We start from the raw sequence: 41,753 nt of genomic DNA, 5'->3' as shown, positions 1-41,753 counted from the left end.
CAAAGAAACCGAATCCCAGTGTTACCACTGACATCCGTGTCACTTTCTCTTGCAGTGCAAGTGTCTGGCTCGCCAGGCACTTACACCTATCGGTTATTCGTTTTGTTAAAGAGCGGTGCTGACTTCGTTTCGTTGCGTCGTCAGCAGAGGAGGCGAACTATACCCAGCCAACCCACACCCGTCAACACCCGCCACCACAGAAAACCCGACAAAATCGACAAGTCGTTGATCTGTAACGCCCACAAAATGCAAAAAAGCTTGGCCGCAGGTGACGACCGCTATCTGCACATCCCCGTCGCACACAGCCAGCCCCCCATCTGCTACTCTGTTGTGCTGTTTTTGACACGTTACGGCACTGCGACGGCGGGACCCGGGAAATGACGAACCTTAAATTTGATGTACTGATTATTGGCAGTGGCCTGGCAGGCATGACGCTGGCGCTGCATCTGGCGGAAAAGAAGAAGGTAGGCCTGATTACCAAGCGCGATTTGCTGGAAGGCAGTTCCAGTTATGCGCAAGGCGGCATTGCCGCGGTACTGGATACCAGCGACTCTATTGAAGAGCACATCCACGACACCCTGGTGGCGGGCGCCGGCCTCTGTAATGAGGACACCACGCGCTTTATCGTGGAGAACTCTAAAGACGCCATCGACTGGCTAGTGGACTTGGGTGTGCCGTTTACCCGCGACGACAGCCACCAGACCGGCTTCCACCTGACGCGCGAAGGCGGCCACAGCCATCGCCGCATCATCCATGCCGCCGACGCTACCGGCGCCGCGGTGACCAGCACGCTGGGACAGAAGATCAAAGCGCATCCGAACATCACGCTACTGGAAGACTATATCGCCATCGACCTGATCACCTCGCGCAAGCTGGGGCTGGAAGGCAAGCGTTGCTTCGGCGTGTATGCGCTGGACAAGATTGGCGATCACGTTATTACCATTGCCGCCAGCCAGACCATTCTGGCCTCCGGCGGCGCCGGCAAGGTGTACCTGTACACCACCAACCCGGACACCGCCACCGGCGACGGCATTGCCATGGGCTGGCGTGCCGGTTGCCGGGTGGGCAATATGGAATTCATTCAGTTTCACCCGACCTGCCTGTACCACCCGCACAGCAAGTCGTTCCTGATTTCGGAGGCGGTACGCGGCGAAGGCGGCATCCTGCGTCTGCCGGACGGCACCCGTTTCATGCCGCACCACGACGAACGCGCCGAGCTGGCGCCGCGCGATGTGGTGGCGCGCGCCATCGACTTCGAAATGAAGAAGCATGGCCTGGATTGCGTCTACCTGGACATTTCCTACAAGCCGGCCAGCTTCATTCAGGAGCACTTCCCCAACATCTACGCACACTGCCTGGAGCTGGGCATCGACATCACCCAGCAGCCGATCCCGGTGGTGCCGGCCGCGCACTATACCTGCGGCGGCCTGGTCACCGACCTGAAAGGCCGCACCGATGTGGAAGGTCTGTACGCGGTAGGCGAAGTGGCTTGCACCGGCCTGCACGGTGCCAACCGCCTGGCCAGCAACTCACTGCTGGAATGCATGATCATCGGCAAGGCCGCCGCCGCCGATATCCTGGGCAGCAAGCCGGTGAAACTGCCGAGCATGCCGGACTGGGACGATAGCCAGGTCACCGACCCGGACGAGGAAGTGGTGATTTCGCACAACTGGGACGAGCTGCGCCGCGCAATGTGGGACTACGTGGGTATCGTACGCACCAACAAGCGACTGGAACGCGCGCAAAACCGCATCAAGCTGCTGTCAGAAGAAATCAACGAGTTCTACAGCAACTTCCACATCACCAACGACCTGATCGAGCTGCGCAACCTGGTGCAGACCGCAGAGCTGATCGTGCGCTCCGCCCTGCTGCGCAAGGAAAGCCGTGGCCTGCACTTTAGCCGCGACTACCCGGAAACCCTGCCGGAGGCGCAGGAAACCATCCTGACGCCACCGCAGTAGTGCGCGCACGGAGGTGAACAAGGTTGGCCGCATACCCTGCGGCCAACCTTTTTTGTTATCTGCCCCCTACTCGCCCTGATATAGCGGCAAGGTGAACCAGAAGGCACAACCGCCGGTCAGCGGCGCGCTGACACCGAATTCGCCACGATGGTGCTCGACGATGGAGCGGCAGATATTGAGGCCGATGCCCATGCCCTGCGGCTTGGTGGAGTAAAACGGCGTAAACAGATTCTCGCGTATCTGCTCCGACAGCCCCGGGCCATTGTCCACCACCTCCACCCGCCAGAACTGTGCCCCCACTGCGCTGTACAAGCGCACCGTTGGCCGCGGCGTATCCGCCTCGCGCATCGCCTCCACCGCGTTCTTGACCAGATTCAGCAGCACCTGCTCGATCAACACCGGGTCCATCTCCACCCGTTGCCCACCGGGCGCCGGCTCCAGCAACAGCTGCATGCCGTACTTGTCGGCCATCGGCTGCGCCAGCGCCACCGCGCGCCGTACCGCCAGGTCCGGATCGCACAGCTCCAGCTGCGGCGCGTGCTTCTTCACGAAGGCGCGGATGCTGTTGACGATCTGCCCGGCGCGGCGCGCCTGTTCGGCAATCGCCTGCACCGCCTCGCCCACACCATTGCTCTGCGCCGTACTGCTGGGCAGCTTGCGCGCCAGGCCGGCGGCGTAGGTGGAAATGGCGGTGAGCGGCTGGCCCAGCTCGTGCGCCAGCGACGAGGCCATCTCGCCCATAGCGATCAGCCGCGAGGTGGTCTGAAAACGCTCCTCCTGCGCCCGCTCGCGCGCGGCGCGGGCACGCGATTCGGTGACATCCACCAGCATGCACAACCAGGCCGGCTCGCCATCCACCCATTCGATACCGCGGTACTGCAGCTGGTACCAGTTGCGACCGCGGTCCGGCGAGTACTCCAGGTTGGCCGCCAGCTGTTCCAGCCCGCGCGCCAGCCCCGGCAGCAACGGGCAGTAGGCGCCCTCGGCATCGAAGCCGCCCCAGCCGCTGGCAAATGCCGGATTGGCATACAGCAGCTGCCGGCTGTCGCCGTCCACCACGCACAGACCGCTATCCAGCCCGTTGAGTACGGTGAGGAAACGCTGGTGCGAGGCATTCAGTGCCAGTCGTTTTTTCTTCAGCTCGGTAATGTCGTACATCGATGCCACCCAGCCCTCCTGCCGCTCACCCTGCAGCAAGGGCGCCGCGTACAGCCGCACCTCGAAGCGCTCGCCGGCGCGATCGCGGAACGGCAGCTCGAAGCCATGCTCCGGCAGTTCGCCGGCCAGCATGGCGCACATCGCCGCCATCAGCAGCGCGTGGTCTTCCTCGGCCCAGAAGCTGTACGGCAGCTGCTGGCCAACCAATTCTTCCACCGTCAGGCCGGTCAACTCGCACATGGCGCGGTTGACGCGCAGGATGGCGCCGTGCCGGTCAAAGGCGATCAGCCCGCTTTTCATGCTGTCTTCCACTGCGCGACGGATCGACATCTCGCGCTGCAGCGCCTGCTCCACCTGCGCCCGCTGCCGCACGTGGCGGCGGATACGCCACAGCAGAAACAGCAGCGCCAGCACCAGCAGCGCAATCAGCACACTGAGCACCGGCAGCGTCAGGCCGATGCCGGTGCGGTAGCTGATACCGCGCAGCATCACGCCGTACCCCGGCGGATCGAAGCTCAGCTGGTGCGACTGCGTGCCCTGTGGCGGTGCCTGCTCGAACTTGCTGGCCAGCGCGCGACCCTCCAGGTCCACCAGACTGATGTGGTATTTGGAGGCGATCCACCACGGCACCTGCTGTTGCAACAGGCCGCTCATGCTGTACACCAGCCGCACCCCGCCGATAAAACGGCCCTGCTGCAGCAGCGGCACCGCCAGATCAAAGCGGAAGTGGCCATCCGGGCCGACATAAGGTTGGCCGTAACTCAGCCGCCCCAGCTTCTCGGCGCGCCACAGGGCGTCGTAGGCAGTCCCGGTCAACTGATGCGGCTCGCGCCCCAGGCTGTCCAGCTGCACCGCACCGTCGCGGCCAACCCACTGCACCGCCACGATCTCGCGACTCTCGCGTTGCAGCAGCTGTGCCGCCGCCAGAAAACGCTTGCCCTGCACCGCACTGACCGGCGGCAGGTCTTCTTCCATATTGTCCAGCCAGCGCTGGTGCTCTTCCATGTGCAGGCGCAGGCTCTGATCCAGCCACAGCAACTCCTGGATCAGGCTATCGCGCTGCTCGTCCTGCCAGTCCTTGTAGACCACCCAGAACAGTCCGCTCAGTGCCGCCAGCAGACCGACCAGGATCAGCGCTGCCCCCAGCCATAAACGACGCGGCGCGGCATGGGAAATGGAGAGATCTTTCAGGGTCATGGAAGTCTTTCAAGGTTGGCCGCAGCGAGCCGCACACTGGCGCAGCCTGCTCATCCCCAACATTAGGGAAATCCCTGATGCGGAATTCCCCAATGGCATCGGTAAGTCACAACTCCTAGTGTGCAGCATGTGATCTGTCTGCCTGTCAGACAAGATCGCCTACACAGAAAACACAACAAGCAACACAACATGTGAACACAGGAGAGTAGCAAGATGAAATTCAAGTATGCCGCCCTGATCGCCGGTGTCGCCTTTGGCCTGTCCGGTATCGCCAACGCCGCCGATTTCGTGATCAAGTTCAGCCACGTCGTGGCGCAGGACACCCCGAAAGGCAAGGCCGCCGAATACTTCAAGAAACTGGCCGAAGAACGCACCAAAGGCCGGGTACAGGTACAAGTGTTCCCCAACAGCCAGCTGTACAAGGACAAGGAAGAACTGGAAGCGCTGCAGCTGGGTGCGGTACAGATGCTGGCCCCGTCGCTGGCCAAGTTCGGCCCGCTGGGCGCCAAGGAATTCGAAGTCTTCGACCTGCCCTATATCTTCGACAATTACGACGAGCTGCACAAAGTCACCCAGGGCCCGATCGGCATGCAGCTGCTGTCCAAGCTGGAAAGCAAGGGCATCAAGGGGCTGGCCTACTGGGATAACGGCTTCAAGATTTTCTCTGCCAACAAGCCGCTCAAGTCGCCGGCCGACTTCAAGGGCCTGAAGATGCGCATCCAGTCGTCCAAAGTACTGGAAGAGGAAATGCGCGCGCTGGGCGCCCTGCCGCAGGTGATGGCGTTCTCCGAGACCTACCAGGCGCTGCAGACCGGCGTGGTGGATGGCACCGAAAACCCGCCGTCCAACATGCTGACCCAGAAGATGCACGAAGTGCAGAAGTACGCCACCGTCACCAACCACGGCTACCTGGGCTATGCAGTGATTGTGAACAAGAAGTTCTGGGATGGCCTGCCAGCTGACATCCGCACCACGCTGGATGGCGCGATGAAGGATGCCACCGTGTACGCCAACAAGATCGCGCAGCAGGAAAACGAAAACGATCTGGCCAAGATCAAGGCCTCCGGCAAGACCCAGATCTACGTGCCAAGCGCCGCCGAGCGCGCCGCCTTCAAGAAGGCACTGGTGCCGGTACACACCAAGATGGATGACCGCATCGGCGAAGGCCTGGTGCAGCTGATCTACAAACAGACCGGCTACACCCCGAACTAAGCCCCGTCCGTAACAGCCAGGTTGGCCGCAACACCATGCGGCCAACCTTGTATCTGGAGTCACACCATGAAATTCCTCGACCATCTCGAGGAGTGGCTGATTGCAACCCTGATGGCGGCGGCAACACTGATCACGTTCTTTGCAGTGGTGCACCGTTACGGCAGCGGCATCGAGTCACTCCAACCCTATCTCGCCCACATCCACACCAGCTGGGCACAGGAACTGACCATCTACTTGTTCGTGTGGATGGCCAAGTTCGGCGCCGCCTATGGCGTGCGTACCGGCATCCACGTCGGCGTGGATGTGCTGATCAACAAGCTGTCCGACAAGAACCGCGGCCGCTTCATCATCATCGGCCTGCTGGCCGGTGCGCTGTTCACCGGCATCGTCGGCACCCTGGGCGCCAACTTCGTGTGGGAAATCGGCCATACCGACCAGACCTCGGCCGACCTGGAACTGCCGATGTGGCTGGTTTACCTGGCGGTGCCGTGCGGCTCGTACCTGATGTGCTTCCGCTTCCTGCAGGTGATGGTGGGCTTCCTCAAGACCGGCCACCTGCCCAAGCACGACCATAGCCACGTCGAAGGCATGGACGACGTTGCCGATGACAGCAACTGGTTTGCGCTGGACGACAACCTGCATCCGCACGACATCAAGAACAACGGAGGCAACAAGAAATGAGCGCACTCATCATTTTTGGTCTGCTGCTGGTGCTGATGCTGACCGGCATGCCGATCTCCATTTCGCTGGGTCTGACGGTACTGACCTTCCTGTTCACCATGACTGACGTACCGATCGAGGCGGTGGCGCTGAAGCTGTTCACCGGCATCGAGAAGTTCGAGATCATGGCGATTCCGTTCTTCATCCTCGCCGGCAACTTCCTCACCCACGGCGGCGTGGCGCGGCGGATGATCAAGTTCGCCTCGTCCATGGTCGGCCACTGGCATGGCGGCCTGGGTCTGGCCGGGGTGCTGGCCTGCGCACTGTTTGCCGCCGTATCAGGCTCCAGCCCGGCCACCGTGGTGGCGATCGGCTCCATCCTGCTGCCGGCGATGGTGAAGCAGGGCTTCCCCAACAGCTTCGGCGCCGGTGTGATCACCACCTCGGGTGCGCTGGGCATCCTGATCCCGCCATCGATCGTGATGGTGATGTACTCGGTGGCCACCAACACCTCGGTGGGCCAGCTGTTCATGGCCGGCGTGATCCCCGGCCTGATGCTGGCGGGCTTCCTCGGCTTCACCACCTGGTGGCGTGCGCGCAAGTTCGGCTACCCGCGTCTGGCCAAGGCTAGCCTGGCGCAGCGCCTGCAGGCGTTCCGTGAAAGCATCTGGGGCCTGTTGCTGATCGTGGTGGTGATCGGTGGTATCTACACCGGTATCTTCACCCCCACCGAAGCGGCCGCCATGTCGGCGGTGTATGCCTTCATCGTGGCGGTGTTCGTGTACAAGGACCTGACGCTGAAACAGGTGCCCAAGGTGCTGCTGGACTCGGCCAGTATGTCGGCAATGCTGTTGTACATCATCACCAACGCGGTGCTGTTCTCGTTCCTGATGACCAGCGAAGGCATCCCGCAGGCGATGGCCAGCTGGCTGATCGACGCCGGCCTCGGCCCGGTGGCTTTCCTGCTGGCGGTGAACGTGATCCTGCTGCTGGCCGGCAACGTGATGGAGCCGTCGTCCATTGTGCTGATCTTCGCGCCGATCCTGTTCCCGGTGGCCACCGCGCTGGGCATCGACCCGGTGCACTTCGGCATCCTGATCGTGGTGAACATGGAAGTCGGCATGTGCCACCCGCCGGTGGGTCTCAACCTGTACGTGGCCTCCGGCATCACCAAGATGGGCATCACCGAGCTGACCGTGGCGGTATGGCCATGGCTGCTCACCATGCTGGCGTTCCTGGCGCTGGTGACCTATGTACCGGTCATCTCGCTGTGGCTGCCACGCACGCTGGGCATGATGTAAACGTTGGCCGCACCGCCAGCCTGCCGGCCCTGTCCGCGCCTCGCGCAGCATGGGGCCGGCAACCGGCTGGCAGTGGCCAGCGCCCACCCGCAGCGGCCCGGCCATGCCGGGTCCGCCCGCTTACGGGCCAGCTACCGTGCCGGCTGCCTGACGCGACGCAACGCCTGTCGCGTTTTTTGTCGGACACGGTCATAGCCCAATCCAAGGGTTCGCCCTATAATGCCTACCCTCTCCACACCCTCTGAAATAACAATCAGGAGCCAACAGAATGGACGAGCAACTGCGCCAAGCCGCACTCGAGTTCCACCAGTTCCCGCAGCCGGGCAAGATCCAGGTCGCCCCTACCAAGCCGCTGGCCACCCAGCGCGACCTGGCACTTGCCTACTCGCCGGGCGTAGCAGCTCCTTGCGATGCGATCGTGGAAGATCCGCTGAATGCCTACAAGTACACCGCCCGTGGCAACCTGGTTGCCGTGGTGACCAACGGCACCGCGGTGCTGGGTCTGGGCAATATCGGCCCGCTGGCCGGCAAGCCGGTGATGGAAGGTAAAGGCGTACTGTTCAAGAAATTTGCCGGCATCGACGTGTTCGACATCGAACTGGCCGAGAACGACCCGGACAAGCTGGTCGACATGATCTGCGCGATGGAGCCGACCTTCGGCGGCATCAACCTGGAAGACATCAAGGCGCCGGAGTGCTTCTACATCGAGAAGAAGTGCCGCGAACGCATGAACATCCCGGTGTTCCACGATGACCAGCACGGTACCGCCATCGTGGCCGCCGCCGCGGTACTCAACTCGCTGCGCCTGGTGAACAAGGAAATCGGCAACGTGCGCGTGGTGGCCTCCGGCGCCGGCGCCGCCGCCATTGCCTGCCTGGAGCTGCTGGTGGCACTGGGCGTGAAGCGCGAGAACATCACCGTTTGCGACTCCAAGGGTGTGATCTACCAGGACCGCGACGACAAGATGGACGAATCCAAGAAGCGTTTCGCCATCCCGGACAACGGTCAGCGTAAGCTGGCCGACGCCATGGTTGGCGCCGACATCTTCATGGGCCTGTCCGGTCCGAAACTGGTGACCCAGGACATGGTGAAATCCATGGCCGCCTACCCGGTGATTCTGGCCATGGCCAACCCGGAGCCGGAAATCCTGCCGCCGCTGGTAAAAGAAGTTCGCCCGGACGCCATCATCGGTACCGGTCGTTCCGACTTCCCGAACCAGGTGAACAACGTACTGTGCTTCCCGTTCATCTTCCGTGGGGCACTGGATGTGGGCGCCACCACCATCAACGAAGAGATGAAGCTGGCCACCGTGCGCGCCATCGCCGACCTGGCCATGGCCGAGCAGAACGATGTGGTCGCCACCGCCTACGGTGACCAGGAGCTGTCCTTCGGTCCGGAATACGTGATTCCGAAACCGTTCGACCCGCGCCTGATCGTGAAGATCGCCCCGGCCGTGGCCAAGGCCGCCATGGATTCCGGCGTTGCCACCCGCCCGATCAAGGACTTCGACGCCTACGCCGACCAGCTGGCGCAGTTCGTGTACAAGACCAACCTGTTCATGAAGCCGGTGTTCTCCCAGGCCAAGAAAGCGCTGAAACGCGTGGTGATGGCCGAAGGCGAAGACGAGCGCGTGCTGCATGCCACCCAGGAAATCGCCGCGCAGGGTCTGGCCTTCCCGATCCTGATCGGCCGTCCGTCGGTGATCGAGAAGCGCATCAAGAAACTGGGCCTGAAGCTGGAAATCGGCAAGGATTTCGAGCTGGTAAACAACGAGTCCGACCCGCGCTATGCCGAGTACTGGAAAGACTACTACCAGCTGATGAAGCGCAAGGGCGTGTCGCAGGAACAGGCGCGTCGCCGCGTGATCGGCAACACCACCCTGATCGGTGCGCTGATGGTGCGCCGCGGTGAAGCCGATGCCATGATCTGCGGCACCTACGGCCCGTATCGCCAGCACTTCGACATCATCGAGAACGTGATCGGCTACGCCCGCCAGGACAAGGTAGCCGCCGCGATGAACGCGCTGATCCTGCCGTCCGGCAACATCTTCATTGCCGACACCTACGTCAACCCGAACCCGGACGCGGAACAGCTGGCTGCCATCACCGAGATGGCCGCCGAATCCATCCGTCGCTTCGGCATTCAGCCTAAGGCTGCGCTGCTGTCCAATTCCAGCTTCGGTACCTGGAACTCGGAAGGCGCCTGCAAGATGCGCGATGCGCTGGCCCTGGTGCAAGAAGCCCATCCGGAACTGGAAATCGATGGCGAAATGCAGGGTGACGCAGCACTGGTGGAAAGCATCCGCCAGCAAGCCATGCCGGAAAGCACGCTGAAAGGCGCGGCCAACCTGCTGGTAATGCCGAACGTGGAAGCGGCCAACATCAGCTACAACCTGCTGCGCGTATCGGCGTCCGACGGCGTGACCATCGGCCCGATCCTGATGGGCATGGCCAAGCCGGTGCACATCCTGACCCCGATCTCCTCGGTACGCCGCATCATCAACATGGTGGCACTGGCCGCCGTGGATGCCGCCTGCAACTAAGCCGGGCGCGGTAACACAGACAAACGGACACCTGCGGGTGTCCGTTTTTTATTTCGCCGCCCGCGCGCCAGCAGCGATGCGCTAAGATGAAGCCATCATGCCGGCAGCGCCGGCCACTCCGGAGACCATCATGAGCGCCGACTTCAACCCCGCAGACCCATTTGCCATGTTCCGCCAGCTGCTGCAATCCGCCACCCCGCCCGGCGCCCAACCGTTTCTGCCGCCGATGACCGAAGAAGAAGTCGAACGCAAGATTGCCGAGCTGCGGGTAGTGGAAACCTGGCTCACCATGAACCTGGGCATGCTGTCGATGCAGATCAAGACCCTGGAAATGCAGAAGGCCGCCCTGGCCGCCATGAAGCCCAAGGACCTGTAGCCTTCAAGGTTGGCCGCCCGCTGCGGCCAACCTTGTCATGACGCCCGCGCACGCGCCCGTTACAATGGCGGGATGAATGCACCCCGCTTTGTCCACCTCCGCCTCCATTCCGAATTCTCTGTCAGCGACGGTATCGTCCGCCTCGACGACGCGGTAAAACGCGCCGTCAAGGATGGCATGCCGGCACTGGGCATGTCGGACCTGATGAACATCTTCGGCATGGTCAAGTTCTACAAGGCCTGCCGCGGCAAGGGCATCAAGCCCATCGTGTCCTGCGACATCTGGGTAGAGAACGAAGCCGACCCGGACAAGCCCAGCCGCCTGCTGCTGATGGTGAAAAATCGCGCCGGCTATGGCCGCCTGTGCGAGCTGCTGGCCGAGGCCTACACCCACAACCAGCATCGTGGCCGCGCCGAGATCAAGCGCAGCTGGCTGGAAGACGGCGACAACAGCAACCTGCTGTGCCTGTCAGGCGCCCATCTGGGCGACGTCGGCATCGCCATTGCCAACGGCAACTTGGACGAGGCGCGCAGCCGTGCCGAGCACTGGGCGCGGCTGTTTCCGGGCAGCTTCTATCTGGAAGTACAGCGGGTGGACAACCCGCAGGTGGAAAACGTGGTACAGGGCACGCTGTGCCTGGCCGGCGACACCGGCCTGCCGGTGGTGGCTACCCACCCGATCCAGTTCATGGAGCCGGACGACTTCAAGGCACACGAGGCGCGGGTGTGCATCGCCGAAGGCTATACCCTGTCCGACAAGCGCCGGCCGAAGGACTTCGCCGAGTGCCAGTACTTCATGACGACCGAGGAGATGCTGGCGCGCTTTGCCGACATCCCTGAGGCACTGCAGAACACGGTAGAGATTGCCCGCCGCTGCAACATCACCGTGCAGCTGGGCAAGAACTACCTGCCGCAGTTCCCCACCCCGGACGGCATGACGCTGGACGATTACCTGGTGCACCTGTCCAAAGAAGGCCTGGAGACGCGACTGGAAAAGCTGTATCCGGACCCGGAAGTCCGCGCCGCCGAGCGCCCGCGCTACGACGAACGGCTGGCCATCGAGTGCAAGACCATCATCGACATGGGCTTCCCCGGCTACTTCCTGATCGTGGCCGACTTCATCAACTGGGCGAAGAACAACGGCTGCCCGGTAGGCCCGGGCCGCGGCTCCGGCGCCGGCTCGCTGGTAGCCTACAGCATCGGCATTACCGATATCGACCCGCTGGCCTACGCGCTGCTGTTCGAACGCTTCCTGAACCCGGAGCGGGTATCGATGCCCGACTTCGATATCGACTTCTGCCAGGACAACCGCTACCGCGTGATCGAATACGTGCGCCAGGCCTATGGCGCCGAGGCGGTGAGCCAGATCGCCACCTTCGGCACCATGGCCGCCAAGGCGGTGGTGCGCGACGTCGGCCGCGTGCTGGACCTGCCGTACATGTTCTGTGACGGCGTGTCCAAGCTGATTCCCGCCGCGCCCGGCAAGCAGTATTCGCTGGATGACGCGGTGGAAATGGAGCCGGTGCTGCGCGAGCGGCTGGACAACGAGGAAGAACTGCGCCAGCTGTGGGAGCTGGCCAAGAAGCTGGAAGGCCTCACCCGCGGCATCGGCATGCACGCCGGCGGCGTGCTGATCGCGCCGGGCAAGATCACCGACTTCTGCCCGGTATACCAGGCCAGCGGCGAAGACGCGGTGCCGGTATCGATGCTGGACAAGGACGACGTGGAACAGGTCGGGCTGGTGAAGTTCGACTTCCTGGGCCTGCGCAACCTGACGATTATCGACCTGGCGGTACGCTACATCAAAGCGCTGGACCCCAGCTTCACCACCGACATCAACCTGCTGGAATTCACCGACCCGGCCGCCTACAAGGTGCTGCAGCAGGCCAACACCACCGGCGTGTTCCAGCTGGAATCGGACGGCATGAAGCGGCTGCTGGAAAAGCTGAAGCCCGACCGTTTTGAAGACATCATCGCGGTACTGGCGCTGTACCGTCCCGGTCCGCTGGGTTCCGGCATGGTGGACGACTTCATCCTGCGCAAGGCCGGCAAGCAGGAGGTGGACTACTTCCACCCCGACCTGCAGGCCTGCCTGGACCCGACCTATGGCGTGATCGTGTATCAGGAACAGGTGATGCAGATCTCGCAGATCATCGGCGGCTACACCCTGGGCGGCGCCGACATGCTGCGCCGCGCGATGGGCAAGAAGAAGCCGGAGGAAATGGCCGAGCACCGCGGCAAGATTGCCGCCGGTGCCAAGGAAAAAGGCTACGACCCGGCACTGGCCGAGATGCTGTTCGACCTGATGGCCAAGTTCGCCGAGTACGGCTTCAACAAGTCGCACACCGCCGCCTATGCGGTGGTGTCGTACCAGACCGCCTGGCTGAAAGCGCATCACACCTCGGCGTTCATGGCCGCCACCATGTCGTCGGAACTGGACAACACCGATCAGCTGAAGGTGTTCTACGACGACAGCATCGACAGCAAAAACGGGCTCAAATTCCTGCCGCCGGACGTGAACGAAAGCTTCTACCGCTTCGTGCCGGTGGATCGCAAGCACATCCGCTACGCACTGGGTGCGGTGAAGGGTACCGGCGAATCGGCCGTCGATCACATTGTGGCGGTACGCAACGAAAGCGGCCCGTTTACCAGTCTGTTCGACTTCTGCAAGCGTACCGACAAGAAACTGGTCAATAAGCGGGTGATCGAATCGCTGATCCGCGCCGGCGCCTTCGACAGCATCGACCCGAACCGCGCCAAGCTGTTCGCCAACGTTGGCCTCGCCATGAGCGCCGCCGATCAGGAAGCGGCCAACGCCAGCCAGGGCGGGCTGTTCGACATGTTCGGCGACGATGTGGCCCCCAGCGTGGAAATGGTGGACTGCAAGCCGTGGACGCCGGCGGTGCAGCTGGCAGAAGAAAAAATCGCCATCGGCTACTACCTGTCCGGCCACCCGTTCTCTGCCTACGAGAAGGAAGTGCGCGGCTTCATCAAGACGCCGCTCAATCGCATCAGCCCCAAGCGCGAGCCGCAACTGCTGGCCGGCTTTGTCACCGGCATCCGTACCAAGGTGGGCAACCGCGGCAAGATGGCCTTTGTGCAGCTGGACGATGGCACCGCCAAGCTAGAAGTCAGCCTGTTCGCCGAGGCGGTGGACGCCAACCGCACCAAGCTGAAGGACGACATCGTACTGGTGGTGGAAGGCAAGGTCAGCGAGGACAAGTTCTCCGGTGGCCTGCGCATCATTGCCGACCAGTTGTACGAGCTGGGCGAGGCACGCAGCCGCTACGCCCGCAGCCTGGCGATCCAGATGAAGTCCAGCCACGACGTGAACTCGCTGCGCAATATTCTCACCCCGTACCGCAGCGAGGAGGCCGGCTGCCCGGTGCGCATTAGCTACCAGAACGACAAGGCCAAGGGCGACCTGATGCTGCCGCCGGAATGGGGCGTGCGGCTGGACGACAGCCTGCTGCTGACGCTGCAGGACTGGCTGGGCGACAACACCGTCAAGGTGTTGTGGTAAGCGGCGCCCACCGACACAACGGCAAGCTGCGGCTTGCCGTTTTTACATCTACCCCCCTGCTTGCGGCCAAGCTTGCTGCCTGACCTTGGCCACAGCAGCCGTTATCATTGTCACCTCCCCCCACAGGACCCCCCGCCATGCTGTCCTCGCTGCTGCTGTTCAGTGCCACCGCCGCCCTGCTCACCATCACCCCCGGCCTCGATACCGCGCTGGTGCTGCGCACCGCCGTCAACGAAGGCCGCCGTGCCGCGCTGGCCGCCGGCCTTGGCATTTGTGGCGGCGTGCTGGCCTGGGGCGTGATCGTGGCCTGTGGTCTGGGTGCGCTGCTGCACACCTCGGCCCTTGCCTACACGCTGTTGCGTGTAATCGGCGCCGCCTGGCTGCTGTGGCTGGGCGTACAGCTGCTGCGCCGCCGCAGCGAGCCTGCGGCCAACCCTGACACCACCACCGACACCGATGGCAACTGGTTCTGGCGCGGCGTGCTGACCAACCTGCTCAACCCCAAGGTGGGGCTGTTCTACCTCACCCTGCTGCCGCAGTTCCTGCAGCCGCAGGACAACGTGCTGTGGATGAGCCTGGCCATGGCGCTGATCCACGCGCTGGAGGGGGTGATCTGGTTCGCGCTACTGGTGCTGGTAGCGGCCCGCGCCAGCACCTGGCTGCAGTCACCGCGAGTACAGCGCAGCCTGGATCGCCTGCTGGGCGTCGCCTTCATCGGCTTTGGCGCCAAGCTGGCGCTGGATCACTAAACTTCCCACTACCCCCACCCAAACATGACCGCCACCATCGTCACCGTTTTCGCCCTGGTCTACCTGGGCATGATCCTGGGCGGCCTGCCCTTTCTGCAGCTGGACCGCACCGGCGTGGCGCTGCTGGGCGCCATCGCGCTGATCGGCCTGGACGCTGTCAGCCTGCAAGATGCCGTAGCCGCCGTGCACCTGCCCACCGTGATTCTGCTGTTTGCCTTCATGGTGGTGTCGGCACAGATGCGGCTGGGCGGCTTCTACAGCTGGATCACCCGTGGCATGGCGGCCCTGCCGGTGTCGCCGCCGCGACTGCTGGGGCTGCTGATCCTGCTGGCGGGCGCGCTGTCCGCCGTGTTCAGCAACGATATCGTCTGCCTGGCGATGGCGCCGGTACTGGCCGAGGCCTGCGTGCGCCGCCGGCTGAACCCGGTGCCGTTTCTGCTGGGCCTAGCCTGTGCGGCCAACATTGGCTCCGCCGCCACGCTGATCGGCAACCCGCAGAACATCCTGATCGGCCAGACGCTGCAGTTGTCGTTCTCCGGCTACCTGCTGCAGGCCAGCGTCCCGGTGCTGCTGGGCCTGGCGGCCTGCTGGGCGATCATCGTGTGGCAGAGTCGTGACAACTGGGTAGGCGATGCGCAGCAAGCACCGCTGCCGGAACAGCGCAGTAGTGACGAACAACCGCTCGACCGCTGGCAGACCATCAAGGGCCTGGCGGTCGCCAGCGCGCTGCTGGGGCTGTTCCTGTTCTCGCCGCTGCCACACGAACAGCTGGCGTTGGCCGGCGCCGGGCTGCTGCTGATGAGCCGCAAGCTGCACTCGGCGCGCATGCTGGGGCTGGTGGACTGGGAGGTGCTGGTACTGTTTGCCGGGCTGTTCATCGTCAACCACGCGCTGCAGGGCACCGGCCTGCCCGCCGAGGCGGTGCAGTGGCTGGCTGTGCAGGGTGTGCAGCTGAGCGAACCCTGGACGCTGTTCGGCACCACCTTCGTGCTATCCAACATCATCTCCAACGTACCGGCGGTGATGCTGCTGCTACCGGTAGCCCAGCATGAGCTGGCCGGCAGCATGCTGGCGCTGGTCAGCACCCTGGCCGGCAATCTGCTGATCGTCGGCAGCATCGCCAATATCCTGGTGGTGGATGCCGCCGCCCGCCACGGTGTGCGCATCGACTGGCGCCGCCACGCGCGCACCGGTGTGCCGGTCACCCTGGCCACCCTGCTGATCTGCGCCGCCATCTTTGCCTTGCGGCTGTAGCGGCCAGCACGCCGGCCCGGCAGCGGGCAGATAGCCCTTGAACTGGCACGCTCTTGTTAAGTAGTCTTCAGGACAACAGAACTCGAACAAGAAGCCACCATGCCGCCCCTGCCCGCTTTTCGTCCGCAACTGATCGACTCCCTGCGTCACTACAACCGGGCGCTACTGCAGCAAGACCTGCTGGCCGGCATCACCGTCGGCATCGTCGCACTGCCACTGGCGATGGCGTTTGCCATCGCTTCCGGCGTGTCACCGCAGGCCGGCATCTTCACCGCCGTAATCGGCGGCCTGCTGGCTTCGCTGCTGGGCGGCACCAAGCTGTGCGTCACCGGGCCTACCGGCGCCTTCATCGTCATCATCTACGGCATCGTGATGAAGTACGGGGTGGCCAACCTGATCATCTGCACCTTCATGGCCGGCGCCATGCTGGTACTGATGGGCCTGCTGCGGCTGGGGCAAGTGATCAAGTTCTTTCCGATGCCGTTGATCACCGGCTTTAGCAACGGCATTGCGGTGCTGATCTTTATCACCCAGCTGAAGGATTTTTTCGGCCTGCCGGTCGACAAGATGCCGGCAGGCTTCTTTGCCGTCATCGATACCCTGCGCTACAACCTGCCATTGTTCGACCCACTGACGCTGGTGATAGCCGCCGCATCGCTGGGGCTGATCCTGCTGTGGCCCAAGCGCTTCAACAGCCGCCTGCCCGGGCCGTTTGTGGCGCTGCTGCTGGCCACGCTGACGGTCAGTCTGTTTGACCTGCCGCTGGAAACCATCGGCAGCAAATTCGGCGGCATTCCGCAGGGACTGCCCGAATTTCACGGCCTGTCATTCGACCCGGAACACCTGTCGGACCTACTGGGGCCGGCATTTACCATTGCCCTGCTCGGCGCCATCGAATCGCTGCTGTGCGCAGTGGTGGCCGACAGCCTGACCGGCGACAAGCACGATGCCAACCAGGAGCTGATCGCCCAGGGCATCGCCAATATGGTGGTGCCGCTGTTTGGCGGCATCCCGGCCACCGGCGCTATCGCGCGCACCGCCACCAATATCGGCAACGGTGGCAAGACGCCGGTGGCCGGCATCGTGCATGCGCTATTGCTGCTGCTGGTGATCCTGGTGGCCGCGCCGTTGGCCGCCTACATTCCGCTAGCGGCGCTGGCCGCCATTCTGGTGGCGGTGGCACTGAAAATGGGGGACTGGGATATCCGCAAGGCGGCGCAGTTTCCCAAGCAGGACACCGCCATCCTGGTGGTGACCTTCGCGCTGACAGTGATTTTCGACCTGACCATCGCGGTGGAAATCGGGCTGCTGATCGCCGCCGTGCTGTTCATCCGCCGCATGGCGGCCAGCACCAGCGTGCAACAGCTGCTACCGGAACATGCCTACCTGTTCGAACGCCACTCCATCGCCGGCAAGCAGGTGCCGGCCGGCTGTGTCGCCTACCGGGTAGAAGGCGCGCTATTCTTTGGTGCTGCCGACACGGTGGAAAAACTGGCCAGCCAGCCCAGCAGCGTGCGCGTGGTGGTGCTGCAACTGCACCGCCTTGTGCTGCTGGATACCTCCGGCCTGCTGGCGCTGTCGGCGCTGAACCAGCGTTTGCAGGCGCAGCAGCGTACGCTGGTGATCTGCGGCGCCGGCAGCGAGGTGACGCGCATGATCAGCAACGCCAATCTGGCGCAGGAAATGGGCGTGCGCAACATTCAGCCCGACCTGACCACCGCCTTGCAGCGCGCCGAGGAGATTCTCACCGCCGGCGTGGTGTGGGGCTAACCCACTGTTGCGGCCAACGTTGGCCGCCGCCAAACAAAAAGCCAGTCCGTAGACTGGCTTTTTGATCACGCCGGGTGCATCAGGCGGCGACGGTCGGCTCTTTCTGCAGCATGGCCAGCAGCGTGGCCACCCGCATTTTCAGCTCGCGACGATCGACGATCATGTCGATGGCACCCTTTTCCATCAGGAACTCGGAACGCTGGAAGCCTTCCGGCAGGGTTTCGCGCACGGTCTGCTCGATCACGCGCGGACCGGCAAAACCGATCAGCGCGCCCGGCTCACCGATCACCACATCACCGAGGAAGGCGAACGAGGCGGACACGCCGCCCATGGTCGGGTCGGTGAGGATGGAAATGAACGGCAGCTGGTAGTCGCTCAGCAGCTGCAGCGCGGCTGAGGTCTTGGCCATCTGCATCAGCGAATTCAGGCCTTCCTGCATGCGCGCGCCACCGGAGGCGGCCACGCAGATGAACGGCGCGCGTGCTTCCACCGCGGCCTGTACGCCGCGCACGAAGCGCTCGCCCACCACCGAACCCATCGAACCGCCAATGAAGCGGAATTCGAACGCGGCCACCACGGCCGGCAGGTTGTGGATACTGCCCTGCATCACCACCAGCGCATCGTCTTCGCCGGTTCCGGCTTGCGCTGCGGTGAGACGATCCGGATAGCGCTTGCTGTCCTTGAACTTGAGAATGTCCACCGGCTTGACGTCGGCGCCGATCTCGCGGCGGCCTTCTTCATCCAGCAACATGTCGATGCGCGCGCGCGCGTCGATGGCGTGGTGATGGTCACACTTGGGGCAGACCTGCAGGTTGCTTTGGAGATCGGTGTGATACAACACCGCCTCACAGGCCGGGCACTTGCTCCACAGCCCCTCCGGTACCGCCGACGATTTCACCGCGCGGGTCTCGCGCTTGATTTTCGGCGGCAGGAGTTTGTTCAACCAGCTCATGCTGACTCCTTGATTCAAACACTGCGGCCAACTGGTCGTTGGCCGCAGTGGTGCTGGCACGGGTATCCAGCGTGTTCCTAACGGGTGGCAGCTTTCAATGTAGCTACCAGACGGGTCAACTGCTCTTTGGCAGTTTCTGGTGTAGCCGCCTCGATTTCCTGTACCAGGCGGCTACCCACCACCACCGCGTCGGCAGTGCCGGCGATGGCGCGGGTGGTTTCGGCATCGCGAATGCCAAAGCCGACACCGATCGGTACTTCAATGAACTGTCTAAGGGCGGCAATTTTACGCGCTACGTCGGCAATGTCCAGATTTCCGGCACCGGTAACGCCTTTTAATGACACATAGTAGACATAACCCCGTGCATGGCGGGCAATTTCACGCACGCGCTCTTCGGGGGTGGTGGGGGCGATCAGGAACACCGGATCCAGCCCGGCCGCAGTCAGCGCGGCGGACAGGTCGCCGGCTTCTTCCGGCGGACAATCCACGGTCAGTACACCGTCCACGCCGGCATCGGCGGCCGACTGGGCAAACTGCTGATAGCCAATGACATGCACCGGGTTGAGGTAGCCCATCAGCACCACCGGGGTGGTCTGGTTGCTCTGGCGGAAGATTTTCACCATCGCCAGCACGTCGCGCAGGCTCACCTTGTGTACCAGTGCTCGCTCGCTGGCACGCTGGATCACCGGGCCGTCGGCCATCGGGTCGGAGAACGGGATGCCCAGTTCGATGATGTCGGCACCGCCGTCCACCAGGCCGTGCATCAGCTCTACGGTGAGGTTGGGATGCGGGTCACCGGCGGTAATGAAGGGGATCAGCGCTTTTTCGCCGGCGGCCTTGAGGCGGGCAAAGGTTGCAGCAATACGGTTCATGGCAGGTTTCCTTGCTGGGCCGGCGTTCACGCGGCCCGCGTATGAAAAGTGCCAAGGGTTGGCCGCCTGCGGCCAACCCTTGGATGCTTACAGCGTCAGCCCCATCAGGCCGGCAACGGTGTTGATGTCCTTGTCGCCACGGCCGGACAGCGTCACCAGGATAGCCTTGTCCTTCGCCATGGTCGGCGCCAGCTTCACCGCCTGCGCCAGTGCGTGGCTGGATTCCAGCGCCGGGATAATGCCTTCCAGGCGGCAGCAGTCGTGGAACGCGGCCAGGGCTTCCGTGTCGGTTACCGCCACGTAGTCGGCGCGACCGCTGTCCTTCAGCCAGGAATGCTCCGGCCCCACGCCCGGGTAATCCAGACCGGCAGAGATGGAGTGGGTCTCGATGACCTGGCCGTTGGCATCCTGCATCAGGTAGCTGCGCGAGCCATGCAGCACGCCGGCCGGCGCGTTGGACGCCAGCGGCGCGGCGTGGCGGCCGGTTTCCAGGCCGTCACCGGCCGGCTCCACACCCAGCAGGCGCACGCCCGGCACATCGAGATACGGGTAGAAGGTGCCGATGGCATTGGAGCCGCCACCGACACAGGCCATCACCACATCCGGCTGACGGCCGAGGATTTCCGGCATCTGCACCTTGGCTTCCTCGCCGATCACCGACACGAAGTCGCGTACCAGCATCGGGTACGGGTGCGGGCCGGCGGCGGTGCCCAGGATGTAGAAAGTGCTGTCGATATTGGTTACCCAGTCGCGCATCGCCTCATTCAGCGCATCCTTCAGCGTCTTGGAGCCGGACTCCACCGGTACCACGGTGGCGCCTAGCAGCTTCATGCGGAACACGTTGGGCGCCTGGCGCTTGATGTCCTCGGCGCCCATGTACACCACGCACTCCATGCCGTAACGTGCTGCCACGGTGGCGGTGGCCACGCCGTGCTGGCCGGCGCCGGTTTCGGCGATCACGCGCTTCTTGCCCATGCGGCGTGCCAGCAGCGCCTGACCGATGGCGTTGTTGATCTTGTGCGCGCCGGTGTGGTTGAGGTCTTCGCGCTTGAGGAACACCTGCGCGCCGCCCAGCAGCTCGGACCAGCGCTTGGCATGGTAGATCGGGCTGGGGCGGCCGACGAAGTGCTTCAGCTCGTAATGGAATTCCTGCCAGAAGGCCGGATCTGCCTTGGCACGGGCGTACTCGGCTTTCAGCTCGTCCAAGGCAGCCATCAAGGTCTCGGCAACGTAGACGCCACCGTACGGGCCGAAGTGGCCGCGTGCATCGGGGAAGTCGTATTGGCTCATGGCATGCTCCTGATAGTGGGTGTGTGCCGGCTCACGCCGACTGCATTAATTTAAAACCCCGCTTTCGTCGCGATACGGCGTTACTCACGAAAAACCCCTCCTTACATATCAGCCATATGCGGCGTCGGGATTTTTCATTCGCGCCTTGTCTCGCTTAGAAACCGGGTTTTTTCGATATATCCTTCTGCACCGCCCGTACCGCAGCGATAAAACTGGCCATGCGCTGCGGGCTTTTGATGCCCTTGCCGCTTTCCACGCCGCTGGACACGTCCACCGCGGCGGGACTGACGCGCGCTACCGCATCGACCACATTGTGTTCGTCCAGCCCACCGGACAGGATCAACGGCAGCGACAGTTGCGGCGGGATCAGCGTCCAGTCGAAGGTCTTGCCGGTGCCGCCGTGCGCGCCTTCGACGAAGGCGTCGGTCAGCAGGCCACGGGCGTCGTGATACTGTGCGGCCAACGTTTGCAGATCGGTACCCGGCTGCACTCGCACCGCTTTCAGGTATGGGCGCTGGAAGCTGCGGCAGAAGGCGGGGCTTTCCTCGCCGTGGAACTGCAGCACGTCGATGGCACATTGCGCCAGCACCTGTTCCACTTCTTCGCGGCTGGCATTGACGAACAACGCCACCACACTGACAAACGGCGGCAATGCGGCAATGATGGCCTGCGCCTGCGCGATGGTGACATGGCGCGGGCTCTTGTCATAGAACACCAGGCCGATGGCGTCGGCGCCCAAGTTGGCCGCCACCAGCGCGTCTTCCGGGCGGGTAAAACCGCAGATTTTGATGCGAACCGTCATGTTATCTCCACAAGGTAAGTCGTGACGGCACGGCCTGCGATGGCAGCTCGAATTCCGGCGGATAACCCACGCCGGTCAGATACAGGCCATCCGGCATGAAGGTGGGCGGTGCCTTGGTGCGATCCCGTGCCGCCAGCAGCGCCTGCAGGCCGGCGGTATCCAGGCTGCCCTTGCCCACGTACAGCAGCGCACCGACGATATTGCGCACCATGTGATGCAGGAAGGCATCGGCCATCAGATCGAAACTGATCACGCCATCGCATTCATGAATATCCAGTTGCTGCAGGTTTTTCAGCGGCGACTTGGCCTGGCATTCGCTGGCGCGGAAGCTGGAAAAATCATGCTGACCGATGAGCACTTGCGCGGCCTGCTGCATCGCGGCCACATCCAGCGACTGGTGATACCAGCCAATGCGGCCAGCGGTCAGCGCTGGGCGCACCGGGTGCGTCAGCAGCAGATAACGGTAGGAACGGGAAAACGCGGAAAAACGGGCATGAAACGGCTCGGACACTTCCCGTGCCCACACTACGGCCACCGAATCCGGCAACTGGGCATTGACACCGCGCACCCAGGCAGTCAGTGGTCGCAGCACCTCGGTCTCAAAGTGCACCACCTGCATCAGCGCATGCACGCCGGCATCGGTGCGGCCTGCGGCCAACGTGGTCAACGGCTGACCGGCAATGATCGAAATCGCGCGATTCAGCTCGTCCTGTACGGTATTGCCATGTGGCTGACTCTGCCAGCCGGCAAATGCGCGCCCGTCGTATTCCAGACCCAGCGCAATCCTCATGCCACCATTCTCATTACGACTGCCAAAAGGAGGCACGCCAGCAACGCGCCATCCCACTTGCTCCACGGGTAAAGAGGCAACTTTACCTTATCGGGCGCAGCTTGTGCGAACTGCGGCGGCTGCAAATACGGCAATAATTGCGCCAGGCGGGGCTTTTCGGCCTGTTCCAGCAGGCGGTTGGCATAGTGCATGGTCAGGGCCAGACGCAGGGCCAGACGGCCGCGCGGCATACCGACACAGGCAAACAGGGCATCCAGTGGCCAACTTGCCGCCAGCAGGCCCGGCGTCCCCAGCCACAGCCACACGCCACGTGCCAGCAACGCCAGCAGCAGCACCGCCAGTGCCTGGTGCGCACCGGCCAGCACACCGGCCATGCTGGGTGCAAAGCGGGAAGCAAACAGCGGCGCCCCAGGCAAAGTCCATGCGGCAAGCAGCAACATGGCTAGTAATAGCCAGCGCATGCGGCGCAATGCCTGCAACAGCTCACCGCGGCCACGCCGCCAACAGGCCAGTGCGCCCAACAATGCCAGATAGCCAACCAGGGGTAAGCGCAACAGGTACAGGGCCAGCACAACAACGAGTAGGCAACATGTCAGCGGGTGCAGCGCAAACTGTCGCGACATCAGTCGCCATCCCCTTTCAGCAGGGCGTCGGCCATTTCGCTATCCCCCATCTCGCGGTACAGGCGCGCCAGGGCGGCAGCCTCATCGTCGGTATCCGCCAAGGCGGAAGCTGGGACCGCTTCGTTACCGTTTACCTTGCGCGCAATCTGCCGCACCGGTTCACGCTGTGGCTCATCGAAAGCCTCCGCCGCTGCCGGCGGGGTAAATACTGGCGATGGCACCGCCTCCGGCGCCCGGTACAAGGGGTTGCCGCCATCGAACCTGGCACCCAGCAACTGCACCCGCTGCCACAGCGCGCTATCCGGGCCGGAGATGGCCAGCACATCCAGTGCCTCGGCCTCGAACGGCTCGGTCGCGCCCGCCTGCGCCAGCAACTCCAGCAGCTTGTAACGGACGGCGTCCGCCTGCGGGTCTTGTTGCAACGCAACACGCAGCATCTGCTCGGCCTGCTCGCGGCGACCATACACCAGCAGTACCTCGACCTCGGCCAGCACATCCGTGACTGGCAGCGCTGGCACTGGCTCTGCTGGTGGGAGGTCCAATGCGCTCGGCGGTACTTCGGGGGCCGCTTCAGGTTCTGTCGGTGGCACCACAGCCGGCACCGGGACATCCATCGGGCCAGCCTCCGCGACCGGGGATACATCCGGATCCACAACAGCGGGGGCCGGCTCCGTTACCCAGCGAGTGGGCGCCGCAGCCAACGACCCGCGCAACTGTTGCTTGCGGCGATGCCAGACCGCCCACGCCAACAGGCTCAGCACCGAGACACCACCGATGCCGGTCAGCACCCAGTCGTCCAGGGCTACCAGCAAATCTTCGTCTTGTTTGGCCACAACGGTCGGACTGGACGCCGGCGCTTTTGGCGGCTGGGCCGGCTCCCGATCGGTTGCCGCGATACGGCGGATTTCCGCCTCCAGCTGGGCAATGCGCTGTTGCGCCTGATGCAGGTGCAGAATGCGCTGCCGTTCAGCTTCCTGCTGGGCACGCTCTGCGGCACTGGGCTTCGCCTCGTCGACATGCGCCGGCACGGTTTTGCTGACGGCGCTGCCGACCGCCTTGGCCGGCGCGGGCACAGCCAGGGTTGGCCGCGGCGACGCCTGACCAGGCAGGCGCAACCAAGCACCAGCCAGCAGCCGGTTAGGATCGCCGTCCACAAAAGCATGCGCATTATTGCGAACGATCTGCAACGCCAGTTCGTTACGGCGCTGCGTCCCCTCCGCCAGTCGCGACACAATCTCCGACAGCGTGTCACCGGCCCGCACCTGGTAGCGCCCGCCGGCATGCACGGCATGGCTGTGCGGTGGCTGTTTTGAGCCTACGGCAGCATTTACCGGTGCCAGGCGGTAGCTTCGCTGTACTTGCAGGCCATGGGCATGGGTTTCCAGCACAAACGCCAGCTCACCGCCAGTCAGCGCTTGCTGGCCGTGCAGGGTTACCCACTGGTGCCCGGCGGCCTGATGATAGCGAACGGCAACCTGGTCGCCCGCCATACCCTTGCCAAGCCGCAGGACAAAGTCTTCATCACGCAACTCGGCCGGCCAGCTACCCAGCAGGTCGATCTCGGCCTGCAAGGGCAGGCCAGTGGCCGACAGCAGGCGCGCCTCGCCAAAGGCCAGGAAATCAGCGGCAGGCGCACTGGCGGTGCGCTCACCAGGCAAGCCGCTGCCAGCCACGGCGATATTCCCGGCAGACGATCGCACCGTGTCTGCCTGCGCATGATAGGCCCGCACCTCGCGACCAGAGGCCCAGGCCAGCTCCAGCGCAAAATCCAGCACCTCGTCCGGCGCCATGACCGGGCCCATGACCCGCACCACATACTGGCCCGGGTGGTCCTCCACCGTCATGATCTTGAGCTGGAAGGCCTTGGCGGAAAAACTTTCGAGGAAGGGATATTGCTGGGACGATGCCAGCGATGCGTAGGGGTCCGTCAGGCCCGGCTCATCCAGCAGGGGGATTTCGGCAAGAAACGGCTCCCCGGCGGCGGAGAGTACGCGCACTTCGCCAAGACCGGCATGAGCACCCGGCGCCAGCAAACCCAGCGCCAGTGCAACAGACAGCGCCTTTAATCGCACGCAGCCATCCCCTGTTGATGCAAAACGATTGAATGTGGCAACGCGGCCAACACCGCGCTACCACGGTTGCCGGTATTACAGGCTGTCAAGCAGCGCCTCTGCTTCGGCCTTGAGCGAGCCCTGCGCTTCCTTGACCAGCTCTTCCAGCACTTCGCGGGCGCCCTCCTTGTCACCCATGTCCAGATACACCCGTGCCAGATCCAGCTTGGTGGACAGCGGATCATCGCTGACATCCAGCCCGGCCGTAGACACGGCCTCAACTGGCTCGGCAACTGGCGCAGCTGTCAACGGCTCATCCAGTGCCGACAGATCGAAATCGAACGAGGCCAAAGCATCATCATTGCTGGAAGCAGGCTTCGGCGGCTCAACTTCTGCGGTCGCGGCACCAGCCGGCAACATGCTGTCGAGATTGAAATCAAAATCCAGCATGTGGCTATTGTCTGCCGCTGCCGGCTCGGGCTCGGCGACGGTCTCTTGCACCGGCGCCGGCTCGTTGAGCAAGGCATCCATATCCAGATCGTTAGCAACGGCCGGAGCCACCGCCGGGGCAGCGGTGCCCATCAAGGCGGCTTCGATATCGTCAACCGGAGCGGCCGCCGGGGCGGGCGCCACCGGTGCCACTAAATCGCCCATCAACTCCTTATCCAGATCCACGGTCGTGCTCGACGACACCACCTCTACCGCAGGAGCCGCCACTGCGGCCGCATTCTGGTCCGCGTAGAGCGTATTTTCCGGGTCAATGGAGCGCCCCAAGGCGGATGCCTTGGCCCACACACTGCCCTGCCCGCCGGTTACCGCGTGCAATTCCTTGGCGTGGCCCTCCAGCGCCGCGCGATCCTGGCGCGAAGCGTAGATTTCCATCAGTTTGAGACGGGCCTCGTGACGGGTAGGGTCTTTCGCCAGGGCGTCGCGCAGAATGTCCTCGGCCTGCTGGTCGCGGCCATAGGCCAGATACACCTCGGCCTCGGCCACCGGATCGACCTCTACCGTATCAACGGTATTCATGCTGGTGCGGGTAAAGTCCGCCAGGAAGGCGCTGTCACTAGCGGTGCTTCCTGCAGCCAGCGCACGACCGGCATTATCCAACGGCACATTGATGGTGGCTGCCGACGTTACCGCGGCATCGTTGTTGCGACGACGGCGCAGGAACACCACCGCGGCAGACAGCAGCAGTACGGCCGCACTGCCACCGGCCACCAGCGGCAGATTATCCAGTACGGTATCCATGATGGACGGGCCTGACTCCTGCTCAGGCGCCGCTGCCACAGGTGGCGCAGCCTTGGCGGCAGATGCAGCCGCCTGCAGCGCCTTCAGCTGCTTCTCCAGTTCGTCAATCTTGCGCTGTGCCTGCTGCAACGCCTGCTCGTTTAGCGGCGCAGAAGCAGCGGCATCCGGCGCCTCCAGCTTCAACACCGGACTACCGCTGGGGGCCAGCGTCGCCGGCACAGACGCGGCAGCTTTGGGAGTAGGAGTAGGAGCAGGTACCACCGGTGCCGGCGCTACCGATTTTTCCGGCAGAGCCGCGGGCGCCGCCGGTAACGGTTTAACCGCAGGCATGGGGCTTGCACCCATACCGCCAGCCAGAATCTGTGCCACCTGCTGCTCCTGCAGCGCACGTATGCTGGCCACCGACGGCACTTTCAAACGACTGCCGGCCTTGATTGACGATGGATTGCCATTGATGAAGGCAGACGGGTTGGCGTTGACTAGTGCCGCCATCACACGGCGCTGCCCCACGCCGGTCAATCCCAGGCTACGCGCCAGACCGGACAACGTCTGACCTGGTTGAACCACAAGACTGCCACGCGGCGCACGATAGACTGGCGGCACAGGGAGATCGTCCGTAGCGAGCGGACGCGGGCGTACCACAGGCGGCAACGGGCGGCGCAGCGGTGCCGCCTGCACATTGCTGCGGCTGATCTCGTCGGCACGACCGGCATATTCCGCCGGATCCAGCAGAATGGTGTATTCGCGCACATAACGGGCATTGGTCGCCTTGGCTTCCACCACAAAACGCAGGAAAGGCTCACTGATAGGCTGGCTGGAACTTACCCGGATATAGGGTCGTCCGTTGCTGCGGTAGGCCAGAGTGAAACGCAGGCTGCTGAGTACGCCGGTGTAATCCACTTGCAGATCGCGAAAAGTCTCGATCGGCGCCAGACCTACGCGCAGCACCTCTTCGTCGGCCTTGCCGGTCAGGTCGATTTCCGCGCGTAGTACTTCGCCCAGGTTGGAACGTACAGCCACCCCTCCCAATCCTGCCCAGGCGGACGTCGAGAACAGCAAAGCCAACAGCAGCGAACTCATTCTTTTCTTGGCCAGCATTTTTCTTGCACTACCTTTCGCTGTAATTATCCATTTCCCACGCCGCCCCGCGGCCGCTGGAGACTCGTTTGCTGCATGTAATATCAAACTAGCAGATCAACAAGTCAAACCACATACCAGTGTCAACACCTGATACTAACTGCTGTTAGCGGATCAGGCAAAATAGCCGCGCTTCATCAGTGCCATGGCCGTGGCGACGCAGCTTTGTGCAATGGCGGCACGGATATTGTCCGCGGCCAGCCAGAACGACAGTGCATTGCCCTGGCGGCGTACACGGCTAACCCACACTGCCTCATTGCCGGAAGCTTCCAGCGGGGTAACATAGGGCATCTCGCCAGCCGGATCATCCACGATCTGCATGCCGACGGCAGCCAGCAATTCCCGCGCCTTCTCAGCTGACAATGCATCTTCGGTTTGCACCGTCACCGCCCAGCCATGGCCAAAGAACACCGGCACACGCACGCAGCTGGCCTCCACCGCCAGCGCCGGCAGTGCCAACAGTTTGCGCAGCTCTTGCTCGACCGACAGTTCTTCCTCGCTGACGCCCTGCTCGTCCACAGCGCCGATCAACGGCAGCACATTGAAGGCGATACGCTTGGGAAACACCTCCATCTCGGCATCACGCTGCGAGAACAGCGCCGTGGTCTGGCTGGCCAGCTCTTCCAGCGCAGCCTGACCGCTACCGGATACCGACTGGAAGGTGGTAACGGTCACACGCTGCAGACCGGCCGGCTTCAATGCCACTAGCGCCTGCGCCAGCGGCGTAACGGTGCAATTGGGGACGGACACCAGCGGTGCCTCACCCAGATCATCCAGCAGTTTGTCGTTGATCTGCGGCGCATACAGCGGCACATCGGCTGCGTGACGGTAAACCGCGCTGAAATCGATCACTGCGGCCCCGGCTGCGCGGGCGGCCTGCACGTACTGGCGCGACAAATCGCTACCGGCCACGAAAATCGCCAACGCCACGTTGGCAAAGTCGAACTCTTCCACCGCCAGGGTATCCAGTTCGAGGTTGCCGTAGTAGGCACTCTCGCCCTCCTTGTCGGCGACATCTAGTGCGTAGACGCGCTCGATGGGCAAATCCCGCTCGGCCAGCAGTTCCAGTACAGCCTGGCCTACCAGATTGGTCGCACCGACCACGGCAACACGAATTGCTTCAGACATACATTTATCCAGTTCTAGAAAAACAGAAAGGGCGCCGCCGGCGCCCTTGGAGGAAACAGCTTTGCGCGTATTTTAGCGCTCAATCAGGATGCGCAACATCCGGCGCAGCGGTTCGGCCGCGCCCCACAGCAGCTGGTCGCCGATCACGAAGGCCGACAGGTACTCGCCACCCATGTTCAGCTTGCGCACACGGCCAACGCCAATCTGCAGACCGCCGGTGATGGCAGCCGGGGTCAGCTCCTTGACGGTGATGTCGCGGTCGTTCGGCACCCACTTCACCCAGTCGTTGCCGGACTTGATGATGGCCTCGATCTCGGCCAGCGGCAGATCTTTTTTCAGTTTCACGGTCAGCGCCAGGCTGTGGCAGCGCATGGCGCCGATACGCACGCACAGGCCATCGACCGGGATGGTAGTCGTGTTACCGAGGATCTTGTTCACTTCGGCCTGGCCTTTCCACTCTTCCTTGGATTGGCCGTTATCGAGCTGCTTGTCGATCCACGGGATCAGGCCGCCAGCCAGCGGCGCGCCGAAGAATTCGGTCGGCACGTCTTCGCGGATGGTGGCGGCAACCTTGCGGTCGATATCGAGAATGGCAGACGCAGGCGTAGCCAGTTCGTCGGCCACGGCAGCGTGTACCACGCCCATGCCCTTGAGCAGTTCGCGCATGTGGTTGGCGCCGCCGCCGGAAGCTGCCTGGTAGGTCATGGAGGAAACCCACTCCACCAGACCGGCGCGGAACAGACCGCCCATACCCATCAGCATGATGGAGTTGGTGCAGTTGCCGCCGATGAAATCTTTCACACCATTGGCCAGGCCAGCGTCGATCACGTCGCGGTTTACCGGGTCCAGCACGATGATGGCGTTGTCTTCCATGCGCAGCGTGGAAGCCGCGTCGATCCAGTAGCCGTTCCAGCCGGCTTCGCGCAGCTTGGCGTATACCTCGGTGGTGTAGTCACCGCCCTGGCAGGTAACGATGGCGTCCATCGCCTTCAGCTCGTCGATATTGCGTGCATCCTTCAGCGGCGGCACATCGCGGCCAACGTCCGGAGCGGCACCACCCACGTTGGAGGTGGTGAAAAACACCGGCTCGTCGATAACCGCAAAATCGTTCTCTTCACGCATGCGCTGCATCAGCACGGAACCAACCATGCCACGCCAGCCAACAAAACCTACTCGCACGATACTTCTCCTGAATGTCTGTCGGGTGTTTTGAAACTGTTCTGCCGGCCCGTTGACGCACCAGCTCTATTCGATGATCAACCCCATTGTGCAGGGCAACAGCCGCCCGCACAATGGGGTTGGTTATTTTTATCCGAACAGCATTAAAACGGTAATTTTACAGCGCAGCCACCACGGCATCACCCATGCCGGAGCAGGTCACTTTCTCGCAGCCGGCCTCGAAAATATCGGCGGTGCGGTAGCCCTGGGCCAGCACTTTCTTCACCGCGTCTTCCACGCGCACGGCGGCAGCTTCCTGGTTGAAGGTGTAGCGCAGCATCATGGCGGCAGACAGGATGGTGGCCAGCGGGTTGGCCAGGTTCTTGCCGGCGATGTCCGGGGCGGAACCGTGGCTCGGCTCGTACAGGCCTTTGTTGTTCTGGTCCAGCGAAGCCGACGGCAGCATGCCGATGGAGCCGGTCAGCATGGAGGCCTCGTCGGACAGGATGTCGCCGAAAATATTGCCGGTCACCATCACGTCGAACTGCTTCGGGTTGCGCACCAGCTGCATCGCGGCGTTGTCCACGTACATGTGGCTGAGTTCCACCTGCGGATACTCTTTCGCCACGTCGATCATGATTTCTTTCCAGAACTCGGTGGTTTCCAGCACGTTGGCCTTGTCTACCGAGCACAGCTTCTTATTGCGCTTCATGGCGATGCCGAAAGCCACGTGGGCGATACGGCGGATCTCGCTTTCGCTGTAGCGCATGGTGTTGAACGCCTCGCGCTCGCCCAGCTCGTTCACTGCGATGCCGCGCGGCTGGCCGAAGTAGATGTCACCGGTCAGTTCGCGCACGATCATGATGTCGAGGCCGGACACCACTTCCGGCTTCAGCGTGGAGGCATTGGCCAGTTCCGGGTACAAGATGGCCGGACGCAGGTTGGCAAACAGGTTCAGGTCCTTGCGAATCGCCAGCAGGCCGCGCTCCGGGCGCAGCGGGCGATCCAGCTTGTCGTAGGCCGGGCCGCCCACGGCGCCCAGCAGCACGGCGTCGGCCTCGCGGCACAGCTTCTGGGTGAACTCCGGATACGGCACGCCGTAAGCGTCGTAACCGGCACCACCCAGCGGCGCCTCTTCCATTTCGATCGGCAGGCCATCCTGGCGCAGCACGTCCAGTACACGTTTGGCCTGAGCAATGATTTCCGGACCGATGCCGTCACCCGGCAAAACTGCAATTTTCATATTGGGTATCCCGTCAGATTAAGTGACAACAGGTCGGCCGCATGCGGCCAACCTGTGGGTAAATCAGGCAAACAGCCACGGCTGTTCGGCGCGGCGTTTGGCTTCGAACGCCTTGATCTCGTCGGCGTGCTGCAGGGTGAGGCCGATTTCGTCCAGGCCGCCCAGCAGGCAGTGCTTGCGGTGCTCGGTAACCTCAAAGCCGAACGACTGCCCGGACGGGGTGGTGATGGTCTGCGCCGCCAGGTCCACGTTCAGCGTGTAGCCTTCGCTGGCCTCGCACTCGCGGAATAGCTGGTCCACCACTTCCGCCGGCTGCACGATGGGCAGCAGGCCGTTCTTGTAGCAGTTATTGAAGAAGATGTCGGCGAACGACGGCGCAATCACCACGCGGAAGCCCTGGTCTTCCAGTGCCCACGGTGCGTGCTCGCGGCTGGAGCCGCAGCCGAAGTTCTCGCGTGCCAGCAGCACCTGCGCCCCGGCATAGCGCGGGAAGTTCAGCACGAAATCCGGGTTCAGCGGACGCTGGCTGTTGTCCATGCCAGGCTCGCCGTGGTCCAGGTAGCGCCATTCATCAAACAGGTTGGGGCCGAAGCCGGAACGCTTGATCGACTTCAGGAATTGCTTGGGGATGATCGCGTCGGTGTCGACGTTGGCGCGATCCAGCGGGCATACGAGCCCGTTCAGGGTAGTGAATGCTTTCATTCTTTTGCTCTCCGGGGAGGTTTGCCCTTGGCGCCGGTTTAACGATCTGGCGAGCCCGAGCGAGAGGCGTCGTTAACGCCGCATCGCCGACGCTCGGCAGATCGTAAACAAGCCCTTAGTGCACGGCATTTTCAATGGCTTGGCCTGCCTTTTGCAGGCCATGCCCCACGGCTTCACCGCCCTGTTTCAAGTCCTCTTTTGCACCTTGCACGGTATTGCAGGCCGACAGCAGCAGAGCCATGAAGAGACTGATAGCGAATGTTTTCATGAGGCAGATCTTTCCAGTAACGAGGATGAATTCGCTTAGAGGGTACGAATATCCACGAAGTGCCCGGCTACCGCAGCGGCGGCGGCCATCGCCGGGCTCACCAGGTGGGTACGGCCGCCCTGACCCTGACGGCCTTCGAAGTTACGGTTGGAGGTAGATGCGCAACGCTCGCCCGGCTGCAGGCGGTCGGCGTTCATCGCCAGACACATGGAGCAACCCGGCTCGCGCCACTCAAAACCTGCAGCGACAAATACCTTGTCCAGCCCCTCGGCCTCGGCCTGCGCCTTCACCAGGCCGGAGCCCGGCACCACCAGCACCTGCTTGACGTTGGCCGCCTTGCTACGGCCCTTGGCCACTGCGGCAGCTTCGCGCAGGTCTTCGATGCGGCTGTTAGTACAGGAGCCGATGAACACGATGTCCACCGGAATCTGGTTGATCGGGGTATTGGCCTGCAGGCCCATGTAGGCCAGCGCACGCTCGATGGAGCCCTTCTTCACCGGGTCGCTTTCCTGTGCCGGGTCCGGCACGCGGCCGTTGATGTCGGTCACCATTTCCGGCGAAGTGCCCCAGGTTACCTGCGGCTGAATGTCGGCAGCATCCAGCACTACCACTTGGTCAAACTGCGCGCCGTCGTCGGAATGCAGCGTATTCCAGTACGCCACAGCAGCTTCCCACTGCTCGCCCTTCGGCGCAAACGGACGGCCCTGCACGTAGTCGATGGTTTTCTGGTCCACCGCCACCAGACCGGAGCGGGCGCCGGCTTCGATCGCCATATTGCACAGGCTCATGCGGCCTTCCATCGACAGCTCGCGGATCGCTTCGCCGCCGAACTCGATGGCGTAGCCGGTACCGCCGGCAGTGCCAATCTTGCCGATGATCGCCAGCGCCACATCCTTACCGGTAATGCCGGCCGGCAGCTTGCCGTCGACCCGCACCAGCATGTTTTTGGATTTCTTCGCCACCAAGGTCTGGGTGGCCATCACGTGCTCGACCTCGGAGGTGCCGATGCCGTGCGCCAGCGCACCGAAAGCGCCGTGGGTGGAGGTGTGGCTGTCACCGCACACCACGGTCATGCCCGGCAGGGTGGCGCCCTGCTCCGGCCCCATCACGTGCACGATGCCCTGGCCCTTGTCCTTGAACGGGAAGTAGGCCAGCGCGCCGAAGGCCTTGATATTGGCATCCAGCGTCTCTACCTGCTGGCGCGAGATCGGGTCCTTGATACCCTCGTCCCAGTGGTCGGTGGGGGTGTTGTGGTCGGCGGTGGACACCACCGAATCGACACGCCACAGCTTGCGGCCTGCCAGCTTCAGGCCCTCGAAGGCCTGCGGGCTGGTCACTTCGTGTACCAGGTGGCGGTCGATATACAGCAGCACGGTGCCGTCGGCCTCCTGGTGTACCACGTGGCTGTTCCAGAGCTTGTCGTAGAGAGTCTGTGCGGTCATGGTTTGCTTTCCATTTGCTGGCACCGCTGACGGCGCCGGGGTCGCTGAGTATTAGCCGCTACTTGTGCAGCGGGCCGGACCATCGGACCGGCGATGGGCTTATCATTGCGCAGCACAATTCCTAGTACAAGATAAGCATTTATACTAGTAGTAACACTACCACCCATAGGCGCACACCATGGAAGCCCGCTCCCCCAGCCCGCTGGGCGAATTCATCCGTAGCCACCGCGAACGCATCACCCCGCAGCAGGCTGGCCTGCCAGCCGGTAACCGCCGCCGCGCCAAGGGCCTGCGTCGCGAGGAAGTGGCGCAGCTGGTGGGCATCAGCCCCACCTGGCTAACCTGGATCGAACAGGGGCGCACCCAGTCGGTATCGGCCGGCACCCTGTCGCGGCTGGCCGATGTACTACTGTTGTCGCGTGCCGAGCGCGACTACCTGTTTGACCTGGCAGGCCTGAAAGACCCGCAGGAAGCCACGCTGGCGGCCAACCCCGAGGCGCAGCAGGCACTGGCGCTGGCGGTGGACAATATCGCCAGCCCGGCCTATGTGCTGGATACACTGTGGAACGTGCCGGCCTGTAACGCGGCAGCAGCCAGCCTGTTTACCGGTTGGCTGGACGATGGCGGCCATAGCCACAACCTGCTGCAGTTCATGTTTCAGCACCCGCTGGCGCGCACGCTGGTGGATGACTGGCCGACGCGTGCGCGGCGCATGGTGGCGGAGTTCCGCGCCGAAATCAGCCACCACCATGAAGACGCGCTGACCGAGCTGCTGGAGCGGCTGCGCCAGGACAGTAGCGAGTTCGACACTCTGTGGCGGCAGCAGGACGTGCAGGGCCGCGAAGGCGGCGAGCGGGTGTTCAACCACGCCACCCAAGGGCGGCTGTGCTATCAGCAGCTGACGCTGCGGCTGGCGCACGCGCCCGGGCTGAAGCTGGTGATGCTGCTCTAGGTGTTGGTTTACGCGCCGTTGCCGACCGGCACTTTCGGGCCGGGTAACGACTGCGCCTCTTGTTTGTTCTCCGCCGGCAGTAAATGGCACTGTGGTGGCACGCGGCTCAGGCGCAACATCCGGCTCAGCCGGCCAGCGCCATAAACCGCGCATGAAACGGCGACAAGGTTGGCCGCATCAGTTGACTGCCGGCTACGGGCGCAACCATTTCAGGCATACCGCCACCCCCAGCAGCGCCGCTGCGGTGGAAATGCCAAAGGTCAACGCCACACCGCCAACCTGCCACAGCCCACCGGCCAGCAAGCCACCCAGACTGCCGCCAATACCGAACGAGGCCACGGTATACAGGCCCTGGCCGCGCGCCTGCTGCTGCTCGCTGAAATAACGGTGGATCAAGCCCACCGCAGCGGCGTGGTGCACGCCAAAAGTGAAGGCATGCCCCAGCTGCGCCAGCACCGCCAGCGCCGGCACCGCCAACAACGAGGCGATCAGCGCGAAGCGCAGCGCCGATACCAGCAGCGAAGCCAGCATCAAGCGCTCCAGCGAGACACGCGCCATGATGCGCGGCATCTGCCAGAACACCACGATCTCCGCCATCACCCCCACCGACCACAGCCAACCGGTGGCGGCCTTGTCGTAACCGGCCTCCTTCAATCCCAGCGAGTAGAAGTTGTAGTACGGCCCCATACCGAAGGCGAGCAGGAAACAGCAGCTGAACAACGCGATGACCTGCGGCCGGCGTAGCGTCGCCAGCATGGACTGCTGCGTGCGGCTGCGTTTTTCCGGCGCCACTTCCGGCACCGTCCAGCCGGCCAGCACCACCAGGCTCAGCAGGCCGAACAACAGCCACGGCAGGCTGGCCAGCGACACCCACTCCAACAGGTAACCACCAATACTGGCCAGACAGACAAAGCCGATCGAGCCCCACACCCGGATGCGGCTATAGCGGCCGGGCTGGCTGCGGGTCAGCTGGCTGGTGGTGGCTTCGGCCAGCGGCAACGCGGCGGCCCAGAAGAAAAAGCCCAGTGCCAGGGTGGTAAATATGCCCCAGAAACTGGCTTGCAACGCCACCAGCGCAAAGCAGGCCGCGGCGGCCAGCGAGGTCCAGAAAATGATGGCGCGGCGCTGGCCGGAACGATCGGCCAGCCAGCCCCAGAATACCGGCGACACGATACGCGCCAGCGTGGACAACGACATCAACACGGAAATCTGCAGCGGCGAGAACGACAGTGCCTCCAGGTACAGCGACCAGAACGGGCCGAACAGACCCTGAAAGGCGAAATAGCTGAAATAGAAGGCGGCAAGTGCCGCCAGCGGAGGGACAAATGGAACAGACATTGCGGCCAACCTTCAATCGGGACGGCATTTTAGCGCAAGCGGCCCGGCCCGAACATGACGCTTGCTTGCGCCCGCCCTGCCCTCACGGACAGGTTGGCCGCAAGCGGCCTACCACTTGTCCTTGAAACGGATGATGTCGCGGCGCGCCTTCTTGGTGGGGCGGCCCTCGCCATACGGGAAACTGGCGTGCTCGGCTTTTTGCAGGCCGATCTGATGCTCGCGCGCCTGGACCGAGTCCTCGCTTTCGCTATACAGCAGCCGCGCCTCTGCCGCCGGCCGCCGCTGGCTGGCCAGCGCCAGCACGGTAACGTTATAGACCAGCTTGTCGATGCGAATCTGCAGCAAGTCGCCCACCCGCGCCACCCGCGATGCCTTTACCCGCTCGCCATTCACCAGCACCCGCCCCAGCTCCAGCGCCTCGTGCGCCAGCTGCCTGGTCTTGAAAAAGCGCGCCGCCCACAGCCACTTATCCAGCCGCAGCTTATCGTCCGCAGCTTCCACCGCCTGGCGACTCATGCCGCCACCTGCCAGCTGGCCAGCAGCCCATGCTGCAATGCCAGCTGCAAGCGGTCACCCGGCTGCAATGCACCGACGCCCTCCGGGGTGCCGGTATAGATCAGGTCGCCAGCCTGTAAACCGTAAATACGCGACAGGTAGCTGATAATGGTCGCCACCGGGTACAGCATCAGCCGGCTATCGCCCTGCTGCCGCAGTTCACCGTTGATATGCAGCGTAAAGTTGGCCGCAGCCGGGTCGATGTGGCCGGCGGGCACGAAGGCCGACACGCAAGCGGCGCCACGAAAACCCTTGGCCTTGGTCCACGGCAGCCCCTTGCGCTTGGCCTCGCCCTGCACGTCACGCGCGGTCAGATCCAGGCCGATGGCGTAGCCAGCGACGTGGCGCAAGGCATCCGCCTCGGCGATATCGTCGCCGCCGTGCCCGATCAGCACCACCAGCTCGCATTCATAGTGCACATCGCTGGAATAATCCGGCAGGCGGATCAGTTCGCCAACCGGCAGCAGGGCCGCATTGGGCTTGAGAAACACCAGCGGCTCCGGCTCCACCGCATTGCCCAGTTCGGCGGCGTGCGCCGCGTAATTGCGGCCGATGCAGAACACCGTATTGACCCGTTGCGGTTGCCCGCCCAGCTCGATATTCATGCGCATTCCCGTCTGTAAATGATGATCAGCCGCCACGGTAGTGCCGCCGCCTCGCAGCGTCAACGAGACGACAGTAACAATGGCCAGGTTGGCCACGGTGCCGCCACCGCCAGTTTGTGCATCGCCGCAACATGGCCCACGCCGCGCCGCGCCATGTCATTTCGATAAGACGCGGCCAAACCCATCTTGCAGTGCAACATGCAAACAATTGAAAGAAAACGATTTTTCTGCAGCGCAACACCCAGCCAAAAGGTTGGCCGCAGCGACAGGTCATTGCGCCTATCGCCATGCCACCCGGCGGCAAGCACCGGCCACGTTCGCCGACATGGGCAATTCGTGTGTTTTGTCATAAAGCGGTGATACAGTGATAAGCATGCATTCGGTAGCGGGCAGCCAGAATGACAAGTACAGGCCCCCGCCGTCCACCTCGCCATCTTCTGAAGGAGCCCCCATGAGTCAGGACCCAAAGGCAGCGCTGGACAGCTTTTTTGCCAGCATCTCTGAAAACAACCAGAAGTGGATGCAACAGTTCGTCAATTCGATGTCGGCAGGCGCCAACCCGGACCAGGCCGGCAATCCGCTGGCAGGCGCCTGGGGCCAGATGATGGAGAACACCAACCAGTTCTTCGCCATGCAGAACAGCCTGTACCAGCAGCAGATGAACCTGTGGATGCAGTTTCTTGGCCAGGGCACGGCTGCCGCCAGCCCGACCAGCCCCGGCAGCGACCGCCGTTTTGCCGCCCCGGAGTGGAACGAACACCCGTTCTACAATTTCCTGAAACAAAGCTACCTGATGACATCCAAATGGATGACCGAGCTGGTGGACAAGGCGCAGCTGGAGGCCGGCGACAAGGAACGCCTGGCGTTTGCCACCCGCCAGTACATCGATGCGATGTCACCGACCAACTTCATGCTCACCAACCCGGAAGTGGTGAAACGCGCCATCGAAACCAAGGGCGAAAGCCTGGTGGAAGGCATGAAGAACGTGATCGACGACCTGCAGAAGGGTCACATCTCGATGTCGGACGAAAGCAAGTTCGAGATCGGCAAAAACATCGCCTGCACCCCGGGTCAGGTGGTGTTCCGCAACCAGCTGATCGAGCTGATCCAGTACACCCCCACCACCGGCGAAGTGTACGAAAAGCCGCTGTTGATCGTGCCGCCGTGCGTGAACAAGTACTACCTGATGGACCTGCAGCCGGACAACTCCATGGTGCGCCACTTCGTGGCCCAGGGTTACCGCGTGTTCCTGGTGAGCTGGCGCTCCGCCACCCCGGACATGAAGAACTACCTGTGGGATAACTACATCGAGGAAGGCGTGTTTGCCGCCGCCGAAGCGGTAAAGAAAGTCACCAAACAGCCAACCATGAACGTGCTGGGCTTCTGCATTGGTGGCGTGATCCTCACCACCGCGCTGTGCGTGGCCAAGGCCCGCGGCCTGAAATACTTCGATTCCGCCACTTTCATGACCTCGCTGATCGACCACACCGATCCGGGCGAGATCAAGGTGTTCCTGGATGACAATTTTTTCGCCAACCGCGAAGCCAAACTGGCCGCCGGCAACGGCGGCATCGTCAGCGGCAAGGAGCTGGGCCGCACCTTCGCCAGCCTGCGTGCCAACGACCTGGTGTGGAACTACGTGGTCAACAACTACCTGCTGGGCAAGACCCCGCCGCCGTTCGACCTCCTATACTGGAACAACGACGCCGTCGACCTGCCGATGCCGATGCACACCTTCTTCCTGAAGGAGTTCTACCGCAACAACGCGCTGACCAAGCCGGGCAGCATCACCCTGTGCGGCGTGGCCATCGATGTCCGCACCATCGACATCCCGGTATACATTTTCGCCGCCCGCGAAGACCACATCGTGCCGTGGCAATCCGCCTTCGATGGTCTGCAATACCTCACCGGCGCACCAAGCTGCCATTACGTGCTGGGCGCCTCCGGCCATATTGCCGGCTCCATCAATCCGGTGACCAAGGACAAGCGCAACTACTGGGTGAACGACAGCAAGGCGGCCTCGGCCGAAGCCTGGCTGGACGCCGCCGAAAGCCGTCCTGGCAGCTGGTGGAAGGACTGGGATGCCTGGCTGGCACCGCAATCCGGCGACAAGATCAACACGCCCAAGACCATGGGCAGCAAGGATCTGCCGCCGCTGTGCCCGGCCCCGGGCGAATACGTCCAGGCCAAGGCCATGCCGGCGCAGCTGGCGACCCTGCAATAATTCGCAACAGGTTCCGTGCTAGAGTAGGTATCGCCCTGTGCCATACCTACTCCAACAAGCACATAACACAACATTCTGGAGAAACCCGATGCAAGACGTAGTGATTGTTGCTGCCCTGCGTACCGCCGTTGGCAGCTTTGGCGGTTCCCTGTCCAAGATCCCGGCCCCGGAGCTGGGTGCGACCGTGATCAGGGGCCTGCTGGAAAAAACCGGCGTACAGCCGGAAGCCGTCAGCGAAGTGATCCTGGGCCAGGTACTGACCGCAGGCAGCGGCCAGAACCCGGCGCGCCAGGCGCTGATCAAGGCCGGTCTGCCGGTATCCACCCCGGCGTCCACCCTCAACGTGGTGTGCGGCTCCGGCCTGCGCGCCGTACATCTGGGTGCCCAGGCCATCGCCAACGGTGATGCCGAGATCGTGATCGCCGGCGGCCAGGAAAACATGTCGCTGTCGCCGCACATTCTGCCGGGCTCGCGTGATGGCTTCCGCATGGGCAACACTCAGCTGGTGGACACCATGGTGGCCGACGGCCTGACCGACGTGTACAACCAGTACCACATGGGCATCACCGCCGAGAACGTGGCCGCCAAGTACGAGATCAGCCGCGACGAGCAGGACGCGCTGGCACTGGCATCGCAGAACCGTGCCGAAGCCGCGCAGAAAGCCGGCAAGTTCGTGGACGAGATCGTGCCGGTGCTGGTACCGCAACGCAAAGGCGACCCGGTAGCCTTCGCCAACGATGAATACATCAAGGCTGGCAGCACCGCCGAATCGCTGGCCAAACTGCGCCCGGCGTTCAAGAAAGACGGTTCCGTGACCGCTGGTAACGCCTCCGGCATCAACGACGGCGCCGCCGCCGTAATGCTGATGACTGCCGCCAAGGCCGCCGAACTGGGCCTGAAGCCGCTGGCGGTGATCAAGTCCTACGCCCTGACCGGCTGCGCGCCGGAAATCATGGGCATCGGCCCGGTAGCCGCCACCCGCAAGGCGCTGGACAAGGCCGGCTGGAAGGTGGAAGACCTGGACCTGGTGGAAGCCAACGAAGCGTTTGCCGCACAGGCACTGGGCGTGGCCCGTGAACTGGGCTGGAGCGCCGACAAGGTCAACGTCAACGGCGGCGCCATCGCGCTGGGCCACCCGATCGGCGCCTCCGGCTGCCGCGTACTGGTGACCCTGCTGCACGAAATGCAGCGCCGCGATGCCAAGAAAGGTCTGGCTACCCTGTGCATCGGCGGTGGTATGGGCGTAGCGCTGGCAGTTGAGCGCCCGTAAGCACGCTGCACTGCATGCAAAACCGGGGCCCTGCCCCGGTTTTTTTATTCCGCGATTCTGCTCACCCCGCGCACGCAGAAACCCCACCTGTCCGATAGTTCAGCAATTTGCTGTTTCCCGCCGCAGCGCTTGCGCACGCTTATGCTGTTCCGCAAAATGAATACAATATTTTGTTGGAGCCCACCATGAGCCAGATCCCCCAGCGTATTGCCGCCCTGCGCGCCGCCATGCAACAGCACGGCATCAGCGCCTGCCTGATCCCGTCTTCCGACCCACACCTGTCCGAATACCTGCCGGGCTACTGGCAGGGCCGCCGCTGGCTGTCCGGCTTTCATGGCTCGGTGGGGCTGCTGATCGTTACCGCCGACTTTGCCGGCCTGTGGGCGGACAGCCGCTACTGGGTGCAGGCGGAACAGGAACTGGCCGGCAGCGGCATCCAGCTGATGAAGATCCAGACCCTGGCCAGTACCCAGCACCTGGACTGGCTGGCGGCCAACCTTGCCGCCGGCAGCACGCTGGCGGTGGATGGCGACGTACTCGGCCTGGCTGCGGCACGCGCGCTGCAGGCTGCGCTGGCCGGTGCCGGCGTGCATCTGCGCACCGATCTTGACCTGCTGCAGCAGGTGTGGGCCGAGCGACCCGCCCTGCCGGCCGCAGCGGTGTATGCCCACCTGGCGCCCTATGCCAGCACGCCGCGTGGCGACAAGCTGGCTGCAGTGCGTAGCGCCATGCGCGAAGCCGGCGCCGACTGGCACTTCATCTCCACGCTGGATGACATTGCCTGGCTCACCAATCTGCGCGGCAGCGATGTGAACTACAACCCGGTGTTCATTGCCCACCTGCTGCTGGGGCAGGACAGCGCCACGCTGTTCGTTGGGGCCGGCAAGATCGATGCCGCACTGGCGGCGGAACTGGCAGCCGACGGCATCCAGCTGGCCAGCTACGAGCAGGCCAAAAGCGCTCTGGCAGCGCTGGCTGCCGGCAGCAAGCTGCTGCTGGACCCGCGCCGCATCACCCTGGGGTTGCGCCAGGCGGTGCCGGACAGCGTGCTGGTGAGCGAGCAGATCAACCCCGGCACGCTGCTGAAGTCGCGCAAGACCGCTGCCGAAGCCGCCCACGTGCGCCAGGCCATGGCGCAGGACGGCGCCGCGCTGGCCGAGTTCTTTGCCTGGTTCGAGGCCAACGTTGGCCGCAGCCGCATCACCGAGCTGACCATCGACGAGCAGATCACCGCCGCGCGCGCACGCCGCCCCGGCTTTGTCTGCCCGAGCTTTGCCACCATTGCCGGCTTCAACGCCAACGGTGCGCTGCCGCACTACCGCGCCACCGAAGCCAGCCACAGCGAGATTGCCGGCAACGGCCTGCTGCTGATCGACTCCGGCGGCCAGTACCTGAACGGCA

Annotated in this window: 32 protein-coding genes (1 of these 32 only partly in view); 14 read left to right on the top strand and 18 right to left on the bottom strand. The window is 63.4% G+C overall.

The window, feature by feature from the left end:
* Positions 1-377: 377 nt before the first annotated feature.
* A complete protein-coding gene (nadB, locus tag ABNW52_RS02680) occupies positions 378-1,961 on the top strand; it encodes an L-aspartate oxidase (protein ID WP_349583639.1) in 1,584 nt (527 codons plus the stop codon).
* A 66-nt stretch (positions 1,962-2,027) separates the two neighbouring features.
* Here the strand turns inward: nadB and ABNW52_RS02675 are convergent, their stop codons facing one another.
* Positions 2,028-4,316, bottom strand: coding sequence for a PAS domain-containing sensor histidine kinase (locus ABNW52_RS02675; protein WP_349583636.1), 2,289 nt, complete (start codon positions 4,314-4,316; stop codon positions 2,028-2,030).
* A 213-nt stretch (positions 4,317-4,529) separates the two neighbouring features.
* Between ABNW52_RS02675 and ABNW52_RS02670 the strand changes: the two genes are divergently transcribed.
* The 9 genes from ABNW52_RS02670 (at position 4,530) to ABNW52_RS02630 (ending at position 17,702) form a co-directional block, all read left to right on the top strand.
* Positions 4,530-5,528 carry a TRAP transporter substrate-binding protein gene (locus tag ABNW52_RS02670; protein WP_349583633.1) on the top strand — a complete coding sequence of 333 codons (999 nt, stop codon included), beginning with the start codon at positions 4,530-4,532 and terminating at the stop codon, positions 5,526-5,528.
* A gap of 66 nt (positions 5,529-5,594) precedes the next feature.
* The gene (locus ABNW52_RS02665; protein ID WP_349583630.1) at positions 5,595-6,209 is read left to right on the top strand and encodes a TRAP transporter small permease; all 615 of its coding nucleotides are present in this window, start codon (positions 5,595-5,597) and stop codon (positions 6,207-6,209) included.
* Positions 6,206-7,489, top strand: a complete 1,284-nt coding sequence (locus tag ABNW52_RS02660; RefSeq protein WP_349583628.1) for a TRAP transporter large permease — start codon at positions 6,206-6,208, stop codon at positions 7,487-7,489. Before ABNW52_RS02665 ends, ABNW52_RS02660 begins: the two co-directional genes overlap by 4 nt.
* Positions 7,490-7,757: 268 nt before the next feature.
* A complete protein-coding gene (locus ABNW52_RS02655) occupies positions 7,758-10,031 on the top strand; it encodes an NADP-dependent malic enzyme (protein WP_349583626.1) in 2,274 nt (757 codons plus the stop codon).
* A gap of 130 nt (positions 10,032-10,161) precedes the next feature.
* The gene (locus ABNW52_RS02650) at positions 10,162-10,407 is read left to right on the top strand and encodes a PhaM family polyhydroxyalkanoate granule multifunctional regulatory protein (protein WP_349583624.1); all 246 of its coding nucleotides are present in this window, start codon (positions 10,162-10,164) and stop codon (positions 10,405-10,407) included.
* A 72-nt stretch (positions 10,408-10,479) separates the two neighbouring features.
* Positions 10,480-13,929, top strand: coding sequence for a DNA polymerase III subunit alpha (gene dnaE / locus ABNW52_RS02645; RefSeq protein ID WP_349583621.1), 3,450 nt, complete (start codon positions 10,480-10,482; stop codon positions 13,927-13,929).
* Between the two features lie 137 nt (positions 13,930-14,066).
* Positions 14,067-14,678, top strand: a complete 612-nt coding sequence (locus ABNW52_RS02640) for a LysE family translocator (protein WP_349583619.1) — start codon at positions 14,067-14,069, stop codon at positions 14,676-14,678.
* Positions 14,679-14,702: 24 nt separating this feature from the next.
* Positions 14,703-15,932, top strand: coding sequence for an anion transporter (locus ABNW52_RS02635; RefSeq protein ID WP_349583617.1), 1,230 nt, complete (start codon positions 14,703-14,705; stop codon positions 15,930-15,932).
* 99 nt (positions 15,933-16,031) lie between these two features.
* The gene (locus ABNW52_RS02630) at positions 16,032-17,702 is read left to right on the top strand and encodes a SulP family inorganic anion transporter (RefSeq protein ID WP_349583615.1); all 1,671 of its coding nucleotides are present in this window, start codon (positions 16,032-16,034) and stop codon (positions 17,700-17,702) included.
* Between the two features lie 79 nt (positions 17,703-17,781).
* Here the strand turns inward: ABNW52_RS02630 and accD are convergent, their stop codons facing one another.
* The 14 genes from accD to leuC form a co-directional block, all read right to left on the bottom strand.
* Positions 17,782-18,654: an acetyl-CoA carboxylase, carboxyltransferase subunit beta gene (gene accD / locus ABNW52_RS02625; RefSeq protein WP_349583613.1), complete on the bottom strand. Its 873-nt coding sequence runs from the start codon at positions 18,652-18,654 to the stop codon at positions 17,782-17,784.
* Positions 18,655-18,731: 77 nt separating this feature from the next.
* The gene (gene trpA, locus ABNW52_RS02620; protein WP_349583611.1) at positions 18,732-19,526 is read right to left on the bottom strand and encodes a tryptophan synthase subunit alpha; all 795 of its coding nucleotides are present in this window, start codon (positions 19,524-19,526) and stop codon (positions 18,732-18,734) included.
* Between the two features lie 87 nt (positions 19,527-19,613).
* Positions 19,614-20,816, bottom strand: a complete 1,203-nt coding sequence (trpB, locus tag ABNW52_RS02615) for a tryptophan synthase subunit beta (protein WP_349583609.1) — start codon at positions 20,814-20,816, stop codon at positions 19,614-19,616.
* A 154-nt stretch (positions 20,817-20,970) separates the two neighbouring features.
* On the bottom strand, positions 20,971-21,618 hold the full coding sequence (locus tag ABNW52_RS02610; RefSeq protein ID WP_349583606.1) for a phosphoribosylanthranilate isomerase: 648 nt from the start codon (positions 21,616-21,618) through the stop codon (positions 20,971-20,973).
* A gap of 1 nt (position 21,619) precedes the next feature.
* Entirely contained in the window at positions 21,620-22,408 is a 789-nt protein-coding gene (gene truA, locus ABNW52_RS02605) for a tRNA pseudouridine(38-40) synthase TruA (RefSeq protein WP_349583603.1), read from the bottom strand.
* Positions 22,405-23,031, bottom strand: coding sequence for a hypothetical protein (locus ABNW52_RS02600; protein ID WP_349583600.1), 627 nt, complete (start codon positions 23,029-23,031; stop codon positions 22,405-22,407). Before ABNW52_RS02600 ends, truA begins: the two co-directional genes overlap by 4 nt.
* Positions 23,031-25,064, bottom strand: coding sequence for a type IV pilus assembly protein FimV (locus ABNW52_RS02595; protein WP_349583597.1), 2,034 nt, complete (start codon positions 25,062-25,064; stop codon positions 23,031-23,033). Before ABNW52_RS02595 ends, ABNW52_RS02600 begins: the two co-directional genes overlap by 1 nt.
* A gap of 114 nt (positions 25,065-25,178) precedes the next feature.
* Positions 25,179-27,410, bottom strand: a complete 2,232-nt coding sequence (locus ABNW52_RS02590; RefSeq protein ID WP_465270719.1) for a motility hub landmark protein FimV — start codon at positions 27,408-27,410, stop codon at positions 25,179-25,181.
* A 171-nt stretch (positions 27,411-27,581) separates the two neighbouring features.
* Positions 27,582-28,595 (bottom strand): aspartate-semialdehyde dehydrogenase, encoded by a 1,014-nt coding sequence (locus ABNW52_RS02585; protein WP_349583591.1) that lies wholly within the window; start codon positions 28,593-28,595, stop codon positions 27,582-27,584.
* Positions 28,596-28,667: 72 nt separating this feature from the next.
* Positions 28,668-29,774 carry an aspartate-semialdehyde dehydrogenase gene (gene asd, locus ABNW52_RS02580; protein WP_349583588.1) on the bottom strand — a complete coding sequence of 369 codons (1,107 nt, stop codon included), beginning with the start codon at positions 29,772-29,774 and terminating at the stop codon, positions 28,668-28,670.
* Between the two features lie 157 nt (positions 29,775-29,931).
* Positions 29,932-30,996, bottom strand: coding sequence for a 3-isopropylmalate dehydrogenase (gene leuB / locus ABNW52_RS02575; protein WP_349583585.1), 1,065 nt, complete (start codon positions 30,994-30,996; stop codon positions 29,932-29,934).
* A 63-nt stretch (positions 30,997-31,059) separates the two neighbouring features.
* Positions 31,060-31,698 carry a 3-isopropylmalate dehydratase small subunit gene (gene leuD / locus ABNW52_RS02570; protein ID WP_349583582.1) on the bottom strand — a complete coding sequence of 213 codons (639 nt, stop codon included), beginning with the start codon at positions 31,696-31,698 and terminating at the stop codon, positions 31,060-31,062.
* 115 nt (positions 31,699-31,813) lie between these two features.
* Entirely contained in the window at positions 31,814-31,966 is a 153-nt protein-coding gene (locus ABNW52_RS02565) for an entericidin EcnAB (protein ID WP_349583579.1), read from the bottom strand.
* Positions 31,967-32,001: 35 nt separating this feature from the next.
* Positions 32,002-33,408 carry a 3-isopropylmalate dehydratase large subunit gene (gene leuC / locus ABNW52_RS02560; protein WP_349583576.1) on the bottom strand — a complete coding sequence of 469 codons (1,407 nt, stop codon included), beginning with the start codon at positions 33,406-33,408 and terminating at the stop codon, positions 32,002-32,004.
* A 178-nt stretch (positions 33,409-33,586) separates the two neighbouring features.
* Between leuC and ABNW52_RS02555 the strand changes: the two genes are divergently transcribed.
* Positions 33,587-34,360 carry a helix-turn-helix transcriptional regulator gene (locus tag ABNW52_RS02555; protein ID WP_349583574.1) on the top strand — a complete coding sequence of 258 codons (774 nt, stop codon included), beginning with the start codon at positions 33,587-33,589 and terminating at the stop codon, positions 34,358-34,360.
* Positions 34,361-34,552: 192 nt separating this feature from the next.
* Here the strand turns inward: ABNW52_RS02555 and ABNW52_RS02550 are convergent, their stop codons facing one another.
* The 3 genes from ABNW52_RS02550 to ABNW52_RS02540 form a co-directional block, all read right to left on the bottom strand.
* Positions 34,553-35,698: an MFS transporter gene (locus tag ABNW52_RS02550; RefSeq protein ID WP_349583571.1), complete on the bottom strand. Its 1,146-nt coding sequence runs from the start codon at positions 35,696-35,698 to the stop codon at positions 34,553-34,555.
* Positions 35,699-35,806: 108 nt separating this feature from the next.
* A complete protein-coding gene (locus tag ABNW52_RS02545; RefSeq protein ID WP_349583569.1) occupies positions 35,807-36,214 on the bottom strand; it encodes an RNA-binding S4 domain-containing protein in 408 nt (135 codons plus the stop codon).
* Positions 36,211-36,858 carry a fumarylacetoacetate hydrolase family protein gene (locus tag ABNW52_RS02540; RefSeq protein ID WP_349583567.1) on the bottom strand — a complete coding sequence of 216 codons (648 nt, stop codon included), beginning with the start codon at positions 36,856-36,858 and terminating at the stop codon, positions 36,211-36,213. Before ABNW52_RS02540 ends, ABNW52_RS02545 begins: the two co-directional genes overlap by 4 nt.
* A 451-nt stretch (positions 36,859-37,309) precedes the next feature.
* Between ABNW52_RS02540 and ABNW52_RS02535 the strand changes: the two genes are divergently transcribed.
* From ABNW52_RS02535 to ABNW52_RS02525, 3 genes are all read left to right on the top strand, one after another.
* Positions 37,310-39,082: a PHA/PHB synthase family protein gene (locus tag ABNW52_RS02535; protein ID WP_349583565.1), complete on the top strand. Its 1,773-nt coding sequence runs from the start codon at positions 37,310-37,312 to the stop codon at positions 39,080-39,082.
* An 88-nt stretch (positions 39,083-39,170) separates the two neighbouring features.
* On the top strand, positions 39,171-40,352 hold the full coding sequence (locus ABNW52_RS02530; RefSeq protein WP_349583562.1) for an acetyl-CoA C-acetyltransferase: 1,182 nt from the start codon (positions 39,171-39,173) through the stop codon (positions 40,350-40,352).
* A gap of 185 nt (positions 40,353-40,537) precedes the next feature.
* Positions 40,538-41,753: the 5' portion of an aminopeptidase P family protein gene (locus ABNW52_RS02525; RefSeq protein WP_349583560.1), read on the top strand. 572 nt of this gene lie beyond the right edge of the window; only the first 1,216 of its 1,788 coding nucleotides appear in the window; its start codon is at positions 40,538-40,540; the stop codon falls past the right edge of the window.

Origin of the sequence: Vogesella oryzagri, from assembly GCF_040148885.1 — a bacterium.
Lineage (GTDB): Bacteria > Pseudomonadota > Gammaproteobacteria > Burkholderiales > Chromobacteriaceae > Vogesella > Vogesella oryzagri.
The sequence above is the reverse complement of the archived record's forward strand: the minus strand, read 5'-3'. Positions and strand labels throughout refer to the sequence as shown.

Coding starts and splice junctions, on each gene's coding strand:
- ABNW52_RS02585 (WP_349583591.1), bottom strand. CDS start 28,595: ATGTCTGAAGCAATTCGTGTTGCCGTGGTCGGTGCGACCAATCTGGTA.
- ABNW52_RS02655 (WP_349583626.1), top strand. CDS start 7,758: ATGGACGAGCAACTGCGCCAAGCCGCACTCGAGTTCCACCAGTTCCCG.
- dnaE (WP_349583621.1), top strand. CDS start 10,480: ATGAATGCACCCCGCTTTGTCCACCTCCGCCTCCATTCCGAATTCTCT.
- ABNW52_RS02640 (WP_349583619.1), top strand. CDS start 14,067: ATGCTGTCCTCGCTGCTGCTGTTCAGTGCCACCGCCGCCCTGCTCACC.
- nadB (WP_349583639.1), top strand. CDS start 378: ATGACGAACCTTAAATTTGATGTACTGATTATTGGCAGTGGCCTGGCA.
- ABNW52_RS02590 (WP_465270719.1), bottom strand. CDS start 27,410: ATGAGTTCGCTGCTGTTGGCTTTGCTGTTCTCGACGTCCGCCTGGGCA.
- ABNW52_RS02660 (WP_349583628.1), top strand. CDS start 6,206: ATGAGCGCACTCATCATTTTTGGTCTGCTGCTGGTGCTGATGCTGACC.
- ABNW52_RS02565 (WP_349583579.1), bottom strand. CDS start 31,966: ATGAAAACATTCGCTATCAGTCTCTTCATGGCTCTGCTGCTGTCGGCC.
- ABNW52_RS02610 (WP_349583606.1), bottom strand. CDS start 21,618: ATGACGGTTCGCATCAAAATCTGCGGTTTTACCCGCCCGGAAGACGCG.
- truA (WP_349583603.1), bottom strand. CDS start 22,408: ATGAGGATTGCGCTGGGTCTGGAATACGACGGGCGCGCATTTGCCGGC.
- ABNW52_RS02670 (WP_349583633.1), top strand. CDS start 4,530: ATGAAATTCAAGTATGCCGCCCTGATCGCCGGTGTCGCCTTTGGCCTG.
- ABNW52_RS02550 (WP_349583571.1), bottom strand. CDS start 35,698: ATGTCTGTTCCATTTGTCCCTCCGCTGGCGGCACTTGCCGCCTTCTAT.
- ABNW52_RS02530 (WP_349583562.1), top strand. CDS start 39,171: ATGCAAGACGTAGTGATTGTTGCTGCCCTGCGTACCGCCGTTGGCAGC.
- accD (WP_349583613.1), bottom strand. CDS start 18,654: ATGAGCTGGTTGAACAAACTCCTGCCGCCGAAAATCAAGCGCGAGACC.
- trpB (WP_349583609.1), bottom strand. CDS start 20,816: ATGAGCCAATACGACTTCCCCGATGCACGCGGCCACTTCGGCCCGTAC.
- ABNW52_RS02535 (WP_349583565.1), top strand. CDS start 37,310: ATGAGTCAGGACCCAAAGGCAGCGCTGGACAGCTTTTTTGCCAGCATC.
- ABNW52_RS02540 (WP_349583567.1), bottom strand. CDS start 36,858: ATGAATATCGAGCTGGGCGGGCAACCGCAACGGGTCAATACGGTGTTC.
- leuB (WP_349583585.1), bottom strand. CDS start 30,996: ATGAAAATTGCAGTTTTGCCGGGTGACGGCATCGGTCCGGAAATCATT.
- ABNW52_RS02635 (WP_349583617.1), top strand. CDS start 14,703: ATGACCGCCACCATCGTCACCGTTTTCGCCCTGGTCTACCTGGGCATG.
- ABNW52_RS02600 (WP_349583600.1), bottom strand. CDS start 23,031: ATGTCGCGACAGTTTGCGCTGCACCCGCTGACATGTTGCCTACTCGTT.
- leuD (WP_349583582.1), bottom strand. CDS start 31,698: ATGAAAGCATTCACTACCCTGAACGGGCTCGTATGCCCGCTGGATCGC.
- ABNW52_RS02555 (WP_349583574.1), top strand. CDS start 33,587: ATGGAAGCCCGCTCCCCCAGCCCGCTGGGCGAATTCATCCGTAGCCAC.
- ABNW52_RS02650 (WP_349583624.1), top strand. CDS start 10,162: ATGAGCGCCGACTTCAACCCCGCAGACCCATTTGCCATGTTCCGCCAG.
- ABNW52_RS02630 (WP_349583615.1), top strand. CDS start 16,032: ATGCCGCCCCTGCCCGCTTTTCGTCCGCAACTGATCGACTCCCTGCGT.
- ABNW52_RS02665 (WP_349583630.1), top strand. CDS start 5,595: ATGAAATTCCTCGACCATCTCGAGGAGTGGCTGATTGCAACCCTGATG.
- ABNW52_RS02545 (WP_349583569.1), bottom strand. CDS start 36,214: ATGAGTCGCCAGGCGGTGGAAGCTGCGGACGATAAGCTGCGGCTGGAT.
- trpA (WP_349583611.1), bottom strand. CDS start 19,526: ATGAACCGTATTGCTGCAACCTTTGCCCGCCTCAAGGCCGCCGGCGAA.
- ABNW52_RS02675 (WP_349583636.1), bottom strand. CDS start 4,316: ATGACCCTGAAAGATCTCTCCATTTCCCATGCCGCGCCGCGTCGTTTA.
- leuC (WP_349583576.1), bottom strand. CDS start 33,408: ATGACCGCACAGACTCTCTACGACAAGCTCTGGAACAGCCACGTGGTA.